This window comes from Limnobaculum xujianqingii, from assembly GCF_013394855.1.
GTDB classification, from domain to species: Bacteria; Pseudomonadota; Gammaproteobacteria; order Enterobacterales; family Enterobacteriaceae; genus Limnobaculum; species Limnobaculum xujianqingii.
Map to the genome: position 1 here is coordinate 2,771,945 of NZ_JABMLK010000001.1, position 56,555 is coordinate 2,828,499.

The 56,555-nt window shown below is 46.8% G+C and carries 66 protein-coding genes and 2 pseudogenes (2 of these 68 running past the window's edge); 24 read left to right on the plus strand and 44 right to left on the minus strand.

The window, feature by feature from the left end:
* Positions 1-503: pseudogene (locus GOL65_RS22230) on the minus strand (TerD family protein); its annotated part reaches 85 nt to the left of the window's first position; the annotation flags it as partial.
* Between the two features lie 126 nt (positions 504-629).
* Positions 630-1,118: pseudogene (locus tag GOL65_RS22235) on the minus strand (TerD family protein); the annotation flags it as partial.
* Positions 1,119-1,809: 691 nt separating this feature from the next.
* Here GOL65_RS22235 and GOL65_RS12760 point away from each other — a divergent pair.
* The 6 genes from GOL65_RS12760 (at position 1,810) to GOL65_RS12785 (ending at position 7,334) form a co-directional block, all read left to right on the plus strand.
* Positions 1,810-2,814, plus strand: a complete 1,005-nt coding sequence (locus GOL65_RS12760) for an ATP-grasp domain-containing protein (RefSeq protein ID WP_140919105.1) — start codon at positions 1,810-1,812, stop codon at positions 2,812-2,814.
* Positions 2,815-2,854: 40 nt separating this feature from the next.
* On the plus strand, positions 2,855-3,967 hold the full coding sequence (locus GOL65_RS12765) for a phosphoribosyltransferase domain-containing protein (protein WP_140919106.1): 1,113 nt from the start codon (positions 2,855-2,857) through the stop codon (positions 3,965-3,967).
* Positions 3,960-4,733: an HAD family hydrolase gene (locus GOL65_RS12770; protein ID WP_140919107.1), complete on the plus strand. Its 774-nt coding sequence runs from the start codon at positions 3,960-3,962 to the stop codon at positions 4,731-4,733. Before GOL65_RS12765 ends, GOL65_RS12770 begins: the two co-directional genes overlap by 8 nt.
* A gap of 12 nt (positions 4,734-4,745) precedes the next feature.
* Positions 4,746-5,828, plus strand: a complete 1,083-nt coding sequence (locus GOL65_RS12775; RefSeq protein ID WP_140919108.1) for a cysteine protease StiP family protein — start codon at positions 4,746-4,748, stop codon at positions 5,826-5,828.
* A complete protein-coding gene (locus GOL65_RS12780; protein ID WP_140919109.1) occupies positions 5,825-6,763 on the plus strand; it encodes an HpcH/HpaI aldolase/citrate lyase family protein in 939 nt (312 codons plus the stop codon). Before GOL65_RS12775 ends, GOL65_RS12780 begins: the two co-directional genes overlap by 4 nt.
* An 82-nt stretch (positions 6,764-6,845) precedes the next feature.
* Positions 6,846-7,334 carry a phosphatidylglycerophosphatase A family protein gene (locus tag GOL65_RS12785; RefSeq protein WP_140919110.1) on the plus strand — a complete coding sequence of 163 codons (489 nt, stop codon included), beginning with the start codon at positions 6,846-6,848 and terminating at the stop codon, positions 7,332-7,334.
* On the opposite strand, the gene pdxR is transcribed toward GOL65_RS12785, so the two are convergent.
* Positions 7,306-8,817 (minus strand): MocR-like pyridoxine biosynthesis transcription factor PdxR, encoded by a 1,512-nt coding sequence (gene pdxR, locus GOL65_RS12790; RefSeq protein WP_179038340.1) that lies wholly within the window; start codon positions 8,815-8,817, stop codon positions 7,306-7,308. The two genes, GOL65_RS12785 and pdxR, sit on opposite strands and share 29 nt — an antisense overlap.
* A 345-nt stretch (positions 8,818-9,162) precedes the next feature.
* On the opposite strand from pdxR, the gene torD reads away from it, so the two are divergent.
* Entirely contained in the window at positions 9,163-9,801 is a 639-nt protein-coding gene (gene torD / locus GOL65_RS12795) for a molecular chaperone TorD (protein WP_228723119.1), read from the plus strand.
* A gap of 391 nt (positions 9,802-10,192) precedes the next feature.
* Here the strand turns inward: torD and GOL65_RS12800 are convergent, their stop codons facing one another.
* The 35 genes from GOL65_RS12800 to GOL65_RS12970 all read right to left on the minus strand — a co-directional run bounded on the left by GOL65_RS12800 (position 10,193) and on the right by GOL65_RS12970 (position 35,489).
* Complete coding sequence (locus GOL65_RS12800; RefSeq protein WP_140919112.1) at positions 10,193-10,624, minus strand: tail fiber assembly protein; 432 nt, start codon at positions 10,622-10,624, stop codon at positions 10,193-10,195.
* A gap of 3 nt (positions 10,625-10,627) precedes the next feature.
* A complete protein-coding gene (locus GOL65_RS12805) occupies positions 10,628-11,635 on the minus strand; it encodes a phage tail protein (protein WP_140919113.1) in 1,008 nt (335 codons plus the stop codon).
* Positions 11,628-12,215, minus strand: a complete 588-nt coding sequence (locus GOL65_RS12810; protein WP_140919114.1) for a phage tail protein I — start codon at positions 12,213-12,215, stop codon at positions 11,628-11,630. Before GOL65_RS12810 ends, GOL65_RS12805 begins: the two co-directional genes overlap by 8 nt.
* Positions 12,208-13,332 carry a baseplate assembly protein gene (locus tag GOL65_RS12815; protein ID WP_140919115.1) on the minus strand — a complete coding sequence of 375 codons (1,125 nt, stop codon included), beginning with the start codon at positions 13,330-13,332 and terminating at the stop codon, positions 12,208-12,210. Before GOL65_RS12815 ends, GOL65_RS12810 begins: the two co-directional genes overlap by 8 nt.
* Entirely contained in the window at positions 13,310-13,684 is a 375-nt protein-coding gene (locus GOL65_RS12820) for a GPW/gp25 family protein (protein WP_140919116.1), read from the minus strand. The genes GOL65_RS12815 and GOL65_RS12820 overlap by 23 nt, the downstream gene beginning before the upstream one ends.
* A gap of 45 nt (positions 13,685-13,729) precedes the next feature.
* Positions 13,730-14,845: a late control protein D gene (locus GOL65_RS12825; protein WP_140919117.1), complete on the minus strand. Its 1,116-nt coding sequence runs from the start codon at positions 14,843-14,845 to the stop codon at positions 13,730-13,732.
* Positions 14,836-15,048: a tail protein X gene (locus tag GOL65_RS12830; protein ID WP_140919118.1), complete on the minus strand. Its 213-nt coding sequence runs from the start codon at positions 15,046-15,048 to the stop codon at positions 14,836-14,838. Before GOL65_RS12830 ends, GOL65_RS12825 begins: the two co-directional genes overlap by 10 nt.
* Positions 15,045-15,908: a phage tail protein gene (locus GOL65_RS12835; protein ID WP_140919119.1), complete on the minus strand. Its 864-nt coding sequence runs from the start codon at positions 15,906-15,908 to the stop codon at positions 15,045-15,047. Before GOL65_RS12835 ends, GOL65_RS12830 begins: the two co-directional genes overlap by 4 nt.
* Positions 15,905-18,664 (minus strand): phage tail tape measure protein, encoded by a 2,760-nt coding sequence (locus tag GOL65_RS12840; protein ID WP_140919120.1) that lies wholly within the window; start codon positions 18,662-18,664, stop codon positions 15,905-15,907. The genes GOL65_RS12835 and GOL65_RS12840 overlap by 4 nt, the downstream gene beginning before the upstream one ends.
* A gap of 14 nt (positions 18,665-18,678) precedes the next feature.
* On the minus strand, positions 18,679-18,855 hold the full coding sequence (locus GOL65_RS12845) for a hypothetical protein (protein WP_179038085.1): 177 nt from the start codon (positions 18,853-18,855) through the stop codon (positions 18,679-18,681).
* Complete coding sequence (locus GOL65_RS12850) at positions 18,830-19,117, minus strand: phage tail assembly protein (protein WP_140919121.1); 288 nt, start codon at positions 19,115-19,117, stop codon at positions 18,830-18,832. Before GOL65_RS12850 ends, GOL65_RS12845 begins: the two co-directional genes overlap by 26 nt.
* Positions 19,118-19,259: 142 nt before the next feature.
* Positions 19,260-19,781 (minus strand): phage major tail tube protein, encoded by a 522-nt coding sequence (locus tag GOL65_RS12855; protein ID WP_140919122.1) that lies wholly within the window; start codon positions 19,779-19,781, stop codon positions 19,260-19,262.
* Positions 19,782-19,783: 2 nt separating this feature from the next.
* On the minus strand, positions 19,784-21,205 hold the full coding sequence (locus tag GOL65_RS12860; RefSeq protein WP_140919123.1) for a phage tail sheath subtilisin-like domain-containing protein: 1,422 nt from the start codon (positions 21,203-21,205) through the stop codon (positions 19,784-19,786).
* Complete coding sequence (locus GOL65_RS12865) at positions 21,195-21,440, minus strand: hypothetical protein (protein WP_179038341.1); 246 nt, start codon at positions 21,438-21,440, stop codon at positions 21,195-21,197. The genes GOL65_RS12860 and GOL65_RS12865 overlap by 11 nt, the downstream gene beginning before the upstream one ends.
* Positions 21,437-21,895 carry a Gp37 family protein gene (locus GOL65_RS12870; protein ID WP_218652031.1) on the minus strand — a complete coding sequence of 153 codons (459 nt, stop codon included), beginning with the start codon at positions 21,893-21,895 and terminating at the stop codon, positions 21,437-21,439. The genes GOL65_RS12865 and GOL65_RS12870 overlap by 4 nt, the downstream gene beginning before the upstream one ends.
* Complete coding sequence (locus GOL65_RS12875) at positions 21,892-22,335, minus strand: gp436 family protein (protein ID WP_140919126.1); 444 nt, start codon at positions 22,333-22,335, stop codon at positions 21,892-21,894. Before GOL65_RS12875 ends, GOL65_RS12870 begins: the two co-directional genes overlap by 4 nt.
* 10 nt (positions 22,336-22,345) lie before the next feature.
* Positions 22,346-23,329, minus strand: coding sequence for a major capsid protein (locus GOL65_RS12880; protein ID WP_140919127.1), 984 nt, complete (start codon positions 23,327-23,329; stop codon positions 22,346-22,348).
* 47 nt (positions 23,330-23,376) lie between these two features.
* Entirely contained in the window at positions 23,377-23,745 is a 369-nt protein-coding gene (locus GOL65_RS12885; RefSeq protein WP_140919128.1) for a head decoration protein, read from the minus strand.
* A gap of 14 nt (positions 23,746-23,759) precedes the next feature.
* Entirely contained in the window at positions 23,760-24,812 is a 1,053-nt protein-coding gene (locus tag GOL65_RS12890) for a peptidase (RefSeq protein WP_140919129.1), read from the minus strand.
* Positions 24,813-25,034: 222 nt separating this feature from the next.
* On the minus strand, positions 25,035-25,520 hold the full coding sequence (locus GOL65_RS12895; RefSeq protein ID WP_140919130.1) for a phage virion morphogenesis protein: 486 nt from the start codon (positions 25,518-25,520) through the stop codon (positions 25,035-25,037).
* A 2-nt stretch (positions 25,521-25,522) separates the two neighbouring features.
* Positions 25,523-26,626, minus strand: coding sequence for a phage head morphogenesis protein (locus GOL65_RS12900; RefSeq protein WP_140919131.1), 1,104 nt, complete (start codon positions 26,624-26,626; stop codon positions 25,523-25,525).
* Entirely contained in the window at positions 26,616-28,088 is a 1,473-nt protein-coding gene (locus GOL65_RS12905; RefSeq protein ID WP_140919132.1) for a DUF935 domain-containing protein, read from the minus strand. Before GOL65_RS12905 ends, GOL65_RS12900 begins: the two co-directional genes overlap by 11 nt.
* Positions 28,088-29,704, minus strand: a complete 1,617-nt coding sequence (locus GOL65_RS12910) for a terminase large subunit domain-containing protein (protein WP_140919133.1) — start codon at positions 29,702-29,704, stop codon at positions 28,088-28,090. The genes GOL65_RS12905 and GOL65_RS12910 overlap by 1 nt, the downstream gene beginning before the upstream one ends.
* Positions 29,697-29,933 carry a hypothetical protein gene (locus GOL65_RS12915; protein ID WP_140919134.1) on the minus strand — a complete coding sequence of 79 codons (237 nt, stop codon included), beginning with the start codon at positions 29,931-29,933 and terminating at the stop codon, positions 29,697-29,699. Before GOL65_RS12915 ends, GOL65_RS12910 begins: the two co-directional genes overlap by 8 nt.
* A complete protein-coding gene (locus GOL65_RS12920; RefSeq protein WP_140919135.1) occupies positions 29,933-30,487 on the minus strand; it encodes a DUF3486 family protein in 555 nt (184 codons plus the stop codon). The genes GOL65_RS12915 and GOL65_RS12920 overlap by 1 nt, the downstream gene beginning before the upstream one ends.
* 2 nt (positions 30,488-30,489) lie before the next feature.
* Positions 30,490-30,798 carry a hypothetical protein gene (locus GOL65_RS12925; protein WP_140919136.1) on the minus strand — a complete coding sequence of 103 codons (309 nt, stop codon included), beginning with the start codon at positions 30,796-30,798 and terminating at the stop codon, positions 30,490-30,492.
* Positions 30,799-30,816: 18 nt separating this feature from the next.
* Entirely contained in the window at positions 30,817-31,128 is a 312-nt protein-coding gene (locus tag GOL65_RS12930) for a hypothetical protein (protein ID WP_140919137.1), read from the minus strand.
* Positions 31,125-31,334 carry a TraR/DksA family transcriptional regulator gene (locus GOL65_RS12935; protein WP_140919138.1) on the minus strand — a complete coding sequence of 70 codons (210 nt, stop codon included), beginning with the start codon at positions 31,332-31,334 and terminating at the stop codon, positions 31,125-31,127. Before GOL65_RS12935 ends, GOL65_RS12930 begins: the two co-directional genes overlap by 4 nt.
* A gap of 104 nt (positions 31,335-31,438) precedes the next feature.
* Entirely contained in the window at positions 31,439-31,846 is a 408-nt protein-coding gene (locus tag GOL65_RS12940) for a hypothetical protein (protein ID WP_140919140.1), read from the minus strand.
* Positions 31,815-32,444, minus strand: coding sequence for a transglycosylase SLT domain-containing protein (locus GOL65_RS12945; protein WP_228723102.1), 630 nt, complete (start codon positions 32,442-32,444; stop codon positions 31,815-31,817). The genes GOL65_RS12940 and GOL65_RS12945 overlap by 32 nt, the downstream gene beginning before the upstream one ends.
* 2 nt (positions 32,445-32,446) lie before the next feature.
* Positions 32,447-32,815, minus strand: a complete 369-nt coding sequence (locus GOL65_RS12950; RefSeq protein ID WP_140919141.1) for a putative holin — start codon at positions 32,813-32,815, stop codon at positions 32,447-32,449.
* A gap of 81 nt (positions 32,816-32,896) precedes the next feature.
* Positions 32,897-33,364 carry a hypothetical protein gene (locus tag GOL65_RS12955; protein ID WP_140919142.1) on the minus strand — a complete coding sequence of 156 codons (468 nt, stop codon included), beginning with the start codon at positions 33,362-33,364 and terminating at the stop codon, positions 32,897-32,899.
* Between the two features lie 42 nt (positions 33,365-33,406).
* Complete coding sequence (locus GOL65_RS12960) at positions 33,407-34,342, minus strand: STM4504/CBY_0614 family protein (RefSeq protein ID WP_140919143.1); 936 nt, start codon at positions 34,340-34,342, stop codon at positions 33,407-33,409.
* Between the two features lie 234 nt (positions 34,343-34,576).
* On the minus strand, positions 34,577-34,930 hold the full coding sequence (locus GOL65_RS12965; protein WP_140919144.1) for a hypothetical protein: 354 nt from the start codon (positions 34,928-34,930) through the stop codon (positions 34,577-34,579).
* A gap of 16 nt (positions 34,931-34,946) precedes the next feature.
* A complete protein-coding gene (locus GOL65_RS12970; RefSeq protein WP_140919145.1) occupies positions 34,947-35,489 on the minus strand; it encodes a helix-turn-helix transcriptional regulator in 543 nt (180 codons plus the stop codon).
* A 97-nt stretch (positions 35,490-35,586) separates the two neighbouring features.
* On the opposite strand from GOL65_RS12970, the gene GOL65_RS12975 reads away from it, so the two are divergent.
* The 13 genes from GOL65_RS12975 to GOL65_RS13035 all read left to right on the plus strand — a co-directional run bounded on the left by GOL65_RS12975 (position 35,587) and on the right by GOL65_RS13035 (position 43,284).
* On the plus strand, positions 35,587-35,766 hold the full coding sequence (locus GOL65_RS12975; RefSeq protein WP_140919146.1) for a DNA-binding protein: 180 nt from the start codon (positions 35,587-35,589) through the stop codon (positions 35,764-35,766).
* Positions 35,767-35,777: 11 nt separating this feature from the next.
* Positions 35,778-36,074 carry a helix-turn-helix domain-containing protein gene (locus tag GOL65_RS12980; protein ID WP_140919147.1) on the plus strand — a complete coding sequence of 99 codons (297 nt, stop codon included), beginning with the start codon at positions 35,778-35,780 and terminating at the stop codon, positions 36,072-36,074.
* Positions 36,075-36,079: 5 nt separating this feature from the next.
* Positions 36,080-37,066, plus strand: coding sequence for a hypothetical protein (locus GOL65_RS12985; RefSeq protein WP_140919148.1), 987 nt, complete (start codon positions 36,080-36,082; stop codon positions 37,064-37,066).
* A complete protein-coding gene (locus tag GOL65_RS12990) occupies positions 37,063-38,829 on the plus strand; it encodes an integrase catalytic domain-containing protein (RefSeq protein WP_140919149.1) in 1,767 nt (588 codons plus the stop codon). The genes GOL65_RS12985 and GOL65_RS12990 overlap by 4 nt, the downstream gene beginning before the upstream one ends.
* A gap of 9 nt (positions 38,830-38,838) precedes the next feature.
* The gene (locus tag GOL65_RS12995; RefSeq protein ID WP_140919150.1) at positions 38,839-39,990 is read left to right on the plus strand and encodes an ExeA family protein; all 1,152 of its coding nucleotides are present in this window, start codon (positions 38,839-38,841) and stop codon (positions 39,988-39,990) included.
* Between the two features lie 2 nt (positions 39,991-39,992).
* The gene (locus GOL65_RS13000) at positions 39,993-40,130 is read left to right on the plus strand and encodes a hypothetical protein (protein WP_179038342.1); all 138 of its coding nucleotides are present in this window, start codon (positions 39,993-39,995) and stop codon (positions 40,128-40,130) included.
* Complete coding sequence (locus GOL65_RS13005) at positions 40,127-40,393, plus strand: hypothetical protein (protein WP_140919151.1); 267 nt, start codon at positions 40,127-40,129, stop codon at positions 40,391-40,393. Before GOL65_RS13000 ends, GOL65_RS13005 begins: the two co-directional genes overlap by 4 nt.
* Before the next feature lie 155 nt (positions 40,394-40,548).
* Entirely contained in the window at positions 40,549-41,169 is a 621-nt protein-coding gene (locus tag GOL65_RS13010; protein ID WP_140919152.1) for a DUF3164 family protein, read from the plus strand.
* A gap of 1 nt (position 41,170) precedes the next feature.
* Entirely contained in the window at positions 41,171-41,446 is a 276-nt protein-coding gene (locus GOL65_RS13015; protein WP_407657484.1) for a nucleoside triphosphate pyrophosphohydrolase family protein, read from the plus strand.
* Positions 41,443-41,853 carry a gp16 family protein gene (locus tag GOL65_RS13020; protein WP_140919154.1) on the plus strand — a complete coding sequence of 137 codons (411 nt, stop codon included), beginning with the start codon at positions 41,443-41,445 and terminating at the stop codon, positions 41,851-41,853. Before GOL65_RS13015 ends, GOL65_RS13020 begins: the two co-directional genes overlap by 4 nt.
* A 10-nt stretch (positions 41,854-41,863) precedes the next feature.
* Positions 41,864-42,271 carry a Mor transcription activator family protein gene (locus GOL65_RS13025; protein WP_140919155.1) on the plus strand — a complete coding sequence of 136 codons (408 nt, stop codon included), beginning with the start codon at positions 41,864-41,866 and terminating at the stop codon, positions 42,269-42,271.
* A 141-nt stretch (positions 42,272-42,412) separates the two neighbouring features.
* Positions 42,413-42,745: a phage protein Gp27 family protein gene (locus GOL65_RS13030; RefSeq protein ID WP_140919156.1), complete on the plus strand. Its 333-nt coding sequence runs from the start codon at positions 42,413-42,415 to the stop codon at positions 42,743-42,745.
* Positions 42,746-42,969: 224 nt separating this feature from the next.
* Positions 42,970-43,284 carry a type II secretion system protein N gene (locus GOL65_RS13035; protein WP_228723120.1) on the plus strand — a complete coding sequence of 105 codons (315 nt, stop codon included), beginning with the start codon at positions 42,970-42,972 and terminating at the stop codon, positions 43,282-43,284.
* A gap of 336 nt (positions 43,285-43,620) precedes the next feature.
* Here GOL65_RS13035 and GOL65_RS13040 read toward each other — a convergent pair whose 3' ends face one another.
* From GOL65_RS13040 to pepA, 3 genes are all read right to left on the minus strand, one after another.
* Positions 43,621-46,476: a valine--tRNA ligase gene (locus GOL65_RS13040; RefSeq protein ID WP_140919158.1), complete on the minus strand. Its 2,856-nt coding sequence runs from the start codon at positions 46,474-46,476 to the stop codon at positions 43,621-43,623.
* A gap of 16 nt (positions 46,477-46,492) precedes the next feature.
* Positions 46,493-46,942 carry a DNA polymerase III subunit chi gene (locus tag GOL65_RS13045; protein ID WP_140919159.1) on the minus strand — a complete coding sequence of 150 codons (450 nt, stop codon included), beginning with the start codon at positions 46,940-46,942 and terminating at the stop codon, positions 46,493-46,495.
* A gap of 403 nt (positions 46,943-47,345) precedes the next feature.
* Positions 47,346-48,857, minus strand: coding sequence for a leucyl aminopeptidase (pepA, locus tag GOL65_RS13050; RefSeq protein WP_140919160.1), 1,512 nt, complete (start codon positions 48,855-48,857; stop codon positions 47,346-47,348).
* 237 nt (positions 48,858-49,094) lie between these two features.
* Between pepA and lptF the strand changes: the two genes are divergently transcribed.
* The 4 genes from lptF (at position 49,095) to GOL65_RS13070 (ending at position 53,419) form a co-directional block, all read left to right on the plus strand.
* Complete coding sequence (lptF, locus tag GOL65_RS13055; RefSeq protein WP_140919161.1) at positions 49,095-50,189, plus strand: LPS export ABC transporter permease LptF; 1,095 nt, start codon at positions 49,095-49,097, stop codon at positions 50,187-50,189.
* 3 nt (positions 50,190-50,192) lie between these two features.
* Positions 50,193-51,269 (plus strand): LPS export ABC transporter permease LptG, encoded by a 1,077-nt coding sequence (gene lptG, locus GOL65_RS13060; protein ID WP_140919162.1) that lies wholly within the window; start codon positions 50,193-50,195, stop codon positions 51,267-51,269.
* A gap of 225 nt (positions 51,270-51,494) precedes the next feature.
* Positions 51,495-51,752, plus strand: coding sequence for a hypothetical protein (locus GOL65_RS13065; RefSeq protein WP_140919163.1), 258 nt, complete (start codon positions 51,495-51,497; stop codon positions 51,750-51,752).
* 146 nt (positions 51,753-51,898) lie between these two features.
* Positions 51,899-53,419: a multicopper oxidase family protein gene (locus GOL65_RS13070; RefSeq protein WP_140919164.1), complete on the plus strand. Its 1,521-nt coding sequence runs from the start codon at positions 51,899-51,901 to the stop codon at positions 53,417-53,419.
* Between the two features lie 79 nt (positions 53,420-53,498).
* Here the strand turns inward: GOL65_RS13070 and GOL65_RS13075 are convergent, their stop codons facing one another.
* The 3 genes from GOL65_RS13075 to GOL65_RS13085 form a co-directional block, all read right to left on the minus strand.
* The gene (locus tag GOL65_RS13075; protein ID WP_140919165.1) at positions 53,499-54,413 is read right to left on the minus strand and encodes an aldose epimerase family protein; all 915 of its coding nucleotides are present in this window, start codon (positions 54,411-54,413) and stop codon (positions 53,499-53,501) included.
* Positions 54,414-54,448: 35 nt separating this feature from the next.
* On the minus strand, positions 54,449-55,825 hold the full coding sequence (locus tag GOL65_RS13080; RefSeq protein WP_140919196.1) for an MFS transporter: 1,377 nt from the start codon (positions 55,823-55,825) through the stop codon (positions 54,449-54,451).
* Positions 55,826-55,949: 124 nt separating this feature from the next.
* Positions 55,950-56,555, minus strand: the final stretch of a protein-coding gene (locus GOL65_RS13085) for an MFS transporter (protein ID WP_140919166.1). Its footprint extends 837 nt past the window's final position; only the last 606 of its 1,443 coding nucleotides appear in the window; its start codon lies beyond the right edge, outside the window — the gene reads right to left on this strand; it ends in the stop codon at positions 55,950-55,952.

Genomic DNA, 56,555 nt, shown 5'->3' on the forward strand with positions numbered 1-56,555 from the left:
CAGTCACCATGGTTACGGCTAAGCGAGGCAATAAATACCCCAGTATGACCACCCTGCTCCGTCAGGTTATAACGAACTAACTCTTTCTTGTTGGAATCCACCACCCGGCAGAAAGCATTGGCGACCTGGTTAAAAGTCTGACCTCTGAAACTGTTTACGGTAAAAGCCAAAGTACTCACGTTAGCCGGAAGCTGTTTCAGATCAACGGTGATGACTTCATCGTCGCCATCCCCTTCACCGGTCAGGTTATCACCGTGATGAATCACCGAGCGACATTTCGACTTAAGGCGCATAAACCAGACATTCTCAATTAACTGGTTATTAGCATCAAGCAAAATGCAGGACGCATCTAAATCAATACTGCCACCACCGCCCAGTAGCTTACCAAAGAAGCCTCCACCGGAGCCTGATGATACAGGATCCCAACCTAGTCCGATGTCGACTTTAGATAATGCAGAGGACATTTTAGTTAGCGACACTGACTGGTGTTTAGTTAAAGAAACTTTACCCGACGGCCCGGCAACCGGTGCAGAGGCTGGAGCTGGAGTTGATACTGGCGCTGGGGCTGCTGGAGCAGGAGTAGAAACGGCTGGCTCATCATCTGCCACTTCAATACCAAAATGTTCAGCCAATGGCTTCAAACCACCATTAAAACCTTGGGAGATAAACCGGAATTTCCATTCATCATTACGGCGGTACAGCTCACCTAAAATAAGTGCGGCTTCACTACGCCCGGCCAGTTCTGAGTTAGCGGCAATCAAACACTCACCGGCAGATTCAACCTGAATAGCCAGTTTTCCCAGCGATTGAATCGTCTCGTTTTTATCACAGGTCAGAGCAAAAGCGACTTTTTTAACCGCCGCTCGCATTTTGGACAGATTAACTTCAAAAACGGAGGTCAGGCCTTCTTCTATCAAGTTGATGCTAAGGTCATCATTAGTTTTTTGCCCGTAAAACACCATATCTGAATCACCAGATACTTTATCGTTATCATACAAACTATAGGCTGAAATATCGGCAGCTTTACCAGAGATTATCTTGATTCTTAAAGTGGAGGATGGAACCGAGGCGTTGCCTCCTGCAATGAGTTCTTTCACTAAATAACACTCCAATGTCATTGAACCAGCGATAACCAGCTGATTATCACTATATTGAATACTATAACTTACTGTTTGGTATTAATTAAAATACATATCGTTAAATGCGTACTGTTTCTGATACTGCAACGCTTAACCTGATGCTTTCAAATTTGTCGATAATAATAAAATTCTAACCATTGAGAAGAAAATCGACACTAAACCATCATAATGTTGCATTATCTTATTAGTATCTGCCGAAAAAATGTCAACTTTAATTCCACCCACTCATCATTTTACTAGCCTAATATATCTTTTTTATGAAAGCGAGTAGGTTTTTATCGGACTTTTAACCAGAAAATAACTTACTTGTAGAATAATTTCACAACAAACTAATTAACAGATTAAACAATTGCCTTTGAAAAACCATAACTTAATAAATTAAAAAGAGATTTTAATAAAATAATTTCGACATCTTTCCAAAAAAACAAAATTTTATCTATCAAAATGACGCTTTAATTAAGATATAATTTTACTTATTGAGGCTAATACTCTTCGACTGATAAAATGTTGATAAATTCACTCCAATGTACAAAAATACTCTTTTCAATTAAAAGCGCCTGTGTAGTAAAAGTTTTATCTATCGATATCACAACATAATGTAAGATAACCACTGTTTTATCTACAAACGCAATCATATAAATTCAGGCTGGTGCGATTAAGGAAGCGTTTCATGCTGCTATTTACCGAAGGATTATCGTCACAAAGAGAAATCATTGCTGAGATAAAAACCCTTTTTCCGTCTCTGTTTGTTGTGTCCACACACTCTCAAGAGCGTCCCGAAATTCATGAGTTCTCTGATAGCACTGAAGCTGAACCTAAAAATGCCGATCTCCGCCTGGCATTTTTACGCGATATCATTAGCAAATATGGCATAAAGCTGATTCATGCAGGCAAGCATACATTATGGTATGAAGCACATCGTAATAGCATTGAATCGTTAGGTGTTACGCTGGTAACCGGCGTTTCTGATGTTGAGATGTTTGAAATTGCTGACAGCAAAATTCGTTTTGCTCAGTTGATGAAGCAGCACCGGCTTCCGGTTGTGCCTTCAATAGAAATTACCGATGCGGATCAGTTAGAAGCTGAACTCAAATCTCGTCCTTTTGGTAACGATGCCCTGTATTGCGTTAAGCCGGTAAAAGGCATTTACGGTATGGGCTTCTGGAAGCTTGCTGATGATATTCCTGCCGCCAGATGCTTTTACGACACTGATTCGCGCATGGTAAACACCAAGGTATTTTTGCATGCGATGAAACAATCCAATGACTTTAAACCATTAGTATTAATGCCTTATTTAGATGGTCCTGAACGCTCGGTTGATATGGTTGTCAAACAGGGAGTGGTTATTAAGGCTGTGGCCAGAGTTAAAAATGGCTCTTACCAAACCTTTGAAGAATCAGGACCGGCTATCGATCTGGCTATCGCTTGCGCCTCAATACTCAAAGCTGACGGCATTGTTAATGTTCAAACCCGCAATGCACCAGACGGAAGTCCGGTTTTATTAGAGATAAATCCTCGTCCATCGGGAGGTATCGGTTATTTAGGCCATTCTGGTATCAGCCTGCCAGCACTGTTTGTCCAGACCTATCTTGATATTAGGCCCGCAGTGAGCGCTACAGACCATCTCCTGCCAAATATCAAAGTTCGCCCTTTAACGCAGGCCATTATTGTTTAATGACGAGAACTGTTTTCTCTTCATATTATCAGGGAATCGAATGTTAACAATTGAGCTATCAACCGGTGTCATTTCAGTGCGCTCTGACCAACCCGCTGATTTTAATGCACTGTTTGAAATGGCAGAAAGAAATAATCCTAAACGTTCTTTTCTGTTTGTCAGTAAGGTGCTGGGGAAACATATCCCGGTAACACCGTCGGCAATGAAGGCCTGCCATCATGCTTTGGCGGCGAAAATACCTGCTGACTTACCCCAGCCGATACTTTTTATTGGCATGGCTGAAACTGCCGTTGGGCTAGCCGCAGGGGTACACCGTGAATACACGCGGGCAGGGAATCAAGCCTGTCTGGTCACCTCTACCCGTCACCCGGTGGATGGCGAGCTATTTTGTGAATTCAAAGAGAATCACAGCCATGCTACCGACCATCTGATTTATCTTCCTGAGGACCCACAGCTGCGCGAAATGTTTTTGCAGGCGCGCTCACTGGTTCTGGTTGATGATGAAGCGACTACCGGTAATACCTTCTGCAATCTTTATCAATCATTGTTCGCGGCTGGCCTGTCGAACCTGTCGCAAATCGTTACCGTAACCCTGACCAACTGGAGTGATGGCGCATTAGCTCAACGATTAGATATTCCAGTTAATGAAGTCTGTCTGATTTCTGGTTCCTGGTCATGGCAGCCGAAAGAAGATGCACCCATTCCAGTGATGCCATCCGTTAACGTAACTGCCCGTGGGCTAGCCCCAATGGCTACACAACAAAACTGGGGGCGATTGGGCTGTATCCAACATAGATTAACGCTGATGCGAGATCACACCCGGTATACCGGAAAAAAAGTATTGGTTTTAGGTACCGGCGAATTTATGTGGCAACCATTTCTGTTAGGCGAACAGTTAGAAGCGGCTGGCGCTGAGGTATATCTCAGCTCTACCACCCGCTCACCGATCTCTACGGGTATGGCAATCAAATGTGGCGTTGCCTTCTCTGATAATTATGGGCTGGGTATTGCGAATTATATGTATAACATCGTCCCTGATGAGTATCAGCATATCTTGCTGTGTTGCGAAACACCGGCTGCATTTGTCGATCCTGAACTATTGGCTTATTTGAGCAGTGGTAAAGCCGTGCTGGAGGTTATTGTTCATGATTAATACCTCACAGCCAATCGCCCTGATCGATCTGGATGACACCATTTTTCAAACCAGACGCAAGATGCTTAATGAGCTAAATATTGAGCCCAAACATGTCGGTGCGCTGGACAGGGAGTATCAACCCCGCAGTTTTATGTCCGAAAAGCAGTTCAATTTTGTCAGTTGGCTGTTAAGTACCGCAGAAACCATTCCTGTTACCGCCAGAGGTACCGAGGAACTATCCAGAGTTCAGGTCCCTTTTACCAGTTGGGCTATTGCCACACATGGTGCGGTGATTCTAAACAAACACCGGCAGCCAGACGAAGAGTGGAAAAGCATTGTGCTCAACAGATTGCAATATATCTCTCCGTTGGTGGTTCAACTTCGCGATGCCTGTGAGCAACTGTTAAGCAAAATGCAGGTTAACGGCTGGGCCAGGATCAACTATGAGTACGATAGCCAGCCGGTCTATTTTGTGATGAAACACACTGACAGCACTAAAACTGAAGAGATTTATCAGGTTGCCGATCGATTAATCAAAGAGCAGGATTGCTCCGAGTTTTATCTGCATCGTAACGGCAATAATGTTGCCTTCTTACCTCACTGCATCGATAAAGGTCAGGCGGTTCAACACCTGCTCGACAGATTACTGGCCGACGCTCCCGATCGCCCGGTATTAGGCTTAGGTGATAGCACCAGCGACCATCGTTTTTTGCATTTATGTGACTGGTTTGGCATGCCTAAAAATAGTCAGTTATCGCAATTTCTATCATCTTTAATTACGTAAGTTGGAGTTAACGTGGCATTACACGGATTTTCCGGATCGTATCCTGTTGAATGGATAAATTTTCTCTTAAACACCGTCGTTACCGAATTAACGCCAGTAGAAGAAAAAGAGCGATTGATTCAAAGCGGAGAGAAACACTATTCAGATATGCTCAGCGAAGAACCTGAGCCGAGCGCCTTTCATCTTGAGCTTTATCAGGGGGCTCTGGAAGCAGGAAGCTATCGACTGGCCACGGAAGTGATGGCATTGGCCAAAGCGTTAGCCAACAACCTGCCAAATCAGGAGATTGTTTTAATCAGCCTGGTCAGAGCCGGAGTTCCTCTTGGTGTCTTGCTGCATCTGGCATTGAAAAAGTTGGGCATTCGTTCATTCCATTATGGCATCAGCATTATCCGCGATCGAGGTATCGATAATGCTGCCATGACGCAAATCGAGCAACAACACGGTACCGAAGGTATCGTATTTGTTGATGGCTGGACTGGCAAAGGGGCCATTACCCAAGAGCTACGACATTCTCTATCCACTCGCCCAGGCTATCCGGATCGCGATCGCTTAGTCGTGCTGGCTGATGTTTGCGGTAGTGCATGGTTAAGTGCCTCAACTGACGACTGGTTGATTCCCTTTGGTATTCTGGGAGCTCCGGTTTCCGGGCTAATATCTCGTTCCATCTGGTCTGGTAATGACTATCATGGCAGCGTCCAGTGCAATCATTTAGCCAAATTTGACCGTAGCGTTTCCTTTATAAATACAGTAACTAAAGAATGGGATGACATTGATATCGCGGCAATTAAACCCGCTGTATGCGATGACCCAACGGTTTATCCGCTATTAAAAATGAGTCAGGATACTGTTACTTCTCTGGCTAACCAGTATGGCATCAAAAATCTTAATCGTATCAAGCCGGGCATTGCCGAAGCGACACGTGCCGTATTAAGACGGCTTCCGGACCATGTATTAGTGCGTTCTAAAACTGATAGCGATGTTTCTCTGCTGATGTATCTGACCGAAAAATTAGCTATTCCGGTACAGGAAGTTGGAGATGACATTGCCCCCTATCGAGCTATTACTATTATTAAAAAGGTAGGTAAAGAATGATTACTCCCTACGATTTAGGTGCAACATTGTATATGCCCGCCACCCGAAACGACCTGTTTCAGGTGATCGCTCAAAATAAGTACCCTAACTTAAAGTCATTAGTTATTTGTCTTGAAGATGCAGTGGTTGAGAAAGAAATTAAGCTGGGAATCGAAAACCTCAGTCAATTACTGTCCAATATTGCCGATCTTAATCTGAAAGATACCCCACTGATATTTATTCGTCCGCGCAATATTCCTATGGCTAAAACGCTGATAGAAAGGCTGGATTTAAGCAAAGTTACCGGGTTCGTTCTGCCTAAATTCGAACTTGATCAGGTTGAGGAATGGAGCCAGACACTATCTGGCACACATCTTTTAGCCATGCCAACACTGGAAACAGCAAACTGCTTTGATGCAACCAGGATGAATATCCTGGCAAACACCATGCGTAACGATGCTTATTTCTCCCGGAAAACCATTGTATTAAGGATCGGTGGTAATGACTTAATGCATGTTCTGGGTATTCGTCGTAATCGTTCCAGAACCTTATACGACGGCCCATTAGGCTATGTAATAAAAATGATTGTTTGTATCTTTGGTGCTCAGGGATTTTATATGACCGCCCCGGTATGTGAAATTATCGACTCTCCGACCATATTGCTGGCCGAGTTGGAAATTGATAACGAACATGGTCTGGTTGGAAAAACCGCGATTCACCCGAAACAAATAGAACATATCAATAATGCTTTTAAGGTTCAGGTCACCGATTACCTTGATGCGCTAAAAATCCTGAATAGTAACAGTGCCGTTTTCCAGTCTAACGGTGCTATGTGTGAGCCAGCAACCCACCACATGTGGGCACAAAATATTGTTTCTCGCTCGCAATCTTATGGTTTTGCGGATGAAGTTCCGCATGCTTTATATGAGCAACATCAATCAGAAAAAATTCTGTAATCTTCTGATAGAATCTGCCGCTACGATCATTGATTCACAGCCCAATAAGGGACGGATCATTTAAACATTTGGACGTTATACGTTGAGCATCAAGATTAAACCCGAATTGTACAAACTGTCGATTTCTAACCCGCTGCACTGGCTTGCCACGGGTTTTGGCTCAGGATTGTCCCCTAAAGCGCCAGGAACTTTTGGCTCTCTGGCTGCAATCCCATTCTTTTATCTATTACAAATGTTACCAATGCCGGCCTATTTGGTGATGCTGGTACTCACCTTTGCTCTTGGCGTTTGGGCTTGCCAGTCAGCGACCGATGCCATCGGCATGGACGATCATGGTGCCATTGTCTGGGATGAGTTTGTTGGTATGTGGATCACCTGTATAGCTTTACCTCAGGGTTTTATCTGGATGGTTGCAGCGTTTGTTACCTTCCGCTTTTTTGACATACTGAAGCCCTGGCCTATCCGCTGGTTTGATAACCATTGTACCGGTGGCTTTGGCATCATGATTGATGACGTGATTGCCGGACTTATCGCTTTTGGTGTCATACAGGCGGCATATTGGCTGGTGTAACCTCCATTTCAGCACTTGCTTCCTGTTTAAGTATGGCTACCTGTCGTTCAATAACGGCCAATATATGAAGCAATTGCTGCTGATTTAACCCACCAAAACCAAAAAACAACAGCGGTGAAGAAACGGTCTTCAGCCAGGCCGTTTCTGACCCATTAGCCAGCTCTACCTGAGTATCAAAACGAATGTTTTCCTGCAGGCAGCGCTCCCGCAATTGCGCTACTTGTTGCACCGTCAGCGGGCATACCAATGTAAGGTGTAGCCCGTTTTCAACGCCCAAAACTTGCCCCTGAGGGAATATCCGCTGTAACCCTTCCACCAACAGACGCTGACGATTGGCATACTCCTGCTCTAACTTACGTAAATGGCTGTAATAACGCTGGTCATGCATATAGTCAGCCAGAAACTGTTGCTGCAACCAGTTACTTCCGCTATTACTCAATGCTTTCATATTTTGCACCGATGTCAAAATTGCATCAGGACATACCATATATCCCATCCGCATGCCCGGCCCCAGCGTTTTAGAAAAGGTACCAAGATAGATTACCCGGTCGTCTTCATCCATGGCTTTCAGTGCCGGTAAAGGCGCACTGTTATAAGAAAAGACCGAGTCATAGTCGTCTTCAATAACATAAGCTCCGCTCTTTTGCGCCCAGGTCAGCAAAGCACATCGTCGTTCAAGAGAGAGGGTTCCGCCAACCGGATACTGATGAGAAGGAGTTACATAACAAAGCTGAACGGGATGAGAAGGAAGCTGTTCAACCTGAATCCCCTGTTCATCCACCGCTACCGTTTCTACATCAGCCTGATAATAATTAAACAGATGCCACGCCCCGGAATAACAAGGAGACTCGGTAACAACTTTACAACCTTTGGTATTGAGAATAAAAAGCTGAGTAAGTAAAGCCAGCCCTTCCTGAATGCCATTAATCACGATCACATTTTCTGGCTGAGTTTCGATACCGCGAGTCAAACGCAAGAATCGCACTAATTCCGTCCGTAACGAAAGCAATCCCTGAGGCGAATGGTAGCGAGTTAACAAATGATGCTTAGAGTTACTGGCCGAATTGTTCCACTTTCGCCAGCCTGGCCATGGAAAAGCATGGGGATCGGGAACCCCCAATCGGCAATACAGTTCAGGTGTCGCTGGAGAGTAAACATCCTGTCCTACACTGGCAGGCATCAGTCTGACTGGTTCTCTGGCATTTTCAATACGTGTGGTCTGAGGCGCCTTTTGTAGGGAGCTACTAAAAACCACTTCATAACCAATACCCGGGCGGCTTTTAACATAACCATTTTGAATCAGCTTGTCGTAAGCCAACACAACAGTAATCCGTGCCACATTCAAATTGCGGGACAGTTCACGAATCGATGGTAGCCGATAGCCAACGGGTAATTTCCCCTGCAATAAAGCCTGATGTATTGTCTGAAATATTTGCTGCTGTAAGGGAGTGCCCGATGAGGGGTCCAGATGAATATCCAACATGCTAAATCGCCATTGTCATCAAGTTAAAATTGCCTGAAATCTATAATCGCATCATAAAGAAAAAACTACCCGCTAAAAATCAACACTACATATATTGAGTTATCTGTTCCTATCTATCGCGTCTTCCTGTCTCTATCCGTTACGCATCTTTTTCCGTTAAGGTGTTTACCAAAAATAGAGAGATAACTATGTGTAAGATAAATAAAAAAACCATATCACTAATGTTCAACAGTGCTTTATTAATTCGGGGAAGCTATCAGGATATTCATTACCCCAGTAAAACTGAGTTTTTCCTACCCTCTCATTTTATGAGCTTATCAATAAAAGAGTTTCAACAAAGTGTCCATGATAAAAACTGATAATCTGGCCCAAGAGCGGGCCAGTATCTACCGTTGGTTTGCTTGCCTGCTGTTTCAGGAACTCTCCGTTAGTGATATGGCCTCATTAAACTCACCGGAACTTCAACAGCTGTTGCGTGGGCTTAAATCAATTCCTGAGCTGCACCTTCCCGCCGATTTATTTCGGCGTAAATTGAAAGCATTAGTCAATCGCCCGGACAATCATCTTGAACTGGCCGCAGATTATGCAGAACTGTTTTTGGTGGCGCCACCGAGTGGGGTTTCTCCCTATGCCGGACACTATTCCCATAGTTCTCCCGCAGAAGAGAGAATCCTGATGAATCAATGGTTAAATCATCTGAAACAGCAAACCAGTAACAATGAAGCGGCGGATCATCTGGCGGTTCAACTTGCAGTAATGGCTTTATTGATTGAATTTCGCGATGACCAGTCACCTATCTTTGTTTCACAACATAAATATCTGAAAGAGCGTCTGATTAGTTGGTTACCAGGTTTGGTGAAATTATGCCAACAGCGGGATAAGTTTGGTTTTTATTCATCTCTACTCAGATTGCTCAAAAGCTATATTCTGCAAGATGAACAATATTTAGCAGAGTGCATTCAATCATCATCTGCAATTATATAATCCTTGCAACCCACTCCTCACTTACCAGCAATCACTTAAATCACATGGTTATTGGTAAATTTTTAGGATTTCACTTAATCAATCTAAGTAATCACCCATAACAACAGGTAATCATGACGGTTTTTTTTAGGACCACAAGTGTGTGGAATTAATCAGGGACGATCGGCAAAATACCTTTCAAGCAAGCATGACTCAACGGCCTTAGCCTTTCATTAATGAGTCCATGACTTTTCCGTTTTGTCTAAACAGGTACCAAATAGTGCAAATGAATATTATTAATAAATATACCGTTCCTGCCCTGATAGCTGAAGCCGCGCGCGATAAATGCGATTGAATTACTGCGATAAATCGGCGCGGTTTTAATTTCAAATAGTGCAACTGAATTACAATATTATGTATCAGGCTGGGTTGGCCATTCAATGTTAGGGGCCATAATGGTATCTATACGCATTAATAGAACTCGATACACCTTCCATGCTTTTAGCTGACTTAGCTCTTTATCTGTAGCTATATCAAGTTCAACAGCATCAGACAGAAGCTCTATCTTTTCTTTAGCCACTGCCAACCAGCGTGATTTCTCGGCATCAGCGATTGCAATCAACTCTTCCGGGCTCGGTTCTGGAACTTCAACCCACATAGGGTATCCATCACTACCACTTATTCGCATCATTCCGGCTGGAGGAGTCCCAGTAAACAGCCGGTATGTTTCATCACTTACGTTAATACCATCAGGTGGCCAGCCGGTGTCCGAATTAGCATAGTTTTCTTTCAGTTCTACTGGGTAGAATGAATTATTCAACGCACTATAAATATAATTAGACATAATTTAGTATCCTATCGCTCGATAATACGCGGTTCCCGCCGGGTATACATTCCCCGCGCTGCTGTAAGCTCTAAATTGTGAGTTATTGCTTAAAACTAAAGCGGAAAAAACCCCCACTGAACCCGGACTAAAGCCACTATGAGTTAGTTGTATATTTATGCATTTGTTCGGAAATGGAATAGAAAAGTTATTTAGATAACCACCATCAACGCTACCATTTCCACTGACGTTGCAAGCCCCCCATTGTTCAATTAAACCGCTTGGTTGGTACCCCCAACCGTTCTCCGTAACACTAGATCTAAACAACAACGAATATTTCAACATTCCATCGCCAGTGGCGTGCCACGAGTGACTTTGCTCAACAATCAGTGTCACACTCTCAGTTGGCATTAATTTGAAGGTTTTAACCGTGGACATTGGGATTGATATATTGTCGGCTGAATCTCCAACGGAGATAGTGATCGCAGAGCTTTTCACATTCCAGATAGTTATTGTATGACCACAACCAACAATGTTACTTATATCGGGTAATGTGAAAGCTGATGGGGAGCTATGGTCTACCCAAAAACGAGCACCAAAATGGGCCGCTGTTAACTTACTGGTTGTTAGCAGTTCTACATTGCTATAAAAGTGGCCTTTGCCTTGTAACGTCTCAGGACTAACAACTGTCTCAGTGCTTTCTCCATCGAGTATTTCATTTGCAGTTGCAAAGGGAATGCTCCCTAATTTACTGGCAGCCAAATCATAAGCTTTCTTTACCGCACTCGCAGTAGCAGCATCGGCGTTTGAATCGCTATTAATAGCGTTGCTTAATTTAACAATACCGGCATTGTTCAGGCTTGCTGGCGTTGTTGACGCTTTACCATCCAGCGATTTCTTTAAAAAAGCGGTTCTGTTGACCAGATTAAGTAATGGTTTATTCATTACACCACCTGGGCCGCCTAATGCACGGTCAGAAGTTTCCCATTGATAAACGTCTTCCCATACTTCATTTTCTGGCAAATTAGCCATGTGAAATACTCCCTAAGTTATATTGACCATTAAGGTATTTAGTACCATCAAGGCGAAATGCCGCCTCCTGGTAATCTAAACTTTCAAGGTAGCTACGGGCCGGGGCAAATGCCCGGATAGCTTTACGCAAATTGTCAGCCTGATCGTTAGTAATGGCCTCTTTTAAAATGATGCGATATCTCGCCCAGGTTGAACCATCACCAAGAATATGAGAGCCACCCAATGAAACAGAACCATCCAGAGACCAGTCATAGATATTTTCAATAATCTCAACTTCGCCGAACCCAAACCGCCGAATAACCTCACGAACGGCCCATGGCGTACCTTTATAGCGGTGAAGTTCAATAGCGCCCTTAATGAGTTCACGTTTGGCACCATCCGATTCGGCCAACTCCCAGCCATCACCCAATAGGCTGAATTGCTCTGCCAAAAAGGGGAAAACCGACGATTTAACAAGGTCAATGAGGTAAACCAGGACAGTTTCCACCTCCAGTTCATCAAAAACTTCTTCAACCAGTTCACACAGCGTTGAAAAACGTTCATCACCGGCTAATGGTGGCGCTAAATAAGGATTACTCATCGCTAACTCCCGCCAGCGTCACATCAATACCGGTACAAACCGCCCATTCATAAGGCTCCACGACTCGCTTACCCGGAGTGTTTAATGTCAGGTCATAGACACCAGGTACAGATAGCGTTTTACTGATTTGAGTCGGTACGATATCCAGCCCTAAGCGAAGTTTTCTGGCTTCAGTCCAGGCAAAAATGACTTTGTTAGCCGAGTCTAAAGTGGTATCAGCATCTACCGTGCGGTATAAGGTCAGTTCTGCCGAAATACTGAATTCCACTATCTCCGGTACTTTGACCAATACCTTGTCATTGATAGGTCGTTTTTTCTCGGCATTCAGACGGGTTTCAATAAGTTGTAATAGCTCAGCCGAAGGGAGACCATCTTTGGTTAATGGATAAACCCAGACCTGACCAGCAGGAATACGCTCATCAATATCAGGCCCAAGGATGATGATATCGATAATGGACTGGTGTACAGAGAGTGCATGAAACTTATAGGCCCCATAGCTTCCGGCGCTGGTATAACCCTCAGGAGCCAGAATCATCCGCTCACGCAAGGCTTCCGTACTTTCTTCATCATCGCCATTCACCGTGGTACTGATATTACTGACGGATAATCCCGTATTCAGAATACGCTCTGAACGATGAATCTTTCCGGGTAAATAACCATTACCTGTCTGGCCAGCTTCACTACAGGTTGCGGTAACATCGGCAAACAATGCACCTTTACTGATAGTGATATCGAGGTCAGTACTGAAGGCCACAGAACCATCATCATTCGTTACACGCGTAAACATAGGAATGAAAATATCCTTTAGTGCTGGGTTCTCCAGTTCGAAACGTAATGTACAACGGGCAGGCTGTGCCGATAGTCGAACAACGCCGACTAACTCCGCCAGATAATCAATAATCGGCGCTTCACTGAAGCGGGGGAGCATCTGCTCACCGGTATGCTGTACTTTGGCTAAAGCACGAGCTTTAGCGTAAGCAATCACATTAATGAATAGGTGCTCAATTTGTGCGGGATAAAGCTTTTTGCCCGATTTGGATTCATATCGAGCTATCAGGTCTTGCTCTATGGCCTGAGGGTCAATTTTGACAAACTCAGGTGGTGCCAGTTCGCTCATATTCCACCTTGCTCTCTGTTGGGACACCATCCGCCACTTTCCAGACAACCCGTACGGCTACCGTGGATTCCTCAATATCAATATTGACCTGGATAACGGTTATCCGGGTTTCCCAGCGCTGAATGGCCTCAATGGATTCACGTACCAGGTAAGGTGTGATGATATTGGTTGGCCAGTCCAGATAATGATGGTTGTTTGTGCCAAAATCAGGCCGGTGTGGATCGCTTCCTTTTGGGGTAAGCAAAATCACCTGTATAGCCTGACCAATATCGGATAACCCCTCAACAACAGAACCAGGATGACCCAGTTCTGGTTGCCAGTGTGCGGAGGTGATGGTGTTGAGTGTTTTCATACTGGCCATGATAGCCAGTTGGGGAAATACTGATTTTAATGAAGGTTAAAAAGATTTTTGGGGTGGGCCGCTGTCATCATTACCCTGTTTAACACCGGAATGAGGATGTGTTGTCAGCGAAATACCATTAGCAATAACATCACCGGTGGCTTCTATCTTTCCGTTAACAGCCAGGTTCCCATTCAGTGTTGTCCCTTCGCTGGCATGAATTAAGTAATCCCCGTTTAACTCGCCACCGGCTTCCAGCGTGATGGTATTACCGCTGAGATAGGACGGATTACCCATCAAATCAATATTCCCCGTGGTTCTTTCGCGGTTTGCCTTGGCCAGTTCAGCTTGTGCTTTCGCCGTAGCGACTTCAGGCGATGATGAACGACTGGTGGTTTTAATCGTATCCGGGCTGGTTGTCGATTTACTGACGCTGGAATCTTTAGCCGTCATCCCTTCGTTTTTGACATCATAGATAACGGTTTTTTTGGTGGCCGGGTCGTGAGATTTGACCTCCACGGCTTTAGGAACCTGCTTAATCTGATCGCGGATCTGACCACCAGAGATATCCGTTAATTTAAAGGTGACAACACTGGCTAGAAGGGATAATTCTGAGATGGCATGAAATACCAACTTATCCCCGTCAATCTTAAAGGCATAGTCGTATTCATCTGCCAGCTTCTTCAAAAACTCAATATCAGATTCTTGCTGAGTTAAGCGATCCAGTGCGATAGGTTCAATCGCACCCACCAAAGTGAGTCCCTGACGATCGGCAATTTGCTTGGCTACCTTATCCAGCGTCATGTTTTCATAAGCATGGGCGGCTTTTGTTCTCACCGAGTTTTTTATACCAACAGCCTGGGCGGTAATGGTCACCGTACTGGGCGAAAACTGAAAGTTAATATCCACAATCTCAAAAACACCTATCTGACGGCGCTCTTCCCCCAGCCAGCCCAGTTGGAACGTCAACTCATCCCCCTGGCCCGGATACCATTCGCCATACCAACGGCCATCAATATTTTCCAATTCAATGGCGAGTTCATCAGACTGGCCACTGAGATAGTCGGTATAGCTAATGGATAACAGATAGTCAGCCAGCTCATTACTGATATCGTTTTTCTCATATAACAAACGATAATCAGAGACTGGGACAAGAGATTTAATTACTTCCATGGCGGTGTTCCTGCTGAAGTGGGTTGAATGTCCAGTAAAGGAATGGCAATCGTTAGCCCGGCTTCAAACGTGGCCGTGATGGCCACATGAGGATTAGCGGCAATAATCTGGGGGTAAAGATAACTATCACCATAATACCGATGGGCCAGCTGATCCCAACGTTCACCGTCTTTAGTGATATGAAACCGGTATAGCTGGCTCATGATAAGATTCTCCTGGTGGCCACACCCACACTTAACACCAGAGCGTTATGGCTGGCACTGTTTAAAGCTTCAGAAGCATTTCCCATACAACCCGCGGCGGCATCAACCCTTTCCATCACTGAGCCCAGGCTATTGTCTTTCAGATAATCCACCGCCTGACGAACCTCATTCAGTGCCTGACCTCCGGCATCAATCAGTTCCTGACCTTCCAGTAATACCCCGGATAACGAAGACAATTGCTCCAGAGGGCCAATAGCCTGACCGGCAATGGAAGACAGCTCAGCGACAGCACCCAGCACAGAAAGCGGGTTTTCTTTGATTTCATGGTAGGCATCAATACCGGCATTAATCACGTTCATGGCTGTTTTGGCATAACCTACCGCCTGTTGAGCCATGTTTTTTAAGTTGGTACCTGTTTTGGCATCAACATAGGTCAGCAACGAATCCAGTAAGCCCTCGCCGGATAAGGGCCGGGTAAACTCTCCGGTGTATTCTTTCAGGGTCAAGGTGACGGTAGCAGAACGGGTGCGGCCTCCCGCCGTTGTGGTATTTACGTTGGTATCCAGGTTAGTAATAACGTGGGGGCCTTTATATTCACCATCCCCCATGACCAGTGCCATGGGTTCATGCCGGGCTTTGGCTTCACGTAATAAACGTAACTGGGTTTCTGTTTTTACCAGGTGGTTATGAAAGAGAACTTCCAGGGTGATTTCATCCAGTTCATCCCCCATAAATTCCAGTTTGGGTTTTCCCTGAATAAGCGAGTGCTCAGCCCAGGATGTCGCAGAACGCTGACCATAGGAATGGGGGTTGCTTACAATATCAAACGAGAAATTACCTAAAATAGCCCACTGTTTCATTTATCAATTCCCTTATAGGCGCTTCGGTTGGTCCGGTGTTCATACTCTTTCATCAGGCGCTCAAACTCGCTAAAGCTCATTCTTAATGCACGATTTACTTCAGCGGCCACATCAGAACCGCCTTTAACTGTAATTTGAGGGGCATAAGTTACAACCATCCCTGACGGCTGATTAGAAAACTGTTGGGCGCGGATGGCATCCTGACCTGGTGGCTGAATATTGGGGACATGGTTATTTAACAGGTTCGGCGGGACTATTGACGGGCTGGCCAGTTTGATATCCGTAGCTGAAGCCAGGTCTAATGCCGCTTTACCTACAAGCCCGGATTGGTTATTGATACCAATAGCGGCACCTTCAGAAATATTTTCACCAAAACCAATAAACACTCGACTGGGGGAATTAATGCCTAACTGCTCTTTAAACCAGCCGCTGACAGAGCTTCCCACATTCATGATGGATTCTTTAACAGCGGTGGCCTTACTGGTAATCCCGTTAATCAGGCCGTCCAGAATGGCCTGGCCCATTGACGTAAACGAGGTGGGTAACTCCACACCAAACCAGTTCAATACACTGCTGAAGATGTTCTTGAAAATAGACAGTGGTGACCAGGCGGTAATATTGTCTGAGGCGTTTTGAATACCGGTACTGACAGAGCCGGTGATAGTGTCCCAGGTGCTACCAAACCATCCGGTCACACCACTCCAGGCGTTTTTAATTGTCTCCATCGGTGACCAGGCAAACCCATTTTTAATACCGTCTGTTACCCAGCCAATGAGCTTTAACGTCGTCTTCAGCGGTATCAGAAGAATGTTAATGGCCTGACCGATAACCCGGCCAAATGATTTACCGGCATTTTTCGCACCTTCAAGTTCTTCAGCCGTAGAGTTTACCGGTTCAAGGAGTTTAGTGACCCAATCCCAGGCTTGTGAAATCCATCCCACTAAGGGTTGAAATAACTCACCAACTGGGCCAAACACTTCACTGAACACCGCACTAATCGGCTCAACGGCCTCCGCGATACCTTCAAATACACCACTGAAGAACGCCTTGATAGGTTGCCAGTATTTATAGATAAGTAAGGCAGCAACAGCAATACCACCAATCACCAATCCAATGGGGCTTAAAAACATCATACGGCCCACGCTGGCGAAGACTTTACCCAGGGTGGTAACAGAGGCAGCGATACCAGGGAAAACCGTACTAAACTTGCTGCCAGTAGCGGAGCCCAGCAACATCTTAGCCCGGAATAGCTCCAGTTTGGCGCTGCTGTTTTTCAGGGCAACATTGAGCGCGGCCATGGGGGATTTGATAAAGAAATTCATACCCCAGGACGCGCCCAGAGTAGCCACTTTCAAACCCACTATTGCTGTGGCCGCACCCACTAACCCCACCACCAGTTTAGGGTTGGCCGCAATCCATTCTGTAATATTACCGAGGATAGGCTGAACGGTATCGACCAGTTGTAATACCGGCGGTAATAACGCATCACCGACAGTAATTGAGAGTTCTTTAAGGGTATTTCCCAGAGATTTAAATTTTTCAATGGGTGAGTCCATTCGTAAATCGGCGGTTTTCTGAAGGGTGTCAGTAGACTCCCCACTGGATTTACCTCCTTCACGGATACGGTCAAACTCGTCTTTATTCTGGCGATAACCCAGCACCATATTGATTTGGTTACTGTCCTTAAAGATTTCAGACAGGCCAAACTTCTCCATTAACTCAGCTTGCTTCTCAATATTCCCTTTGTACTTGTTCATCTCCGCCATACCCGCAGTTCCCAGTCGCTTTTCAAGGAATCCACTGGCAATCTGCATACTGGCTTCAAATTCGCTGTAACCATCTGCCACGGCTTTTTTCATGGAAGCCTGGTAATCAAACTCCTTATTAGGATCAATGGTTTTATAGGCACTGGAAAAGGCTGCGGCGCGTTTGTCGGTATTCATCTCTGACAGCCAGCCCTTAAGACCAGACATCGCGTTTTCAGCGCCCATGATGCCATCGCCAATCTGTAAAGTGGCGGCAATATCCCCTAACGAATCCAGACCCAACTTGTTCTTTTTGATTTCGTCACCGAGCTGGCCAATGGCGTTAAACATATTGGCCATGCCATAGCCGCCTTGTTGACCTGACCAGATAAGCTGATCCAATGCCTGGCGCATCTGTTCTTCGCTGCCAACCCCCATATCACGCAAGGCCAGAAATGACGCAGCCCCTTCAACCAGTTGGCCAACACCAAGAGAAAGCTCCATATGGTCTTGCGTTGTGCCTTTACGTTTAATGGTGTCCCGGATGATTTGACCAATTCGGGCCTCATCTTCAGCGGAGAGACTGCCCTTAATCCGGGCATCACGTAAACTGTCCTGAAAGTTAGCACTGCGGCCCACACTCTCCCGGACTAATCTGGCATTCGCCCAGGCGGTGGCTGTTGTACCCATCATTTCGCCGCCTAACGCCTGACGCTGGTCTCCCAGGGCTTTTTGTTTGGCCATGGCCGCGTTAAGGCTGTTTTGTTTGGCTTTCAGGCGGTCTAGCGACTGACCCAGGCGCTCATAGTGGTTACGGAGCTGTTGAAGATTTCGGGTAGGATGCGATAAAGCCCGGCTCATTATCTGACCCAGGCGTTGTTGCCGTTGTGAAAGGAGTTCAGTGGTGCGACCAAGACGGCTGACCGTTGAGCTGGCGTTGCCGAAAACAGAAGTAAAGGCGTTATCCAGCACAGCCCCCAGTCGTAACCCAACAGAGATTGTATTACTCATAACGCCCCACTCTTTTATCCCTTTGTTGCTGCTATACGCTGGTTATTTCGTTCCTGTGCAAGTTCAAACCAGCGCCAGTACTCATCGACAAAACTCAGGTTGTCGATATCGGAGGGTGAAAATTTGAACTCCAGTGCCAACCACTCATCAACCGCCTGTAAGTTTTCAGGACTGGTCGGCAGGTTCTCCACATAGACGGCGAAAGGTTTTTGATACCTCCGCACTGTCAGCCAGTGTGAGTTGGTCGATATCTTCCATCGTTAAACCGGTGAGCAACGAAAATAAAAAGGTTTCAGATTCAACCTGGTCTTTACTGTATCGCTGGGCTTCTTTCATATCTTTTCGACGTGGGACACGCATGGTTAGCTTAGTGAGCGTCTCGCCGGTTCCCAGCGTCAGAGGTTCTAATAAAGGGATATCAGTATTGACAAGGAAATTGGTGTTCTTGGACATTTTGGGGCTCCCGATGATTTAAAAAATTCGTGAGCCTTCATTCTCTAGATGATGAGTGGAAAGGGATTTTAGCGAAGGTTAAAGAAATACCCGGCAACACATGTTACCGGGTATGATGAAAACAGAATGTAAAGGACGTTAATTATTGCCCGATGTTGGAACGGTATTTTGCCATCTGGTCTTTACCGTCCACCCGGTAGATATTTGACAGAACATCCAGCATCACGGTTTCTTTTCCGTTCACCAGTTGCCGAATGGATGTTGCGCTAAACGGCGTCTCAAACTTTGTGGATTCCCGTGGTTTGTAACTACCGAGCTGATATTCTTTGAATGTCACCGTCATCAGTGTAACAAGTGGTAACTCATCAATCCGCCCCTGGCTGGTATGCACGTTAATACTGCTACGGCATTGCAGCGAAATGGAGGTAAAGGGTGTGGCTATTTTAGAGACCGCATCCTGGTATAACGAGTTCCAGATAATCTTCCCTTCGATTTTTTCAAAACCGTCCGGCAGTTCAACAACACCGATTAATCCCAGTCCGTTAAAATCAGACATCACGGTTTTAAGGCTGCCTAAGTCAACTTCTTCTGCTTTTGCCAGATAGCTGTTCCCGTCCAGGTATACACCCGCATTATTGATTCTGTGTACTTGAAGACCTGCCATGATTAGTTACCTCCTTTCAGGGTGGCCAGGTACTCACCGGTAATTTCGGATTCATAGGTGATCCGTTCCATCGGTGGGGGTGGCGTTAATTTATACTGGAACAGAGCATGCCCCAGCTCTAATTCAGTTTGAGGGTTACGCTCAGGGTCATACCAGCATTCACCACCTAACAGCGCACCATCACCAATCAGCTTTCTCAGAAACTGGTTAACCGACTCCACAATGGCATCAATGACCGCCTGAGTAATGGGCATATCGACAAACTGAAGGGAGGAATAGCGGATACTCTCATCCACAATGTCTTTCACCCGGCGAACGGAAATGAAGTTCTTCATATGCGTTACTGATGGCCAGGCGGCAGAACGGTTCCCCCAGGAACGTAAACCGGTACCAAAGCTGTTGAATACCGTTACAATCCCGTTTTCATTAAGCAGATTGACTTCACTGTTAGGGTCGTCAATACGCGCAGATAACGAACGTTCAGAGCCCACAATGCCTTTAAACTCCGTATTGGACGGACTCCACCAGTAACCGCGCTCAAGGTCTTTCGCCGCCATTAATCCGGCCAGACGCTGAGACATAGGCTCAAGTTGGATACTGTCCGTGGCAGAGTCGTAAACCTTCAGGTGTGGATAACACAAAATGGCGCGTTCGCTGGAGGTGGCAAAGTTAATGGTACCCATCGGGCCGCGACCATTGATAGCCTGACTCGGTGTTGTTCCTACAGGGGCGTCTATCAGCGCCATGGCACCGTATTTATTGGCCGCAGAAATCAGTTCGGTACTGACGCTGTTTAACGTGCTGAAGCCTGGAGCTATCAACAGCTTGGCAAAGAAACCATAAAGGTTATAGGCATCTTCCAGCGCATTGATACCCGAACGGTAGCCAGCAGCATCAATGGCCCCAATAATATCTGCCGGGGTGACCTTAGACGGGTCGGCATAGATATATTCCACGGTAACCGTTGCCTTTGCCGGAATAGCGCTGGTAGTCAGGCGAACCAACTCCCCGGTAACCAGGTTAAGGGTATAGTCCGTATCCTGAACATAGGTGGTCTCTGCCGTTTTCACTTTGGCAGAGATAATGGCGGCATGGGGTAACATAGCCCGATTATTGATACCAAACGTTACGTTAATACCCGTTGCTTCCGTTTGATGGATTTCCGGGTTAAGCACGTTAATCACCAGAACCGTACCGGCACCATGATCGTAAATGGCCTTAAGGGCTTTAGGGATAGAAAAACCACTTAGACGCGGCCCAAATTGAGCACCGGCATTTTCAGACGGGCATAACGTTAGTTCATTAATCGGGCCAGTTGGCGCGGTTCCGATTAATCCAATAACGGCGGATTTTACCGCCCGAATAGCCCGTGGCCCGTACTCAACCTCAAGGGTTTCAGCGCCGTGTAAAAAGTTAGCGGCCATCGTCTTTTTGCTCCTTGGCTTTCGCATCGACTTTAACCGTCTTTGCGATAGTTAGCGGGGGCGTTAACAGCTTTTGAGCCAGTAACGCTTCGGTATAGTCATGCTTTTCAGGCAGGGAAACTTCACGACCTGGATAGAGCACAACCTCCAGTTCTTTCTCTTCCTGATTCTGGCCAACGGTACGTATCGTTACGCTGCTTTGTGGCCCGTGATAGAGATAGGGAATTAATTTCATGGGTAATCCTCATAACGTAAGTGAGGGGGAGTTTCGTCAGAAACCTGTATTTGGTTAATCCGGGTATTAAAATCCAGCGCGTATTGCCAGATACCGGCGTTCTGTGCCAGGAAGATTTCACTGACAGGCTTTAAGGCAGTATCACAATGGGGAGGCGTCCAGCCGGTCAAGGTCTCACGCAGGTGGTCAAGGTAGGCAATTACACCTTTTTTACCGTGAAGCTGGCGAAACATCAGCGTTAACGGAATGGTCATATCTCTGGCCATCCAGGTACTGTCTAACGCCTCAACATTGTTGAAGTTGCTTTTGGAATAGCTGATAAGCACTGCGCCAACGGCATGGTTTAACCGGTAACTGGCGGGTTGCTCAGGAAAGTACTCGATGGCCAGCGCTTTTCCGTGAGCGTCCTTCAGGCGGATCAGAACAGCATCAAGAACGTCAAGGGTGATACTCATCGCCATTTCTCCAGGAGCTTACTTCCCCAAAAGCGTTTAGAGGCAGAAACCTTAAACACACCGGGCTCTTTGGCTTCAGCAACCGTATCCGCCATTTTCACATTAAGAGAAATAGCCCCTTTTTGGATTTGGCTGAGGGTATCCAGAGCATCCTTTTTGCCATCTTTGACCGCTTCAGGCATGGCCCCTTCAGGACGGCGCTGATACAACCAATAACGTGCCAGGTACGCTACTGCATCACGAACGATGGTTGGAACGGAAGATAACGGCAGTGGATAACGGGAGACTAAATAACCGTCTGCCAGCTCCTCTGCATAGTTAATCGCATCCTCCAGAACAACCGGGTCATAGCTTTCCGCCGCAGGGTCATCATTGGATAACCAGATGAGGGTTTGCCGGGGAACGGCCCGTTCTAAATCGTTCAGTGTGCAGTAGCGCATGGACGTTTCCTTAGCTCATCTTCAGTTCAACAAGGGCTTCAGGATAAGTACAGATAGCCAGCGGGTTAGCCTGAGCCTCTAAGTCCCAGCCTTTACCCATGCTGCGCTCTTCCGCTTTGGCATAGTGCGGCAGGCCAATGGTATTGACCGTTTCGTTGTAGTTTGCCGGGGCGTTATACATCTTATAAACCCCACCCTTGGCGATAGGGAATACCCGCGCAACGTCTGCCGCAAGGAAGTCCTGCTTGGAGACCGTGGCGTTATACTCTTCAAACTCAATACCACCGAAGGTAAAGCCTTTACGCAGATCACCACCCAGGCGATCGGCGGCTTCCTGATAGTTGGCATAGGCTTTTTGTACGTTAGGATGATCAACGAAGGCATCAAACCAGTCTTTACCACAGAACTCCTTATACCCGGTCACCAGTGCGCCGGTGAGTTTAGATTCACTGTGGCGTTTGGCATCCATTAACAGCTTACGGACATTGGTAGCGTCTGCGCTCAGCGGTACAATAATGCTCTTTTGTGTTACACCGAACTCCCTGTACAGGTCATAAATCACCGAGCCATCCGAATCCAGAATACGCCCACACAAGGCCCCGATACGCTGGAATTCGCGGGTGACTTCCAGGCTGTTTTTCATCATTTCCAGCTTGTTATTGATGGTTTGCGCCTGATAGTCAGTAGCATCGTTGTCGCCAAAGGAATTGAAATTTTGCAGGTCAGACGGCAACAACTGAGCTGAAGCTGGTAAGTGGGTGGTTTCAAACGTACGGCGCTTGGACTTACTGTTTTTAACCGGCGTTGGGTCTTCATCACGGCCAATATTCTTGACCAGGAATAAACGGCCATCACGGCTTTCGATCACAACGGACGTGGTAGCAATGCCTTCTTCTTCAAAAATACCCAATTCTCCCGCACGGGTCGGGATGGTTGGGATTTTATTAATGGCTGCCGTTAACGAAGTAACGGTAAACATATCAGCTAAATTCATTCTCTTCTTCCTTCACATTAAAATGGCTAAAAAGCAGGTAAACCGGGTTAAAGCTGTTCTTTGGCAACGATGCCCAGCGCTTCCAGCTCGGTGTATGCCGTGGCCTTTTGTGCATCAGTCACCCCTTCAGGCCACACCAGACCATCAATGGCCACTACGGCACCGCGGGCAATCACCGCTCCCGGACGTTCGCCAGCCGTGGTATCGATATGTTGCGCCAATACCGCTACGGCTTTTTTTGCCGCCCCCGTACCCGCTAAATCAAGGGCATAATATTTACCGGAGACTTTGGCCAGAACGGTACCCAACTCATATTTTTTATCCGCGGCAATCATGCCCCGGTCTTTCGTCCAGCCTGGTTTCACTTCAACCAGCAGAACATCGCTTAATACTTTTGGTTCGTTAAAAGTAGCCATGATTTAAGGTGCTCCTACTTATTACGGCTGGCGCGGCGTTCTGCGTCAGCAAGTAGTGGGTTAACAGTGGTGTTTTTAGGGGCGGTACCTTTTCGGGCCACTTCACTAAAATCCACCACATCCGGTAAAGAACGAATAAATGCCTGAATAGCTGGCGCAAGCGGTTTACTCTTACCGTTTTCGCTAAAGTCCAGCTTGCTGCTACCACGCTTTTTCGATGCGGCCTTGACCATGGCACGAACGGCTGCCCGGTGGCGTGGTTTAACCTTACGGCGAAGTACTTCGGCAAAGTCCGCGCTCTCACCGTCAATTTCCAGTTCTTCCGCCTGCTCCTGAAGCTCTTCATTTTCTGCCTTCAGTCGCTGGTTTTCCTCTGATACGGCGACTAACTGAGCGGCGACTTCAGGCAGAATTTCATCGGCGCTGGCATCCGGTGGAAGGTCGGTTTTAACCGCTTCAGGTGCGGCATCACTCACAGCCACAGCAATTGCCTGAGCGCCTTCCTCTGAAATGATTTCAGCGGCCTTGTCCTCACCCAGCTCTTTGGTCAGAAAAGCCACCAGACGCGCCAGTAAACCTTTTTTATCCGTTGGGTTAGCTGCATCAGCCATATTGGTATCCTCATTGATATTTTCGTTAAAACTCACAATACCCTGGCCACTGTCTGCAAATTCAACCGGCTTCAGTCCTTTTACTGATGGGGGAACAGCGCCCAGAAATCCAACGTGGCGCAGGTAATACACCCCCGGCACGGGGTTACAGGGTTCATCAGGTTCATAGAATGACGGGGAGATTTTCTTATAGCGGCCAGCGTTGACCAGTTCAGCGAACTCAGCATCAACCTGATGTGAGTCAATAAACAAGCCTTCCGGTGTTGCAATGATGTGTTTTACCCAACCATAGGCAGGGAAATTGTCTTTCGGGTGACCAACGACCAATGGCGCTTCATGAACATCCATATGGTAGGCACGTGCTGTGGCTTCAAAATCTTTCAGGGTGAAAGAAATAGGCTCGCCTTCCATCGGTTGATGGGTACCAGGCTTAAAGATATGGATCAGTTTTGACATTCAGGTTCACCATGTTGTTGTTAGTCATGGCTACGATGTCAAAATTTATGGAAGTGCGATTTTAATCGACGTTAAAGAACAACATTGAGGGAAAATGAAAGTACTCAGGGGATAAAGGACAATATTGATGGGCTGTAAATCTTTATAAAGCGGTTTTACGCGGTTAATGGAAGAAATACAACCCATGAGCCCACTCACGGGTTAAAATTGAACTCAGCGCGATTAATCCATCGTTCCGGCGGCACGGGCAAGATACCGTTCCAACAGATCCAGAATATCCTCTTCGTCTTCAGGTGATAGTCCAATGAATGGCCTGGCTTCAATATCGCCCCAGGGTAAAGGTACGCCATGTCGGGTCTGGCCATATTGGCCTTTTTTAGCACCAAACTGCTGAGTGCCACCATACTCCATCAACGAGGCCAGCAGAACGTGATCCGCATCAGACGTATAGCTAATCTGGGTTGAGAGGCTGCGCGTATCCCCAATCAATGGACGAGGATCGCGCTTATTGGCCAGCGTGACAGGGCTGTTGGTCGCCCATTGCTCACCCAGTGGCCCCATACCCACTTCAAAACGGCGGCGGGTACTGTTTAACAGGATTTCACCGATATTTTTAAATACCGATGTCAGGTCTAAACCCGCCTGTTCAATCTGGCTCAGTAGCTGGTTAACCGGCGCACTGTCGAGTTGTACGGTAATTGTAGCCATTACTATGCCTGAACCATGTCAATGTAAATACCGAAGGCGGTAGGCTTGGCAATAATCTGCCATAACTTACCCGCAAGGCTTACTGCCGTTTGCTTTTCGCCTTGCCCGGTCATCTGCCACCGGGCATTATCTAGTTGGGTCTGGAGTTGACGAAAATCTAACGGGCTTAAGTCCGGGTGTTGGGTACGTAACTTCATGATGGTCTGGCGGCTTAAGGTCAGTACCGAGCTTTTTACGGCAAGTTCAGCCATCTGCTTACTGTCCATAATGGCCACCGGAAATTCACCCTTCAGGCGACCATTATAAAACGACAGGAACACATCAGAATTAATCAGCTTTTCGACGTTCTTTCTGGCAATGGCAGAATCCAGGGTATTGAGTTTCTGCTTATTGGCTGCCAGCGCGTTCTGAGTGGCGCTCTTACCGGGGGTATAGTCAAATCCGGGCATCACCCCTTCAGGAACCAGACGTTGTTCACCAGTATTGGTATCGGTATAAAGCTGAGTTTTTCGGGCCGGGGCCGTATCCGGGCCGGTTTTACCCAGTTTTTTCAAATCCCGTTCACTACAGGACTCAACGATACAGTTACACCCGAAGCCGTTCGGGGGGTAATGCTCATCCCAAAACGGATCGTCAGCAGGGATTACCAGATTATGCCATCTTGCGTGCTCTTCTCTGGGATTAATCACAGAACGGTGAACATAGCGCCAGTAGGGACGCTCAGCTAACACATCCGGGTCAGTCAGTTGAGCATAACGGCCTGCCGCATGGGATGATTTCAGGTTCTGGGTATAAATCACCTCAGTACGCCAGGCTTTACCCGCTTTACTGTCTTCACCCGTCCAGCCTTTCCAGCCTTGCTTTTCGACAACCTGATCAAAGTTTTTACGGAACCACTGGATACTCTTGCCGTCATCAATCACGGTTTGTATGGCTTTTTTCAGGTCATTAACCAGGTCGGCTTTCATGGCTCCGGCGACAATAACACCATGATCGTGCTGTTCCCTGGAAATATCATCCCAACGTTCGCTGGGTATCGCTAACTTCTGGCGGAAATAATCGCTCTGCTTATCAAATCGCTGGTTAAACGCGCCTCTAACGGCCATGATTCACCTCATCGCGCCCCTGAAGGTTAATAGCGGTAAAGGCACTGGCCATGGCCTGAGCCAATTCCTCTTCAGGCAGATTATCGAACTCTTCCAGTAAGCGTTCCTGAAGCTCTTCCATGCTTTTAGATTTTTCGGCGAAGTAGCGAATACGCTCTAACCAGCCATCAACAATGGGTTGCGTCTCCCGGCTGAGCTGGTCAGCAGCGGCTCTAATCGGGTCATGCTTTTGGGGTTTCTCAGCAAATGACGGATAACCCATTCCTGCGGATGGTGGGAGTTGTTCGCCCAGGTCGCCTTCTTTCAGGTTGTATTCCCGCATGAAATACGCATTGGTAAAGTTAGCGCCAGCCGTTTTTAGTATCTGGTCACGCTCAGCCAGGGTTTTATCAATGGTTTCCGGTGACCACATCGACCAGACCGGCACGTTCTCATCTTCAGAGAAGTTCAGCTCCACCGCCCACCGGGCTAAGGTGTTCATGGCTTCTGATACCAGTTCGGCATCCGCATCACGAATATCTTCAGAGACGGTTAAACCAGCCTGAGCACTGGCGTTGGTGGTGTCGGCCTCCGTTGTCTGGTTAGTACCGGTTAAAGCAATGCTGACTTCAGAACGACAGAACATCATTAAGCGTTCGTAAATATCAGCGCTACTGCCTTTGCCAGCGGCTTCAAGGATTTCAATAGAGCTGTCATCTGGAATAGCCGCTACCGCATCCTGAACCATGGCCTCTAGGCTATCCAGTAGCGCGTCCACTTCCGAATTATGGGTATTACGGGGATGCTTACCGACCAGGAACGGGCTACCGTACTTCTCGGTGAACTTCAGCCAGAACTCAAAACCGCCACGCTTGAACGTGGTTGGCCAGAAACAGCGACTCAGGTCAGCAATGCCATACGGATTCTCATAAGTAGCATCCTGGCGCACCAGAATAAACTTACGTTCAGGCAATAAAATACCGTCTCGGTCATCTTTGGTACGCATCCGAAGGCGGTTCTCATCATCAAAAAAGAACCATTCAGCGGGTTTGGCCACAACCTGAACGGGAACTATCCTGTCATCAATATCTTCCCACATGACTTCCAGTGGTGTGTAGCCATATAAGGGGGCATCCAGTGCTTCACTGATGAGGGTTCTCATTCGCAGTTTTGCAAAAACCTTATCGATAAAATCGGACACCGGCGCACTGGCACTTTCCCGGTCAAATCCATATTCAAGTGCCAGAACCGCAGACTTACGGCGACGAACGCAACCGCCTACATGCGCGTCAGCGGTCAAATCACGGTAAACCTGAATGCTTTTACCCATCTTACGTAAAACAGGATCGGGGTTCGGTAATGCACCGGTGATCCCCAGAGAGCCATTGACCCGCGAACGGGTGGCAATGACCTCTTTTGATGGTTTGTTAAGTTCGACAAAAGAGACAAACTCATGGGGATTAACCCAAATACCTTTACTCATTATCGGTATCCTTTTAACAATTGATTACTGGCCCGCGTACCGCGAGAAGATGCCCTGACCGGGCCTTTATTCATCTCAATGGAGGCATACCAGGCTAATGCCAGGGCAATGGCCGTATCCCCGTGCCGATAGAGCTCAGGATCTTTCAGGTCTTCCTTACGAACGGATGAGAGCATGGGAATACCATCAATATCTTCAATGGAATGGATATCCTGCTTAACGTTATCGTCAGCCGGTAAGGTAATAATCCCGTCTTCAAACCCCTGGATAACTTTTGGCATCCAGGTACCGTACCAGCTCCGACTCAAACTCACCTGAGCCACACGGTCATGACCGAATTCATCCGCGGTATATTCTGCGAGTGTCTGACCGGGGCCGGTGGCATCCATCGCACCAGAAAAACGCTGTATGGCCCGGAGCAAATACCAGAGGATTTGTTCCTGCTGGCGGGTGGGTACCTTGTGCATTTCGATAATCAACGGCACATCACGATAGAGGTTTGGCAGCGTGGCCATCAGCAAAATGGAGGAAAAGTCACGATGTCGGGCGAAGTCATCACCAAAGGAATAACGTAAGTTTTTATCCAGTCGGGCGATAACCGGATCGAGATAACGCTTGATCCAGTCTTCAACAAAAGACTTCCGTTCTTCGTTGGGTTTCCGGGCAAAGTCATCATCCAGCGTCAGACGCAGAACAACGCGATCGGAGTTTGGTGGCATGGCGTTTTCAATCCAGACACCCGGAATACAAACACCGTTACCATCGCGGGGGATAACGTCCAGTTCTTCACGCATCGCTGCTTTACGGGGGCCATAGGCGTTACGGATGCGGGTATACCAGGTCTGTTTCCCTTCAATAGTCGCTTCTTCTCCCTTCATGAAACAAACACGTTCATAGAGACCATTGGCAACGGCATCATCAAAGGTCACTCTGTAAACCACAGCATCAGCCCCATACAAGCCGTTTTCAATATCGTTAACAAACTGGTTAAACGAATTGGTTTTGCCGTTATGAGAAGAGATAACGATAATACGGCCACCCCAAATTAACAACGCGGTGGCAGCATCCAGAACCCCCTGAACATCCTGATGGAAAGCGGCTTCATCGATGATAACCAGCCCCTGTAAACCTCGAATATTCGCAGGCCGGGAAGATAGCGCCACAATCTGATAGCCGGAAGAATAACGAATACGGTAGGCCGTAATGTGTCGGGTTTTACCTTTCTCGTCCTGGTCTTCAAACAGAAATTCTTCAATATTAGAAACTGAAGTACTTTGCTGCTCGGCAATAACGCGGGAGAATTTGGCACAGTAGCCAATAAACTCCAGACCCTTTTCTTTGGTATCGCCAATATAGAACACATCCATGCCGCCAATGGCTTTTTGAGAAGCAGCAGTTAGCACCGCTTCAAAACCAAAGGCAAAGGTAATGCCAGTACGACGACCTTTAGGGATGGCAATGATTGACGCTTTTATTTTCAGTACTTCAATCTGGTGTGCCATCAGCACACCTTCAGCCAGCGGGTTAAAGTTGGCCGGAATGTTACGGGCGCGGGGTGGCAGTTCCTCCCACTCGACAACGCGTAAGGTAGAAGATAAGGGCTTGAGGTTATTCATTATCAATCACCTCAATAATTAATTGCCCTTTATCTTTAAAATGAAGGGTAATGCGGTCTTTACCATTCCAGCCGGACTTTTTCAGCGCTTTCTCAAACTGGTTAACAGCGCGAGACAGTGAGGTATATTTACCGAATAGACCCAGTAAATAAAACGTCAGGCAGTAACTGAGGTGGCCTATCCCGTAACAGGCCAGCATCAGAAGTATCCAGGCAAGATAGACATTCATTACTTGATCCCCAGTATCTTCTCACGCCAGAACTGAACCGCGTTTTCATCCAGTCCCTGGGCTTTTGCTTCTTTCTCCAGATTGGCGCTCTGCTCACGCAAAAGCTCTGCCCGGATCTCCTTTCGAATATCAGACTGGTAGCGCTTCAGGTTGACGCTGGCGCGGGTTAACGTGGCAATATTCTTGGCCGCAGTGGAAAGCAGTTTTACCCGCTGTCCCTGGTCTTCCGTCTCTTCCGCTTCCTGAAGGTTGATCATGGTTTCGAATAGCTCGCTCTGCACCATGGCAATAATGGCTTCGGAACGTTTGTCCTGATCATCTGAAGCGCCTTCAGTGATGATTCTGGCGGCTTCCGTGCTGGCTTTGATGGTGGCAAAACGCTTTTCAATCTTCTTACCGTAACGGAAGATAGCGGACTTACTGATTTGGTAGCCTTTGTCCCGCATCAGCGCTTCTAACTCGACATAACCGCTAAAATTATTATCAGTTAGGGCGCGTTCTAGCCAGTGCCTGACATCAGTCGGCAACTTATCAATAGAGCTGCGTCTGGCCATGATCATTCACTCCAGTATTTTACCGGGCGGGCAATGCCAGGGCCGCATTCCACGGTATATTCCACCAAATCAACGCCTAACCGGGTCAGGTCAGCAAACCAGGTACCTGATGGCTGGCGGGTCAGTTCCAGCATTTTGCGGTCAGACAGGTAATCCAGTTCCTGGCGTAGTTCCAGCGCGGTAACATCGGGGTAAATCGTACCGATGACGTTCAGGACAAACTGTTCATTGGTGGTATAAGGCCGGGATTTATACAGCATTTGTAAAATATTCCAGCGCATAGCCTCACGACGGTGGCGTTGATAATCCATAACATTCTCCCTAACAATCTATTTTTGTTTACCGATAGCATCTAATCGGCTGTAGAGTGCATCCAGCTTGGCCTCTATCACGGTCTGGCTGCGAATGAAGTCATCACGGCGGACATACTCAAGCGGTAAGGTTGCCTTAAACTCCAGAAATTCCCGTTCCATTCGCATGTGACCGGTTTCCGTTTCTTTTCGGGCCTCTTCGAGTGCGCCGAAACGGATATCAAGGCGCTTTTCAACCTGCGCCATCAGGATTTTCCCGGCAGCGAAGACAAAGCCCATAAATCCAATCAACAGGGAGAGCACTTCCCAGAACTTCATTTCAATAATCATTTGCGTCCCCAAATTTCATGGATTTGTTGGCAATCCACACAACGCGTTACACCGGGTATAGCCTTTCGTCGCGCCTCCGGGATTGGGTTATCACAACCAAAACAATGTGAATAACCCGTTCCGGCTGGTATGGATTGTTTTCTGGCCTCCAGTGCGCGTTCCTGTTGCTGAAGCTCCAGTTCAGCAGCGCGGTCAATGTCGTCCATTCTTTGATTCCTGTAAGTAGTAGAGCAATTCAACATAACGCCCGGCACACAGGCCGTATTGGTCATAGGCTTCTTTAAGTGCAATAACGATAGCGTCATCAGTGTTACTTTCCGGCAGTGCCAGAGGCGGACAATGAACCGCCAAAGCCGCTGGTAGCGGCCTGATTGGCTCGTTGTCGGGCATTATCGAGTTGCTGCATGATGTCAGCAGAATACTGACAGCGAGCATCAGCACGGTTTTTAAGCTCATAGCGGATCTCCCTGGTGCTTTCCTGATTAATAACGGTGATGGCCGTCATTTGGGCTGAAACGGCCTGGCTTACCACATAGGCATCAGCAGCAAGCTGTTGGCTGGCTTTGACAAACTGGTTTAACTGGTTTTGTGCAGTGCTGGCCTGACGCTCAGCGCAAGCCAATTCCGCTTCTGAATAGCCTTTTTCGTAGTAATAGCGGGAGAAACCCCGTACCAGCGCTATCACGCTAAAAATGAGGTATACCGTTCTTAATTGCATACACCATTCCCCCAGCCAGCCGCCTGATATTCAGGTTGCCAGCGATAGATGATCCGGTCTGGATAACCACGATTCTCTTTGAAATTGGCGGCACTGCGCCCGGCGTTGATGAATTCAACTGCCCCCAGTACTGGCCTGAATCCAGCCCCTGAGACGCGGCCTTTTTCTGGTCACGTTGAACCCAACCGAGACCACCGTTATAAGCGCTTAAGGTGAAAGCCCAGCGGTCACAGTCGGTATCCGCTTTGATGCGCTGGTAATGCCAGTGGTTATAGGTCACCAGAGCTTGTAAAGCCCAGACCGGGTTATAAGGCTGATTATTTCCCAGGGAGGAAGGATAGGTACCGGCAATCCATTTGGAGGTAGCAGGCATAAACTGGGCCAGACCAACCGCACCAACCGGGGAACGGGCATCAGAGCGCCAACGGCTTTCCTGATGGATTTGAGCGGCAAAGGTGGCCACCGGTGCATCCAGTCCCCATTGAGCATGGGAAACACGAATTAGGTCTCGCTTATAACGGGCAGCATCACCCGGTACCGCTGCCAGTACCGGATGACAGGCCGTTATTAACAGAATGAACAAAATAACGGCTTTCATGGCTATAACCCCAACGTCACGCCAAGGATGACCGCAGTTACTACAATGGCCCGGCGTAACAGAACGGCGGCAAAGATACGCTGATAACCATTAATCACCGGGTATTCTGGCTCCAGCTTATCCATGTTATGGGCGGGCTGGCCAATGACCGTTTTCCAGTTATCAACCAGATAGCTGCCGGGACTGGCGTAAGGAAATAGCGCTCTGTCTAAGTGATACCCGATCACCGCAGCCAGACAAACCAGAGACAGCTTATACAGCGTGACAGGGAGTTGTTGAGGAGAGAGCACGGCGATAACAGCAACAAGAACGACAGCGGCTAAAGCCCAGATAAGTAGTCGATGACTACGGATAGTTTTGAACAGTGACATGATTAAAACCCCAATAAAATAAAAGACACCGCCATGTTAGGCGGTGCCAGGGTTTTGGGATTTTAGCCGTGATTAAAACTTTTAATTAAATAGGATGTCGTCTCGATCAAATGTAGATGCCAAATATGCTGCTTCAGCAGGGTGTTTCATTGGCGTTAGTAATATCTGCCAAAATTTTTTATCGAAGCATGTATGTAAAAAGAAATAGCGACAACAATCGACTAAAACCCCACGACCATAAACGCTGTCATACTTCCCACCAAAATAATCTTCAAGTTCATAAAATGTAGGTATGTTTTTGTTATCCCAACATTCACATAAATAATCGAAAACTTTTTTTACGCGCTCAGGGGATACTATGAAATTCGTTTTATATACTTCATGTGGATATGGGAGAACAGTACCATCAGTATCAGCAAAAAATGGATATACACCAGATTCCCAAGCAAACAGATAATCATTGCTAAATTTATTATGAATAACGCCTAGCTCTAAAATCTGGATTCTTTGTTGGTTAAATAAAGCCTGTAAAATAGTGCTGTCTGACACGTAAAATCCCCCTATTTTTGAATAGAATAATTACGATTCTTATTATGGTAGTTTTTTTTCACATTCAGCGAAAAAGACGATATTTGAAGCAGTTAGATGTAAGGCATAAGCAACCAAATCATCTTCAACTGTGACGACATTTGTACCTTGTCCATGACCAGCATTGCTATTTCTGATAGTAGGTAAGCCACTTTCTAACAAATTAGCTAGGCCATTCAACTGGGCCTGCATATATGATGGGACTAAATTATTACTAAGGCAGGTATTAATAAGTTTTTTAGCTGGATCTTTAGGGCTATAACTCCAACCTTGGTTATGACATATGGCCTTCATGCAACTTTCAAATGCTTTATTACAATCGGCTATGCACTCTTTATATCTTTTATGGCGATAATGCTCATGGGCCAATAAAAATTCATTTTGAGCACCATCAAAATGAGAACTACCTTGTAGTAACGCTAAGGCGGGTTTTATCACAGTACTGTGAATTATCTCTGAGTCTATGCGAATAATTTCACCAGATGTATACTCATACCCAACACCAGCAGCTTTGAAACGATGGTTTAGTTCATTGATTGCTTCATCTGCCGTTTGTTTAGTCTTCAGGTGGTTAGTAAATTCATTTTGGCGTAGGCGAACAAAGTTATCAATGACTTTGAATGTTAGTTCAATAACATCTAGTAACTTATCTATTTTTCGCTCAGTCAAGAAATAATCATATACGTTACTAAAATCGTTCTTCTGATTACTACCTAATGTAAATACCCCATATTCTTTACATAAAGTATTATGTATATGTTCATATAGCATCATAGCTGATGATAATCGCCCGTACTCTTCTTTTAACCCTATTGTATCTATAACTATCTGTACAATTTGTACCTTCAATGGCTCAGGCAGAACATCATATTTATATACATCAGGAAGTTCGCCATTAAGTCTTTTTTTTCTAGTGGAAAATAATTCAAATATACCCATACTTGCTTATGACCCCGAATTTTAATCATTACTAATTAGTCTGTTACAAGTCTTTATGATGCAAAATAACGTTAATATTCTTAGCTTGTACCTTATTTTTTTAGTTAAACAATCTTTTTTCCGACTCGGCCGAGCGCAGAATGTTTAACTATTAAAGAATAGTAATATATATTGATCAAATATAAACCCTAGTAAAAATACCAGAAAATCAGTTAGTAAGACCTATTTCTTTAATTAATCATCATCTGGCGGATAGTTTTTCAATGCTGCATTAATCATGCAACACGCAATTAAAGAGATCATGAAGACAATGCTGATATAGGGGGTATAATCATCGCTCGCTACGAGCAGAAGCATACTGATAATTAAAGATATTTGAGCAATCCAAAACCTTCTTAATAGCTTATGCCTTGCTATCTTTCTGAGTATTCTTTCTGTTTGTGCTCTATTGTAATCCTCTTCACAATGACGGCAATATTGCCGTCCTGAAGTAAGGTAGCGTACTTCGCAACTGGGACAGATGTCAGGATGTTCATGATAATCACGCCCAGCAATTCTATTGTTATCCCCATTGACGTTAATAGACATAGCGTCTCCCTAAAGTCTACTTCTTCCGTTCGTTATAGTTTCTTCCGGCTACTCGATTACTGTTACCAGAGACATTAATTCCTGAGCTTTTATTTTCATTGGATTCAGGTTTGTAGTCGTCAGTGGTTTTTCCAGGCATATCAACACTCATCAGGATTTTCATTACTTCCATTTTAGTTTCCAGTGAGCCAGCTCTGAAGCGCTGCATTAACTCCCATTCATCTTTACTCAGGCGATAGGTTGCAGGGGTATTCATGGTAAATGGTTCTTCATCATAGCTTTCATCGCCATCAATAGACGCTATTGCTTGAGCAATGTAAGCATCCGGCTTAAATATGCCCAGCCTTTTAGCTTCAGCGCGGGTCATTCGCTTACCGGTGAGGACATATTGAACATCTACCCCTACAAATGATAGTGCAGATAACTGCACTGCGCTTGGGGAGGTGGCACCTTTTTCCCACTCAATGACTGTACGTTTTGACGCGTTGGCGACTTCAGCTAGCTGAGGTTGGGTCAATCCCAATCTCTCTCTCTCTTCTTTTAATCGAATATTTATCATGCTGTTTTCTGCACTTTTGATTTGACAAGTGCAGAAATCTGCACCAATATAATAACTAATTTCTTATAAAGTTCTTTTTAACACAAGAGAGGAAAACATGACACCAGAACAAGTGAAATTAGCTTTTCAAAAACGTGGGGAAACATTTACCGCCTGGGCTAAAGCTAACGGTTACCAACCTATTGAGGTTTATCGGGTTTTAAACGGCTTTGCAAAATGTAAGTACGGTAAAGCGCATGAAATAGCGGTTAAGTTAGGTCTGAAACCGGCAGCGTAAGGGGTTGTAGTATGAAAGAAGCTAAAAGCAGTGCCGAAAAGGTTCTTGACGTACTGAACGTCCTACTTAAAAACTTCGCTATTGGTTTCACTAACGGTGAGCTGGCGAGGGCTACGGGGCTATCAGCACCGAATATTACCCGATATGTGGCTATTTTAGAGTCTGCCGGATTTGCTGAACGCATTCCCGAAACGGATCGTATTCGACCCAGTCATAGCTTGGCAAAACATGCTGTAGCCATCCTAACCAGTATGGATGAAGCCAAACAACGCCTGGATTCATCCATTTTACGCATCACTAAAGGATAACTATTATGGCTCGTAAATCTTCTAACGCTGAACAGATAATTAGCGAAACGCCCGATATCAACCAGGAGACGCTGGAAGCAACCAATGCGTTATCCATTCTTCAGACAAATTACACTGATGATCGCGATTTAGTGAATCAGCTTTTAGGTCAAGCTCAGATGGCTGATGCTTTTGCTAAATTTTCGAAGACCGTCTTCATTTCCAAATTGGCATTTGTAAAAGAAAATAAGCTATATCAATCAATTGCAGGAAAGCGCACTGAAGACGGTCTTCAGTATAAAGGAACATGGGAAGAGTTTTGTAATTTACTGGGTTGGGTTCCTCAACATGCAAACGAAGCTATCAGTAATGTAAATACTTTTGGAGAAGAAGCGCTGGACTCAATGTCCCGAATGGGTATTGGTTATCGTGAACTACGCCAGTTCCGTAAGTTACCGGAAGACCAAAAGACTGCCCTGATTGAAGTCGCTAAAGAAGGTGATAAAGACACCCTGCTGGAATTAGCTGAAGATCTAATCGCCAAACACAGCAAGGAAAAAGAGGAGCTTCAACAACAAGTTAAAGCGACTAAGGAGGAGCTGGAGTCAAACCGAACTTTAACCGCTGATAAAGAAGCCCGTTATGAAAAGCTATTTTACGATAAGGCTAAGTTAGAGGAGAAGTTACAGAAGCGCGTAAAAACGGAACTACCTAAAGATAGTGGTGAGGCATTACGAAAGGAAGCAATTACGGCTACGGTGAGCGCTGAAATGCAAATCATTGGCCCATTACATCAAATTTTTTCGGCATTGGTCGAACATAGCGAACAACACAATATCTCTCATAACGAAGTGATGACAGGATTGCTTTGCCAAATTGAACGTGCCCTTGCTCAGCTTCGTGAGACATTCTCTCTGGAGATTGCGCCAGGTGGAGAGACAGCTCCTGCCTGGTTAACTGAGTCCATTCCTGATGTTGAACGGCCCGACATGGATGAAGGAGCAATAATATGAGTGCGGCCATGACCGAACAATTAGTTGCTGTCGCCCATGCCGTACGCAAAGCCGGACATGGTGAACGGGGACAGATTTACGATAAAGCATGTGTTGAGTTAGGGATATCCCGCGCGACATTGCTACGTAAGATTAAGGGAGTTGCCGTAATGGATAAACGTAAACGCCGTACTGACGCAGGAAAAACAGCCTTAACACGCGATGAAGCGGCTGTAATATCTGCCACATTGATGGAAGCAACACGTAAGAATGGTAAACGTCTCTATAGCATTGCTGATGCTGTAGAGACGCTTCGCGCTAACAATATGATCAACGCGGGACGAGTTAATGAAGAAAGTGGCGAATGGTCGCCATTATCTGAGTCGGCCATCATCCGGGCGCTACGCGGTTATGGTCTACATCCAGATCAACTTAGCCAACCAGCTCCCGTTACTGAGCTTGCCAGCCTACACCCTAACCATGTTTGGGAAATAGATGCATCACTTTGCACTTTGTATTACCTCAGCAACGGTCAGCGAGGCTTGCAAGTGATGGATAGTACAAAATTTTATAAGAACAAACCGAAGAATCTACAGCGTGTTTCCAGTGATCGGGTGTGGAGCTATGAAATCACTGACCATGCCAGCGGTTGGATCTATGTGGAATATGTAATGGGGGCTGAAAGCGGAGAAAATCTTTGTTCAGTTTTAATTAATGCCATACAGGAACGCGGCGGAGCCGATGTATTTCATGGTGTCCCCAAAATGCTGTATCTCGATCCCGGTTCTGCCAATACTGCGACTATGACCAAGAATTTATGTCGTTCTTTGGGGATTTCCGTCGAAGCTCATAAGGCTCATAACGCACGAGCTACCGGACAGGTAGAAAAGGCACGGGATATTATTGAGCGTAAATTTGAACCTGGTTTGAAATTCCAGCCTGTACACAACCTGGAAGAACTGAACGAGAAAGCGCGTCTGTGGAGACAGCATTTTAACGCAACGGCCATTCATAGCCGCCATCGTAAAACCCGTAGTGAAGTATGGATGAGTATTACCGCAGAGCAATTAATTAAAGCTCCATCCATCGAAGTTTGTCGTGATTTAGCGATATCCGATCCAGAGAGCCGAAAGGTAACGCCTAAGTTAAGAGTACCATTCCGAGGGGTGGAATATGACGTATCCACGGTTCCTAAAGTGATGGTCGGTGAAAAACTGATGATTACCCGCAATCCATGGCGCTCTGATGCAGCCCAGGTAGTTTTAGTCGATGAAAATGGTCATGAATACTTTTACCAGGTCAGTGAGGTCAGTAAGAACGAATTGGGCTTTGCCGAAAGTGCCGCGATAATCGGTCAGAACTATAAGCGTCAGGCAGACACGCCAGCACAAATAGCGGTTAAAGAAATTGAGCAGTTGGTGACGGGTACCGATAACGAAGTTGATGCTACCGCAGCCCGAAAGGCTAAATCATTACCATTTGGGGGGCAGTTAGATCCCTATAAGCATATTACTGAGTATGAGTTACCGTCATTTATGCCCCGCCGTGGTCAGGCATCAACGGTACGTTCTCCCCGTGTTGAATTGCACCTGTTAACACACGTGGAAGCGGCAAAAATACTGAAGTCCAACCTGCAAAACCACGGACTGGACTGGAAGCCTGACTATTTCCAGCACATTACCCAGCAATGGCCGGATGGTGTACCGGTGGAAGAGCTTCAGGCATTCGGCGATAAACTTTCTGGTAAATCAACCCCAGCTCTCCGGCTGGTTAATCAGCAGTAAGGAGCGGATATGTTGGTACTTAAGCAGCAGTTACAACAACACGGTATCGCGCAAAGCACAATGGCTCAGGCCGTTAGTGTGTCGGCGGCGGCCATTGCTCAACTGCTAAACCACAATCAATGGCCAAAGCACCATCAGGAGGAGCTTAAGCAGCGAATTATCGATTTTTTAACAGGTAAAGCGATTGATACGAAAGACTCGTTTAAAGCGGTACAGGAAGTCGCCACTCCCTGTACCAGTACAGCATCCCAAACCAATAAGGACGACACTATGTTACTGGCAAAACAGGTATTAAATCCAGCCGCCAAGAAGCATTTCGGGTTATTTCGTGACCCGTTCGCTGATGACGTTATGCAAAACAGCCAGGATGTTTTTACTACCCCTGATATTCGCTATGTCCGTGAGGCTCTCTATCAGACTGCACGGCACGGTGGTTTCATTGCGGTCATTGGTGAGTCTGGCGCAGGTAAAACGACTTTACGCCGAGACCTGACTGACCGGATTAACCGGGAGAACGCGCCCATCATCATAATTGAGCCTTACATCATTGCTATGGAAGATAATGATGCCAAGGGTAAGACACTGAAGGCCAACAGTATTGCCGAAGCGATTATTCATACCATCGCCCCGCTGGAATCTGTTAAGCGCTCACAGGAAGCCCGTTTCCGTCAGTTGCACCGGTTACTTAAGGAGTCTGCCCGTGCGGGGTTCAATCATGTACTGGTGATTGAAGAGGCGCACTCACTACCCATACCAACCCTGAAGCACCTTAAGCGGTTCTTTGAACTGGAAGATGGGTTTAAAAAGCTGCTGTCGGTGGTACTGATTGGTCAGCCGGAATTAAAACTGAAGTTGTCAGAGCGTAATCAGGAGGTGCGTGAGGTTGTACAGCGCTGTGAAGTGGTTGAACTGCTGCCGCTGGATAGCCACCTGGAAGATTTTATGACCTTCAAATTCTCACGAGCCGGAAAGGAAGTCCAGGACGTTCTGGATAAAGGCGCGATTGACGCTATCAGAGCCCGATTAAGCAGTTCCACCCGCCGTGGCGATATCAGTCTGCTCTATCCGCTGGCCGTGGGTAACCTGGTGATTGCCGCCATGAACCTGGCCGCTGAATTCGGTATTCCGGCAGTCAATGCCGATGTGATTAAGGGGATATAGCCATGACATTCCATAAGCTGACCGGTAAAGATGTTATGCAATATCGCAAATTATCGCGTATTGACCATCTGGTTGTGTGGCTGGCCTCTGTCGGGTTAATCATCCTGGCTATATTGGGAATGATTGGAGGGCTGGCATGAGCGCAAACCATGCTTTACCTGATTTTGTGAAGCTGCCATACGTTATTCAGCATGACGGAATGGATTATCGTCTCTTCACATTTTCATTTACCTGTCCTGACGGGCGCATTTTTGGTTCTTACTTTTATGCTCTGGACCACCAGGACGCAAAACAGCTATGTGAGGCTATCAAAAAGACCATTCACCTTGATGGCCAGATTAAACTTTCCATTGATGTGGATGCTTCCACGCTTATTTTTGAGGAGAAGCCCCGTACTCACTAATGAATATATTGCCAGTATGATGAATTAACCGGGTAATGGCTGTAACACACTGAATTACTTAACTTAGCCGGAACCAAAATAATGTATTGATTTAATTTGCCGTTTACCCGGCAGGCATCGCACACCCAAAATCTGAAAATTGGAGATATTTAATAATGAAAAACAACGCATTAACCTTACCTGATGGCTACTGGCAGGATGCAAAAGGTTATTTGGTACCTGAATCACTGATTAAGCCTATCGATAAAGCCAGAGACAGTCTGGTTCGTGAAATTGTGACTAATGCCAAAGGTGTTAATAAAGCCCTGTCAGACTTTAAGGCGCAATCCTTCGGCGATATTCAGGCTTTTGTTGACCTGTCGATTGAAGAGTATGACACCAGACTGGGCGGCAAGAAAGGCAACTTGACCCTGTACTCTTTTGATGGTCGCTACAAGGTGCAACGTGCCATTCAGGAGCGCATTGCCTTTGATGAACGCCTTCAGGCGGCACGTTCTCTGATTGATGAATGTCTTCAGGAGTGGACAGCAGGTTCCGGGCCAGAAATCAAAATCATTGTTGAGAAGGCGTTTGCTGAAGATAAGGAAGGCAACATCAGCACCGGGCGTGTTCTTGGTCTGCGCCGTTATGACATTACTGACTCCCGTTGGTTACGGGCCATGGAAGCTATTGGTGAGTCGGTTCAGGTTGTTAACTCAACCAGTTATATCCGTGTCTACGAACGTGACAGCAACGGACAGTATCAACCAGTTTCTCTTGATGTGGCGGGGGTTTGAGATGGTTAATAAGACTGAGCTATACAGGAAGGCACTACAGCGCTATGGGGCTGATGCTCAACTTGCCAAACTGGCTGAAGAAGCCAGCGAACTGTCTGCGGCCGTTATCCGTAATTTGTTGTGCCGGGGCGACGAACGAGCCATGGCGGAGGAAATCGCCGATGTCGAGATCATGATCGAACAGCACCGGCAGAATGGAATGGGCCAACTGATTGATTTCTTCAAACAGCAAAAGCTCGAAAGGCTTAATCAGCTACTGAAGGATGGTGGCGTATGAACCGAAAAGAGCTAATCCGCATCATCCACGTGGCTAAACGTGACCTGTGCCTGGATAACGAAACGTACCGATCGCTTCTACTTTCTCATGGTGGAAAGGAATCTACCCTGGAAATGAGTGACGCGGCATTACACCGGGTATTTAGCGCCATGAAAAAGCTGGGTTTTAAGGTGAAAAGTAAACCTGTGCCAGATAAGCCCAAGAGTGCCATAGAGCGACAAATATCCATGATCCGTGGGTTGTGGCTTGAGTTAGCTGATATCGGTGAAGTCCGTGACCGTTCCGATCGGGCGATGAATGCTTTCGTCCATAAGTGTACCGATATTGGTCGGGTTGAATGGATTAGTAGCGCTCAGGCTTCAGCAGTCATTGAAAGGCTGAAGAAGTGGCGCAACCGGATAGCCTGAGGAGGCTTTTATGTCTGATGATTCCATTTTTCGAAGTAAGGGGCCGGAGTTGCTTATTAGCCTGGCCGACCTGATTAACCATATAGCTAAAGAAATGCTGAACCTTAGTGATACACAGGTGCAAGCTCTAAGCCAGGAAGTCGCATTACAGGTGGCACAAGCCTGGGGTGGTCAGTTGGTTTATATGCCTCAGGGAGCACAGCTTGAAACGGCTAAAACGCACCTGGAAATCTTTGAAGCGTTCAATGGTAAAAACCATGCTGATGTCGCCCGTAAGTTCGGTATCTCATTACAGAGCGTTTACCGCATCGTTAAGCGAGTACGCAAAGAGACCCTTACCAAGATGCAGGGTGATCTCTTTGTAGCCAATGATGGTCAGTTTGATGATGACGAAATGGATAACAAAGGGGAGGAATAGCATGGGTGCCTGGCTATTTTTAACCGGGTTTATTATGGGGTTCCTGCTCTGCCTGCATCTGGAACGACAGGCAGAGCGAGAGCATACCGAACAGTACAATAATGGCCAATATGATTGATACCAACAACTGAGGGTATATTGATGGGACGAATTAATAGTGTATTTAAGCTTCCTGTGGAGCTTAGGCAGAAATTGAATACTCAGCTTCGGGATAACAACTTTAGTGATTACGTATATCTGGAATCGTGGTTAAAAGACGAGGGCTTCTTTGTCTCCAAATCAGCGATATTTAGATATGCACAATCTAATAGACTGGAAATTCTTGGTCTGAACGAGGATGAAGGATATGAAAGTAGTTTGCCAGATATGCGTGCAAGATGTTTAGAATCTGCGATAGCAATCAATCATGATGGTGATATAGAATCAGTTTTAAAAGATGCAGATCGTTTTTTAAAATGGATATATTTGGGCTGATTTTTCCTTTCAATATGTGAAACGATTTTTCAGAAGTCGTTTCACCAGTTTCCCTAATTCGACACTTCATTCCATAATTATCACGCAGACCTTGTAGTATTTATCTCACTTCTAATCAGATAGCTGTTGTTTTCGGATTTGGTGCTTTTCAGGCTTATCACACTTATGACAACCACAAAAGCTATGCCTTAAGCAGCACACCTAAACACCCCCATAAAGCAAAAATAGAGGTTACCGCTGAACCAGCAAATCTGACGTTATTTAATCAGCCAACAAGCGCAGCTAAGACAGCTATTCAGGCTCCACCTGTCGCAGTAGAAGTCAGTGCCATTGTTTATAGTGATGATACAGATTTATCTATGGCAACCCTTAAGCAAGGAAGCGAAGAAATTAACTATCGCGTTGGTGAAATGCTTAAAGGTTACAGTGATGTATTTGTTGATTCTATTGATAAAGATAGCATCCACCTGCGTAATAAAGGCAACATGGAAACCGTAAAATTGAAACAGCCTGACTATATGAAAGGACACGCAGTCTAGTCAGGAAGTCCCCCTAACCCCGTTGGTATAATCAGGCAAAAATGTGGAGTTAATCTTCAAGGATGATATCTCTGTAAGGAAGCACGCTATATACAAGCAGGATGTATTAAATGGACAGGCTCACAATCAGGGATGACCTATACCTCTGACATAAAAATCGCAGGAAGCGCTAAGTTAAACAGCAAGGAGCATGTAAAGGAATATCGCACTATCAAGGATGATACAGTAGCAGCCCGTATGCCTCGATATGAAATCTGTTACTGATGTGCATAACATAATGGCCCTATCATTTATGACAGGGCCATTTTTTTATACTACTTGCAGTCTTTCACCAAATTACAGCGCAGCGATAGTTGCCTTCTGCTCCAGCAGCTTGGCTTTATCTTCAATAAAGGACGCTAAACGTTCACGCTCTTTAGCCACTACCGCTTCCGGAGCTCGAGAAACAAAGCCTTCGTTTTCCAGTTTGCTCTCAATTTTGCCAATTTCTTCTTCAATGCGCGTCACTTCTTTCGCCAGACGTTCCAATTCGGCAGCTTTATCTACCAGACCCGCCATTGGAATTAACAGCTCTGCACCTTCTACCAGCTTAGTCACAGAAACCGGACCTTTATCACCGGCTGGCAAAATAGTAATCGACGACAGACGCGCCAGGGTTTTAATAAAGTTCTCGTTTTCCATCACCCGGCTTTGTGCCATCGGATTAGCTTCACGCAGTAACACATCCAGCAGTTTACCCGGCGCAATGTTCATCTCAGCACGAATATTACGTACTGCAACGATCGCCGTTCTAATCCACTCCAGAGAATCTCGTGCTGCTTTATCATCCAGTGCCGCATCATATTCCGGCATTGGTTGCAGCATGATGGTATCTGCCGTGATGTTTTTCAGCAGCTTCACGCGCTGCCAGATAGTTTCAGTGATAAATGGAATGATTGGATGCGCTAAACGCAACAATGATTCCAGTACATGAACCAGCGTATGGCGAGTACCACGCAACTCCGTTTCAGAACCTGAATTCATCACCGGCTTCGCCAGTTCCAGATACCAGTCACAGAACTGGTTCCAGGTGAATTCATACAGAATGTTGGCAGCCATATCGAAACGATAGCTATCCAACGCCTCACGATAGGCTTTCACCGTCTGGTTAAACTCTGCCAAAATCCAGCGATCCGCCAACGAAAGCACCATCTCTCCGCCGTTTTGACCGCAATCCTGATCTTCAGTATTCATTAATACAAAGCGGCTGGCATTCCACAGCTTGTTACAGAAGTTACGATAGCCTTCCAGGCGTTTCATATCCCAGTTGATATCGCGACCGGTTGAGGCTAATGCCGTCAGGGTAAAGCGCAAGGCATCAGTACCATGAGCTTCAATACCGTTCGGGAATTGCTTCTCGGTACGCTTACGGATTTTCTCCGCCAGCTGCGGCTGCATCATGTTACCGGTACGTTTTTCTAACAGCCCTTCCAGAGAAATACCGTCAATCATATCCAGTGGGTCAATAACGTTACCCTTGGATTTGGACATTTTCTGCCCTTCGTCATCACGAATCAGACCAGTAACATAAACGTTTTTAAACGGTACCTGTGGCTTGCCGTTTTCATCTTTAATGAAGTGCATAGTCAGCATGATCATGCGGGCAATCCAGAAGAAAATGATATCGAAGCCACTTACCAGTACATTGGTTGGATGGAAAGTACGTAGATCTTCAGTATTTTCCGGCCAGCCTAATGTTGAGAAGGTCCATAAACCGGATGAGAACCAGGTATCCAGCACATCTTCGTCCTGGGTTAGTACCACATCGGCTGGAATGTTATTCTCTTTACGCACTTCTTCTTCGTTACGGGCAACGTATACGTTACCTTCCGCGTCGTACCATGCAGGAATACGATGTCCCCACCATAGCTGACGTGAAATACACCAGTCCTGAATATCACGCATCCAGGAGAAGTACATATTTTCATACTGTTTAGGTACGAACTGAATATCACCGTTTTCAACCGCTTCAATAGCAACTTTTGCCAGTGGAGCAGTACGTACATACCACTGATCGGTTAGCATTGGTTCAATAACCACACCACCACGGTCGCCATAAGGTACCGTTAAGTCATGTGGTTTAATCTCTTCCAGCAGGCCCAGGCCATCAAAGGCAGCAACTACGGCTTTACGCGCAGCAAAACGTTCTAATCCACGCAGCTCAGACGGCAGTTCATCAGAATAATCTTCACTTGGTTTACCATTGGTATCAAATATTTCTGCGCTATCGCGGATATCACCGTCGAAGGTCAGAATATTGATCATCGGTAGCCCGTGGCGACGTCCAACTTCATAGTCGTTAAAGTCATGGGCTGGGGTGATTTTCACACAGCCGGTACCTTTTTCCATATCCGCATGTTCATCACCCACGATCGGAATACGGCGGTTGACCAGCGGCAGTACCACAAACTTACCAATAAGATCTTTATAGCGAGGATCTTCCGGGTTAACGGCTACGCCGGTGTCGCCCAGTAACGTTTCAGGACGGGTGGTGGCAACCACCAGATAATCTTTACCATCAGCAGTTTTTACGCCATCCGCCAGCGGGTAACGCAGATGCCACATGGAACCTTTGGTTTCACGGTTTTCTACTTCCAGATCGGAAATTGCCGTACGCAGTTTTGGATCCCAGTTAACCAGGCGTTTGCCGCGATAAATCAGGTTTTCTTTATGCAGACGAACAAATACTTCTTTTACCGCATTGGACAAACTTTCATCCATGGTAAAACGTTCACGATCCCAGTCTACCGATGCGCCTAAGCGGCGCATTTGACCGGTGATGGTGCCACCTGACTCTGCTTTCCACTGCCAGATTTTGTCGATAAACGCTTCGCGACCGTAATCATGGCGAGTCTTGTTCTCTTCGGCGGCAATTTTGCGCTCCACTACCATCTGAGTAGCGATACCTGCGTGGTCAGTCCCTGCCTGCCAAAGGGTATTTTTTCCCTGCATGCGCTGATAGCGGATCATGGCATCCATGATGGTCTGCTGGAAGGCATGTCCCATATGCAGGCTACCGGTGACATTCGGTGGAGGAATGACGATGCAGTAGCTTTCTTTGCTGGTGTCGCCATTTGGCTTAAAGTAGCCACTCTCTTCCCAATGTTGATAAAGGGACTGTTCGATCTCTTGCGGGTTGTATGTTTTTTCCATGGTATTTTTATATCATTCAGATGGTTGGCGGCGTTGCCGTAGACAGATTAAAACCGACGCTGCGATAAACTTTATAACGTTCGCGCGCCAACTGTTTTAAATCGTCTTCATGTGGAACAAAGTCTATCACTTCATAGAATGCCGTAGCAAAATCCGGAAATTGACTCTGTAGATTAATCAGAAGATCCCGTGGTGCGTTGCTGCGTTTACCGGGCCAGCACAGCTCCACCGGAGCTCCATATTTAGGGCCTTCACCGGCCAGGTTATGAGGAACAAACTGGTCGGTATCCAACTTCCATAGTGCTTCATCCAACTGCTCTGCCTGTTGTTGGGTTTCGCAAGCTATGAGTACGCGTTTTCCCATGCGCCAACGCTCAGCCGCTACGCTACAGGCCAGCACCTCGCAGGCAGAAAGGCCCTGTGATGAGTTGCTGTGGTCGAGTAGATAAAATGATGCTGTTTTCATAGTTGGTGTTGGAGTTAGCTCTATTTATTGGGATTGCTGATAAATACATTTAAGTCAGCTACTGTGGATATTCCGGCCGTAAGAGCAATGTGTTTATCTCTGCTTTGTGCCTGGCCGGAAGACCGTCTGTACTTAATATCGGAGAGCGTCGGGCCTAGATTCCCTAGGGGCGCTCCGGCAGCTGAAGCTGCTACGACCCCAACGGCAATCTCTCCCTCCGATTAGCTTTCTTAATAACTAAAAAAGGAGCACGTATCCAGTCTGTTTACGATTATCGCTCTTTTATTACTTAATAACTCAAGGAGCACGCATAGCGTGCTCCTTTAATCACATCAATTGACAGGATAATACCATGTCATGCGGGTAACCGAAATAAACAGCACACTGCTTATATCAGTCCCTGTTACTCGTCGTAGCTTTGGCCTGAGCGGTTGAGCAGGAACTGGGTTAGTAGTGCTACCGGACGTCCTGTTGCGCCTTTGGCTTTACCAGAGCGCCATGCGGTACCGGCGATGTCCAGATGTGCCCAGCTGTATTTGCGGGTAAAGCGGGAGAGGAAGCAGCCCGCAGTAATCGCACCAGCAGGACGACCACCGATGTTGGCCATATCAGCAAAGTTAGATTCTAACTGTTCCTGATATTCATCTCCCAGCGGTAAGCGCCACGCGCGATCGCCTGCCTGTTCAGATGCACCAACCAGTTCAGTTGCCAGAGGATTATGATTCGACATCAGGCCGGTGATTTGATGGCCTAGCGCAATGACGCAGGCACCGGTCAGGGTAGCGATATCAATGACCACTTCTGGCTCAAAGCGTTCAACGTAGGTTAATACGTCACATAATACCAAGCGGCCTTCCGCATCGGTGTTCAGTACTTCTACTGTTTGCCCTGACATGGTGGTCAGCACATCGCCAGGACGATAGGCGCGGCCACCGGGCATGTTTTCACAGCCCGCCAGTACCCCAACGATATTGAGCGGTAGCTTCAGCTCTGCGGCTGCACGCATTACGCCATAGACTGATGCCGCGCCGCACATATCATATTTCATCTCATCCATGCCTTCGGCAGGTTTGATAGATATACCGCCCGAGTCAAAGGTCAGCCCTTTACCCACCAGAACGATAGGTTTGGCATCGGTCACCGGATTGCCTTTGTATTCAATCACTGACATCAGCGATTCATTCTGAGAACCATGACCTACCGCCAGGTAAGCATCCATTCCCAGCTCTTTCATCTGCTGTTCACCAATCACTTTGGTAACGATGTTTTCGCTGAAAGCATCAGCCAGTTGACGAGCCTGAGAAGCCAGATAAGCGGCGTTACAGATATTTGGCGGCATATTGCCCAAATCTTTCGCCGCTTTAATACCGGCAGAAATCGCCAGACCATGTTGAATAGCTTTTTCACCACAGGTCAGTTCGCGGCGGGTTGGTACGCTGAGTACCATTTTACGCAATGGGCGACGAGGCTCAACTTTGTTGCTTTTCAACTGGTCGAAAATATACAACGCTTCTTTAGTGGTCTCGACCGCCTGACGGACATTCCAGTAAGTATTGCGCCCTTTTACGTGCAGCTCAGTCAGGAAGCACACCGCTTCCATTGAACCGGTATCGTTCAGGGTATTGATGGTTTTCTGCACTACTTGTTTGTACTGGCGCTCATCAAGTTCGCGTTCTTTACCACAACCGATTAATAAAATTCTTTCTGAAAGTATGTTTGGTACATGGTGTAACAATAAAGTTTGACCAACCTTACCTTCCAGTTCACCACGGCGGAGTAACGCACTGATATAGCCATCGCTGATCTTATCCAACTGCTCGGCTATGGGTGACAGACGACGAGGTTCAAAAACACCGACGACGATACAGGCGCTACGTTGTTTTTCCGGGCTACCACTTTTTACACTGAACTCCATGCACTCTCCTGAATCTTAAAGAGACAAGGCAGGTGAGTTATGGATAGAATAGACACATCCGTAACGCCCCTGCGGTTTTTATTAACGTGACACAAATAGTGTTAATATTTTATGCCCATTAATACTATTATTAGCAATATAGGCTGCCATTATGGTAGATGTTAGTAAAAATGGCGAATTAACGATGAAAGTATCGGCTTTCCTGTAAAAAAACAAGTTTTCACAGGCGTAATTAACTTGATAATCATTAGATATCTGATCCGGGAGACATTCAAGAGTCAAATCGCAATCCTGTTTATCCTACTTCTGATCTTTTTCTGTCAGAAGCTGGTACGGGTTTTGTCGATGGCTGTTGAGGGAGATATCCCGACGAACTTAATTTTTTCTTTGCTGGGCCTCGGTATTCCCGAGATGGCGCAACTCATTCTGCCTCTGAGCTTATTCTTAGGCATTTTGATGACCTTCAGTAAGCTGTACTCGGAGAGTGAAATCACCGTGATGCATGCCTGCGGCTTAAGCAAAAACGTATTATTGATTGCCGCACTGGCTCTCTCGATACTGACTGGCGCTGCTGCCGGGATAAACTCAGCCTGGCTAGGGCCATTGTCCGCAGTGAGTCAGGAACGAATTATTGCCGATGCCAAAGCCAACCCAAGTTTAGGCGCTCTGGTTGAAGGGCAATTTCAGCCATCTCAGGATGGCAACGCGGTGCTATTTGTTGGCAAAGTAGAAGGCAACGAATTTACTGATGTTTTTCTGGCGCAGTTACGCCCTTCAGGCAATCAGCGTCCTTCGGTTGTAGTGGCAGATAAAGGCCATATCGTTGAAGATCCAACCGGCAATCAGCGTATCTTTTTAGATACCGGCACCCGTTATGAAGGCACCGCCCTGTTGCGTGACTTTCGCATTACCGATTTCACCCACTATCAGGCAGTTATCGGACATCAGGAAGCCATGTTTGATGACAGTGACGTAGAGCAAGCCAGCATGTCCTCACTGATGGCCTCAGACAGCCATCAGGCTAAGGCCGAGTTGAACTGGCGTTTAACGCTGATTATCTCTGTGCCATTGATGGCTCTGCTGGTAGTACCGCTAAGTGAAGTGAATCCACGTCAGGGTCGCGTAGTCAGTATGCTACCGGCAATGCTGCTGTATTTAATCTACTTCCTGCTGCAAAGCTCATTAAAATCGAATGCCAGCCGTGGAAAAATCGATCCGATGATCTGGGTTTGGGTGGTTAATCTTGGCTATTTAGCCTTGGGTATTTTACTAAATCTGTGGGATAGCATACCTTCCCGCCGCCTGCGTGCCCGGCTGAGAGGAGCGGTTTAATTTATGTTCAGCGTTTTAGACCGTTATATCGGCCGCACCATTTTCAGTACCATCATGAGTACCCTGTTTCTGCTGGTCAGCCTGTCCGGAATCATCAAATTCGTGGATCAGCTGCGTAAAACTGGTAAAGGTGACTATGATGCTCTGGGTGCGGGCCTCTACACCCTGTTAAGCGTACCAAAAGATATCGAAACCTTTTTCCCGATGGCGGCACTACTGGGTGCACTATTAGGATTAGGGGCGCTGGCAACCCGCAGTGAACTGGTGGTGATGGAAGCCTCTGGCTTTACCCGGATGCAGATCGCAACCGCAGTAATGAAAACCGCTATTCCTCTGGTATTGCTTACCATGGCGATTGGCGAATGGGTTGCTCCAATAGGTGAACAAACCGCTCGTAATACCCGCGCTCAAATGATGTACGGTAGTTCACTGCTTTCTACTCGCGACGGAATATGGGCAAAAGATAAAAATGACTTTATCTATATCCAAAACGTAGTGAAAGAAGACGAACTCTCCGGTGTCAGCATTTATCATTTTGATAAACAACGTAAGCTGCTGTCGGTACGCTATGCCGGTACCGCCACTTACGATAAAAACAGCAATACCTGGCAGCTATTCCAGATAGATCAATCCGACCTCAGCCAGCCAAATAAAATTGTGGGTACTCAAACCCTCAGTGAAGAATGGCAAACCAACCTGACGCCGGACAAGCTGGGGGTAGTCGCCATGAACCCGGAATCCCTGTCCGCCAGCGGGCTGTATGAATACAGTAAATATCTGAAGCAAAGTGGACAAGAATCTGCACGCTATCAGCTGATTTTCTGGAACAAGGTGCTGTCACCCATATCGGTGGCAGTAATGATGCTGATGGCGCTGTCCTTTATTTTTGGTCCATTGCGCAGCGTGCCAATGGGTATTCGGGTGGTCACCGGTATCAGCTTTGGTTTCATCTTCTATGTGCTTGACCAAATTTTTGGTCCGCTCAGTCTGGTATATGGTGTACCGCCATTTATCGGCGCGTTATTACCAAGCCTGCTGTTTTTGGCTATCAGTATTTTCCTGCTTAAACAAAAACGCTAAGTGTCTTCAAATGGCGGTGATAACGAATATCACCGCCATTTTACTTTCCCTGCTAATTATTAAAGAAGATTAAAGAGCATTGAAACACTCTATGCTCACGAGTAACATGCCTCTATTAACGATTGATTAACTTACAGGGAAAGCACCTTTATCATCATGAAATTATCATTGTTGCCCAAATTGCTTTTGATTCTGGCCGTGCTATTCAGCGCACCGGGGTTTGCAATGGCTACAAATCATGATGCCTCCTGTGCCCCGGTATCCGTTACTCAGGAACACCATACCTCAATGTCACAGCATGATGCTCCGGTAGATCACTGCAATGATAATGCGCATTGTATGCTCTGTTTTTCTGTCGTTCCTTCTATGTCATTTTCTGTTTCTGCCTCAATAGGTCATGAGCCTTATCTGAACTCTGCTGTCAGTTGGCACTCCCGCTCACTTCAGCCAGAGCCCCATCCTCCCAGAAATCTCAACGTTTAAATTATCTCGTTTAAACCTGTTAAAGCGACTTATCGGGCTTTTGTCTGTATTTCTGCTTTAGCCTTCAGATTTCAATCGCATGATGCAGTTACAAGCGCATCATTGCTCTGTTCACCATCGACGATGAACAGTATGAGGATAACATTATGAACCGCAGACTATTTTTAACTAAACTTGCAGCGGCAGTAGGCACTATGGCCGCTGCTAAAGTGATGGCACAGCCTCACCATATGGAAAAGATGTCCTCCGGACATGGCATGGGAAACATGTCCCGTCACGATATGGGCAATATGCCAATGGGGGGAATGCATAACGGCAATTTACTGCCAGAATCCGCTTTGCCCAAAAACCTGCCGCTACCAGATTTAAAAAAGCTGCTTAATACCAACGATAAGCCTGGTTATTTCAGCGCATCCCTTACGGCTAAACCGGTTCGGGTACAGTTAACCCCACAGGTAGAAACCGAATTCTGGGCCTATAACGACCAGATCCCCGGCCCTGCCATCGAAGTGTTTGAAGGGGATACGGTAGAAATTCTGTTTAAAAATGAATTACCGCAGCCTACTACCGTACACTGGCACGGATTACCGGTTCCACCGGATCAGGATGGCAACCCGCAAGACGAAGTCGCTCCCGGTGCTTCTCGCGTGTATAAATTCACTCTGCCAGAAGGCTGTGCCGGTACCTATTGGTATCACCCTCATGGACATAACACCGTGGCTGAACAGGCATTTCGTGGTCTGGCCGGAGTATTTATCGTTAAGCCAAAACAGGATCAGCTATCGCATATTCCTGTACAGAACTGGCTAATCTCCGATTTAAAACTCAGTGAAGACGGTCAAATTGCACCAAACTCCATGATGGACTGGATGAACGGTCGGGAGGGGCAGTTTGTTCTGATCAACGGTGCATCACATCCGGAAATCACGCTGAATCAGGCAACCCGTGCCCGCCTGTGGAATGCCTGCTCGGGGCGCTACCTTAATCTGTCGCTGAACGATGCGGATATCTACCTGATTGGTACCGATGGTGGCCTGTTGGAACAGCCTTATAAGCTCACCACCCTGTTGCTAACACCGGGTGAACGAGCTGAAATTCTGGTGGTACCAAAAAAATCCGGCACCCAAAGCCTTCAGGCATTGGCTTACGATCGCGGCAAGATGGGTTGCACTACTGAAGAAGTCACCCGCTCACTGGCATCCATTAAGCTGAAAGAGAGCTCATTGCCTGAATTACCGCAAAAACTGGCCAGTCTGCCAAATATCGGCAAAGCCAGCGCGGTAAAAACGCTGGAATACACCGAAACCATGGATATGGGCAAAGGCATGTCCGGGATGAACTTCCTGATTAACGGTAAAAAACACGATCCAAAACGTATCGATCTCACCAGTAAAGTGGGTGAAGTCGAAGAATGGGAAATCTTCAATAACTCCCATATGGACCATAACTTCCATCTGCACGGCACGCAATTTACCGTGGTCAGCTACCAGCTCAACGGCCAGTCGCGCCTGCCGGAATATATCGGCCATAAAGACACCATTAATCTGAAACCTAATGAGCGAGTACGCATTAAGCTGGTTCAGCAGCATAAAGGCTTACGTATGTATCACTGTCATATTCTGGAGCATGAAACCCTGGGTATGATGGGACAGTTGAATGTGATTTAATCACCGACTGGCAAAATATTAGTGACAGAAAAGTCCGGCCGAACAATCGGCCGGATAATCATAATCAGATTTGATAACGTTAAACAATCGATATATCCCAGCGAGTTTCAATGACTAATGGCCTATCCACCGTCACTATCGTCGGAGCAGTATTCACGCTATTTGGTGGTCCGGACAGTGGCTCAACACAGGCAGCATCTGGCTGTTTATTGAATACCACCATCGATGGCGCCGCTGATGACATGTTTAACTGAAGCTTACCCGGCCACAGTAACGTGGCAGACATGCCATTATTGAAGCCGAAACAGTCGTCCCACGGGCCCGGCTGTGGTTCGATTCGTTTGCCAGTGGGCAGTTCGTTATCACCAGGCTCTTCTTGCCAGTCTGCATTAAAGCTAACCTGTAGCTCATCATCCTCATGACCAGGCTGAGCCTGCGTTACATATTCAGTGTCACTAGTCCACTTGGCAAACCACGGGTGCCAACCAGCCGCCGCAGGGAACGATTCATTCTCTGTTTTAACCATCAGGCTGACCAACAGTGCATCTTCCTGTAGTTCAAAACGTTGAATCACCTCGCCACGCCAAGGCCAGGGATGCTCTAATTTAAAGCTAAACGTGGCTGAATCCGCAGAGGTTTCTATAATTTGCCAGGGAGCAAAACAGGCCATACCGTGCAGAGCATGGGGGTTTTTGTTCATGGGCAATGAATAACGCTGCCCCTCAAACTCCAGTTGTGCATTTCCCATTCGCCCCACCCATGGAATCATGGGGAAACAGCCATATTGAAAAGCACGTCGCTGTGGATTCCACTGGCGCAATAACTCATAACCAAATGCATTAAGTGAAGTTAAACGACAGCCATCTTCAGGATATATCACCGCCTTAATAGCGCCTTTACTGAGTACCACTTTTGGCCCACGTGGGCCAGCCCATGGGGCATCAAATGCTTGTCTGACTGCCATATAGGGGTTGTTATCTAAAACCATAGTCATCTTTATTCATCCTCTGTTCGCAATATTTTTAATCATTATTTAGTTTGAGGGTCGCCGTAGTTCACGCGAATTAACTGCACGCAAACTAAAGAGATAACGGATATTCCGGCAAAATAGGCGGCAACATACCAGGGTTTACCATCACCTAACGCCAGCAACGATGAAGCAATTAACGGCGTCATCCCACCGAGAATGGCGGAAAACTGATAGGCAAACGACAAACCGGTATAACGCACTTTGGTACCAAACATACGGACAAACATGGTCGGCTGAACGGCAAACATCATGGTTGGGCCAAAGTTATAGCCAACAATCATGGCAAACCAGATAACCAGCGGCTGCTGGGTTTCCAGCAACAAGAAGAATGGGAAGGCGAACAGCATACAAAAAGCTGCACCGGCCATATACAACGGCCGCTGCCCTACCCGGTCGGAAATCCAGCCAATTAGCGGACAGCTAATTAAACCAATCGCCGAGGCGATCAACATCCCCGTAAGAGGAATTTGTCTGTCCATTGCCAACTGAGTTGATAAATAAGCAATACCAAACGCATTGATAATATTAGAAGAGACGGTTTCTGCTAAACGCGCCCCCAGCGCCAAAAAGATATTGCGAGGATGACGGCGAAACAGCTCAATAATCGGTAATGACTCTTTTTTCTTCCACTGCTGTCCGTTGTCATCTCGCTGAGCCATCGGTACCGTCAGAATTGCCTGTTTCTCCGCGATCACTTCCCGTTTAGCATGTTTGAAGTCACCCGTTTCTTCCGTGTGAATGCGGATATACATACCAACAATCAGCATCACCGCCGATAGCAGGAAAGGAATACGCCATCCCCAGGACATAAACTGCTCCTGAGTCAGCAAACCATTACATAAAGCAAACACCCCGGTTGCCAGCATAATTCCGGCAGACGCCGCCGTTTGGGGCAACGACCCCAGAAAACCGCGCTTACTCTGAGGGGCCGATTCGATGGTCATCAGCGCAGCTCCGCCATACTCACCGCCTAAACCAAAGCCTTGAACCAGCCGCAGAACCACTAATAGTGCAGGAGCCCAAACCCCGGCATTGGCGTAAGTGGGTAATAATCCGATTAAGAAAGTAGATATACCTACGATCACCAGCGTCCAGATCAGGGTAACTTTTCGGCCAATCTTGTCGCCATAATGCCCAAAAACAATACCCCCCAATGGACGGGCCAAAAAACCTACGCCAAAGGTAGCAAACGCGGCGATGGTACCAACCACTGGATCTTCCTGTGGAAAGAATAGTGGGCCAAATACCAGCCCTGCTGCCGTACCAAAAATGAAAAAGTCATACCACTCCAGCAGAGCACCCGCGAAGCTGGCGGCAACCACCTTACGCATGGCGGCATCAGGTAATCCATCGTTGGCAATATGATTTTTATCCATATCCATACTCTGTTCCTCCGTGCTACCAGCCTGAGTCGATAAATACGCTATGACCAATAACAACGATATTGCTGAGGATTAGCAGCAGTCACCGGCAGAACAAGCATTCTGCCGGTGCATGGTGTTAACGACTCTGCTTGTTAGATTCAATCAATGCCAAAACTTCTTCGTCTTCCGCATCAACGTTGGCACCAATCGGTTCCCAACGAATGCACAGACAGGTAGCAAAACCGATGAACGGTACAATCGCCAGCCAGAAAAATGCCTGAGTGTTCAACGCGCCCCACAACATTGGCCAGAAGATTAATCCGGCAATCGCCCCGGTACGCATAATTGCCCGGGCAAAACCCACACCCGCAGGACGAATACTTGGAGGGTAAGACAGCGTTGCAATAGTCATTCCCAGACCACCAGGTCCCGCAGAATGGAAGAAGATGATTGAACCCAGTAATGCCAGTGACAGCCACGGATTAGTGGTAGCCAGTAAGCCCAATGCAATTAGCGCGATAGTGACCATGGCAAAACCAAACATCGACTGGCGGCGTGCGCCAAACTTACTGACAATCAGTGAACCAATCGCACCGCCGGTTACGCCACATAAAGCATTCACCACCGCAGAACCGGTTAATGCTCCAGTAAGCCCACCGCTCAATATTCCCGCCAGCGTCAACGGCAAGTAGACCCCCACCGCGTTGTACTGCCATGCCTGCATGGTGGCAACAATACAACC

Coding starts and splice junctions, on each gene's coding strand:
- GOL65_RS12760 (WP_140919105.1), top strand. CDS start 1,810: ATGCTGCTATTTACCGAAGGATTATCGTCACAAAGAGAAATCATTGCT.
- GOL65_RS12765 (WP_140919106.1), top strand. CDS start 2,855: ATGTTAACAATTGAGCTATCAACCGGTGTCATTTCAGTGCGCTCTGAC.
- GOL65_RS12770 (WP_140919107.1), top strand. CDS start 3,960: ATGATTAATACCTCACAGCCAATCGCCCTGATCGATCTGGATGACACC.
- GOL65_RS12780 (WP_140919109.1), top strand. CDS start 5,825: ATGATTACTCCCTACGATTTAGGTGCAACATTGTATATGCCCGCCACC.
- pdxR (WP_179038340.1), bottom strand. CDS start 8,817: ATGTTGGATATTCATCTGGACCCCTCATCGGGCACTCCCTTACAGCAG.
- torD (WP_228723119.1), top strand. CDS start 9,163: ATGATAAAAACTGATAATCTGGCCCAAGAGCGGGCCAGTATCTACCGT.
- GOL65_RS12800 (WP_140919112.1), bottom strand. CDS start 10,624: ATGTCTAATTATATTTATAGTGCGTTGAATAATTCATTCTACCCAGTA.
- GOL65_RS12805 (WP_140919113.1), bottom strand. CDS start 11,635: ATGGCTAATTTGCCAGAAAATGAAGTATGGGAAGACGTTTATCAATGG.
- GOL65_RS12810 (WP_140919114.1), bottom strand. CDS start 12,215: ATGAGTAATCCTTATTTAGCGCCACCATTAGCCGGTGATGAACGTTTT.
- GOL65_RS12815 (WP_140919115.1), bottom strand. CDS start 13,332: ATGAGCGAACTGGCACCACCTGAGTTTGTCAAAATTGACCCTCAGGCC.
- GOL65_RS12820 (WP_140919116.1), bottom strand. CDS start 13,684: ATGAAAACACTCAACACCATCACCTCCGCACACTGGCAACCAGAACTG.
- GOL65_RS12825 (WP_140919117.1), bottom strand. CDS start 14,845: ATGGAAGTAATTAAATCTCTTGTCCCAGTCTCTGATTATCGTTTGTTA.
- GOL65_RS12830 (WP_140919118.1), bottom strand. CDS start 15,048: ATGAGCCAGCTATACCGGTTTCATATCACTAAAGACGGTGAACGTTGG.
- GOL65_RS12835 (WP_140919119.1), bottom strand. CDS start 15,908: ATGAAACAGTGGGCTATTTTAGGTAATTTCTCGTTTGATATTGTAAGC.
- GOL65_RS12840 (WP_140919120.1), bottom strand. CDS start 18,664: ATGAGTAATACAATCTCTGTTGGGTTACGACTGGGGGCTGTGCTGGAT.
- GOL65_RS12850 (WP_140919121.1), bottom strand. CDS start 19,117: ATGTCCAAGAACACCAATTTCCTTGTCAATACTGATATCCCTTTATTA.
- GOL65_RS12855 (WP_140919122.1), bottom strand. CDS start 19,781: ATGGCAGGTCTTCAAGTACACAGAATCAATAATGCGGGTGTATACCTG.
- GOL65_RS12860 (WP_140919123.1), bottom strand. CDS start 21,205: ATGGCCGCTAACTTTTTACACGGCGCTGAAACCCTTGAGGTTGAGTAC.
- GOL65_RS12865 (WP_179038341.1), bottom strand. CDS start 21,440: ATGAAATTAATTCCCTATCTCTATCACGGGCCACAAAGCAGCGTAACG.
- GOL65_RS12870 (WP_218652031.1), bottom strand. CDS start 21,895: ATGAGTATCACCCTTGACGTTCTTGATGCTGTTCTGATCCGCCTGAAG.
- GOL65_RS12875 (WP_140919126.1), bottom strand. CDS start 22,335: ATGCGCTACTGCACACTGAACGATTTAGAACGGGCCGTTCCCCGGCAA.
- GOL65_RS12880 (WP_140919127.1), bottom strand. CDS start 23,329: ATGAATTTAGCTGATATGTTTACCGTTACTTCGTTAACGGCAGCCATT.
- GOL65_RS12885 (WP_140919128.1), bottom strand. CDS start 23,745: ATGGCTACTTTTAACGAACCAAAAGTATTAAGCGATGTTCTGCTGGTT.
- GOL65_RS12890 (WP_140919129.1), bottom strand. CDS start 24,812: ATGTCAAAACTGATCCATATCTTTAAGCCTGGTACCCATCAACCGATG.
- GOL65_RS12895 (WP_140919130.1), bottom strand. CDS start 25,520: ATGGCTACAATTACCGTACAACTCGACAGTGCGCCGGTTAACCAGCTA.
- GOL65_RS12900 (WP_140919131.1), bottom strand. CDS start 26,626: ATGGCCGTTAGAGGCGCGTTTAACCAGCGATTTGATAAGCAGAGCGAT.
- GOL65_RS12905 (WP_140919132.1), bottom strand. CDS start 28,088: ATGAGTAAAGGTATTTGGGTTAATCCCCATGAGTTTGTCTCTTTTGTC.
- GOL65_RS12910 (WP_140919133.1), bottom strand. CDS start 29,704: ATGAATAACCTCAAGCCCTTATCTTCTACCTTACGCGTTGTCGAGTGG.
- GOL65_RS12915 (WP_140919134.1), bottom strand. CDS start 29,933: ATGAATGTCTATCTTGCCTGGATACTTCTGATGCTGGCCTGTTACGGG.
- GOL65_RS12920 (WP_140919135.1), bottom strand. CDS start 30,487: ATGGCCAGACGCAGCTCTATTGATAAGTTGCCGACTGATGTCAGGCAC.
- GOL65_RS12925 (WP_140919136.1), bottom strand. CDS start 30,798: ATGGATTATCAACGCCACCGTCGTGAGGCTATGCGCTGGAATATTTTA.
- GOL65_RS12930 (WP_140919137.1), bottom strand. CDS start 31,128: ATGATTATTGAAATGAAGTTCTGGGAAGTGCTCTCCCTGTTGATTGGA.
- GOL65_RS12935 (WP_140919138.1), bottom strand. CDS start 31,334: ATGGACGACATTGACCGCGCTGCTGAACTGGAGCTTCAGCAACAGGAA.
- GOL65_RS12940 (WP_140919140.1), bottom strand. CDS start 31,846: ATGCAATTAAGAACGGTATACCTCATTTTTAGCGTGATAGCGCTGGTA.
- GOL65_RS12945 (WP_228723102.1), bottom strand. CDS start 32,444: ATGAAAGCCGTTATTTTGTTCATTCTGTTAATAACGGCCTGTCATCCG.
- GOL65_RS12950 (WP_140919141.1), bottom strand. CDS start 32,815: ATGTCACTGTTCAAAACTATCCGTAGTCATCGACTACTTATCTGGGCT.
- GOL65_RS12960 (WP_140919143.1), bottom strand. CDS start 34,342: ATGGGTATATTTGAATTATTTTCCACTAGAAAAAAAAGACTTAATGGC.
- GOL65_RS12965 (WP_140919144.1), bottom strand. CDS start 34,930: ATGTCTATTAACGTCAATGGGGATAACAATAGAATTGCTGGGCGTGAT.
- GOL65_RS12970 (WP_140919145.1), bottom strand. CDS start 35,489: ATGATAAATATTCGATTAAAAGAAGAGAGAGAGAGATTGGGATTGACC.
- GOL65_RS12975 (WP_140919146.1), top strand. CDS start 35,587: ATGACACCAGAACAAGTGAAATTAGCTTTTCAAAAACGTGGGGAAACA.
- GOL65_RS12980 (WP_140919147.1), top strand. CDS start 35,778: ATGAAAGAAGCTAAAAGCAGTGCCGAAAAGGTTCTTGACGTACTGAAC.
- GOL65_RS12985 (WP_140919148.1), top strand. CDS start 36,080: ATGGCTCGTAAATCTTCTAACGCTGAACAGATAATTAGCGAAACGCCC.
- GOL65_RS12990 (WP_140919149.1), top strand. CDS start 37,063: ATGAGTGCGGCCATGACCGAACAATTAGTTGCTGTCGCCCATGCCGTA.
- GOL65_RS12995 (WP_140919150.1), top strand. CDS start 38,839: ATGTTGGTACTTAAGCAGCAGTTACAACAACACGGTATCGCGCAAAGC.
- GOL65_RS13000 (WP_179038342.1), top strand. CDS start 39,993: ATGACATTCCATAAGCTGACCGGTAAAGATGTTATGCAATATCGCAAA.
- GOL65_RS13005 (WP_140919151.1), top strand. CDS start 40,127: ATGAGCGCAAACCATGCTTTACCTGATTTTGTGAAGCTGCCATACGTT.
- GOL65_RS13010 (WP_140919152.1), top strand. CDS start 40,549: ATGAAAAACAACGCATTAACCTTACCTGATGGCTACTGGCAGGATGCA.
- GOL65_RS13015 (WP_407657484.1), top strand. CDS start 41,171: ATGGTTAATAAGACTGAGCTATACAGGAAGGCACTACAGCGCTATGGG.
- GOL65_RS13020 (WP_140919154.1), top strand. CDS start 41,443: ATGAACCGAAAAGAGCTAATCCGCATCATCCACGTGGCTAAACGTGAC.
- GOL65_RS13025 (WP_140919155.1), top strand. CDS start 41,864: ATGTCTGATGATTCCATTTTTCGAAGTAAGGGGCCGGAGTTGCTTATT.
- GOL65_RS13030 (WP_140919156.1), top strand. CDS start 42,413: ATGGGACGAATTAATAGTGTATTTAAGCTTCCTGTGGAGCTTAGGCAG.
- GOL65_RS13040 (WP_140919158.1), bottom strand. CDS start 46,476: ATGGAAAAAACATACAACCCGCAAGAGATCGAACAGTCCCTTTATCAA.
- GOL65_RS13045 (WP_140919159.1), bottom strand. CDS start 46,942: ATGAAAACAGCATCATTTTATCTACTCGACCACAGCAACTCATCACAG.
- pepA (WP_140919160.1), bottom strand. CDS start 48,857: ATGGAGTTCAGTGTAAAAAGTGGTAGCCCGGAAAAACAACGTAGCGCC.
- lptG (WP_140919162.1), top strand. CDS start 50,193: ATGTTCAGCGTTTTAGACCGTTATATCGGCCGCACCATTTTCAGTACC.
- GOL65_RS13065 (WP_140919163.1), top strand. CDS start 51,495: ATGGCTACAAATCATGATGCCTCCTGTGCCCCGGTATCCGTTACTCAG.
- GOL65_RS13070 (WP_140919164.1), top strand. CDS start 51,899: ATGAACCGCAGACTATTTTTAACTAAACTTGCAGCGGCAGTAGGCACT.
- GOL65_RS13075 (WP_140919165.1), bottom strand. CDS start 54,413: ATGACTATGGTTTTAGATAACAACCCCTATATGGCAGTCAGACAAGCA.
- GOL65_RS13080 (WP_140919196.1), bottom strand. CDS start 55,825: ATGGATAAAAATCATATTGCCAACGATGGATTACCTGATGCCGCCATG.